The sequence below is a fragment of the Mucilaginibacter mali genome, assembly GCF_013283875.1.
In the GTDB taxonomy this organism is placed as follows: Bacteria; Bacteroidota; Bacteroidia; order Sphingobacteriales; family Sphingobacteriaceae; genus Mucilaginibacter; species Mucilaginibacter mali.
Map to the genome: position 1 here is coordinate 2,647,736 of NZ_CP054139.1, position 57,671 is coordinate 2,705,406.

The following is a 57,671-nucleotide window of genomic DNA, read 5'->3' on the forward strand; positions in this document are numbered from 1 at the left end:
AGCTTTGACAAAAATCCCTTTAAACTTTAGCTGAGCAGTTGCAGATGCAGCAATAATCCCCTTGATGGCGACTGGCGGCGAGGCAGATATTGCTTAAAACTTTTCGTGGAAAAATCATCGAGTTGGACATAAGCTTCGTATACCTTCCACAAAGGAATTTCCCAATTCATGTTACTACTTGCGTCGAGCCTGCAAATCAACATTACATCTCCTTCAAAGCCCATGACCTTGTAACGTTTCCCTGACGAACTGGTATAACTGGTAACTGACCTGGCCTTTTCTGTAAAATCAGTATAAGAAATAACGGGCAATTTTTTTTCAAATAGCATCATATACTTTGTTTCAGCAAATTTATTATTTTGAAATAAATCTAATGCTAATTCAGGATATAAACTTTGCTCCCAATAGCAGGATGATAGGAAGGGAAATAATGAATATACCCCAATTCCTGTAGTTCCTTAATACATTTATGATAGGTGACAAAGTTGTTAATATGCGACAGCTCCATGACCTTTTTGCGCGAGATATAAATCGGAGCAGTAAGGTCATTCACTTTGGAAAGTTGTATGATTCCCAGCAGCGCGGCCATATGCCACACTGTCACCCTTTCATCTTTCGAAAGGGTAAATAACAAGGTCTTATAAACATTCAAGTCCAGGGACATTCCTATTTGCCTTTATGAAACAAAGCATTTACTTCATCCAGCTTGTATCTCCAACTACCACTAATTTTTACCGGATTTAATTGACCTGAAATTCGCAGGTTTTGTAAAGTACCCGGCGAGGCCTTTAGAATACGCCTTGCCTCTTTACTTTTAATCCATTCACTGTTTTCTTCTTTGGGTTGACTGGAAGACAGCATCCGCTTGATGTCATCCAGTAGCTGGATACGAAAAATCTGTAAATCCTCTTTGGTTATCACTTCTGCACTCATCACACTCGATTTACACTGTTTGTACTATTGTTCAGGCTGGATTATTTAGCAGGTACACCTTGCTTTTTTTCCTGTGATTATAAGACGGCTGGTACCTGATATACCCGTATTCGTGTAAATCCCGGATACACCGATGGTACGTCCTTACCCCTGATATTTTGGCGGCTTTCATCACTTCTGCACTCATTATAGAGATAACCAGATCACAATCCGGCTCCTGGTAATTTTGCAGCAAGGCACAATAAACACTGATATGGCTTACCCCTATACGGGGATCATTCGCAATCGCTTTAAAAAACGCCGATAATAAGTTGAGCCGTTCCATCACTACACCAATTCACTACAATCAAATTCAAAGAGATAAATCTGTGTGATCAGGTGCCCTCTGACATTTTCCCGACCACACAGATTTTTTAATCAGGAAACTCCCTGCCCCTGCCTTCTATTTCTCTTATTGTCGTTTTTTTGGCTTCCCTCAGTGTCGTTCTTTTGACCCTGGCTTTCATTTTGATCTTCCTTTTGAGATTTTTCGGTGCCTTCTTTAGCAGCTATGCGTACTCTTACGTTGTTTTCATCCGCTACATTTACAGACCTGGAATAAGCATTAACTACTACTGTTCCTTTTTTCTCTTCCCCGTTCTGAATCAAAGTAACCTCTGCGGCATTTCCCTTCTTAAAGGAAGCCACAAGATTGTTCCGGTCAGCTTCATTACTGAGTTCTTTAATAAGCGGGTATTTGTCCAAAGCTTTTTGCAGATCAAATCCCCACTTTTCGCCAAAGTGCTGCATTTTGAAATTACCATTGGACTCGGTTTCTTTAAAATTCAGCTTGACCCATGAGTTATACGCTTCACCGGTAGCGTTTACAAGGTCTTTATTGACAAACCGGTGGCTCAAAAGATTATATCCCTCATCCAGTGAATAATTGTTATCCTTACCAACATAAAAGGTCTGTTTGGGCGCGGGCAGTTTCGATCCTTCGGGTTGCACTATCGCTACTTCGTACTTGTTGAAATAGTAAGTATCGTTTTGGTCAGCCCTTCTGAAATTCAAAGTCGCTTCGACCTTATCGCTTCCGAATTGTTGCGGATGGACGAGCTGGAATGTTGGTTCGTTGCTTTCCATCTTTGCTTTAAGGTCATTATCCAGTGCTTCCCCGAAGCCTGCATTTTTTACCTGGTTTTTCAGGTACTCATAATTTTCTGGTTTCATGTTTTCATTTTTTAAATTGTAACTTGATCTTTTTGTGATAATTGATTTTCAATTTGTGCGATGATTTTACTCGTCGTTGTTATTGCATACCGATCCACATCGGTACTGTTTTCATAACAATTTTCATTGGCTGCCCAGTCATCCTGAAAAAAATTCAGGTGGTCTATAGATATTTTTTCACCGTTATCGCAGAAGGTGATGTATATGTTGCCATTAAGCGCATGCTCTTTAACCAGGTGCCTGATCTGCCCAATTTCATCATCGTAAAACTCCATTGCAGTAGTTTTAAAATAGCTGCCCGGCGCGTACCAGTTGCTTGTTCCTGATATATAGCGAAAGATGACGGCCGCCATTTTTTTCCATTAGCTCTATTGCCAGGTACTTTTTATCGGGTATGGTAAATTTCGGTACAGCTATGCAGATGGTCTGTTCTGATAAATGGCTGATGATGTCCGCATTGCCTAACCTGTAATCGGGCATCACTTCCACTTCCTGCGATGCCGTCCTTTTTGATTTTTTCTGATCGCGTATAAAAAAACGCAATGACTGCACATCATAATCAATGGCGGAATTGTTCTGAAGAGCAAGCTGAAAATACATTTCCCCGCCGTGGACAAATAACCCTTTCATGTCCAGCACTATATCATATTTATGGTCGGATGCGCCTTTTAAAGTCCGTTCTCTGGCAATTACCTTCTTCGATCTCAACGCAATTTCATCGGTTGGTGAATCCTTGTCAAAAACAGCTACGGTCTCCGGTGATACCTGCGGATTACTGAACAACAGGTTTAAATTGACCGGTGAATCGGTATAACTAACAAGGTAAGGATACAAGCTGCCATCCGCTGTTACCACGGTCAGGTTAGTTTCGGTAAAGCCCTGCTTGCCAGCTTTTACCTGTAATATATTCTCAACACCAATCGCTTTTTGAACCAGTATATCCCTGCTGCCCCGGTCCACGCTTTTTATGGCATATGGGAATACAAGGTTTGTGGTCTTGTTAAAGGTTACCGCCAATGGGTATGAATTAACGGGCTTAGCTGGGGCAACGCTTTGCGCCAGCCCTTTTAAAATAAAGAGCATTAAAAATACCCCTGTCATTACTGCACTGATCTTTTTCATCTTTCGAGTTTTTAATGTTTGATAATCTGATTTGCTTTAGTTGGTTTGTTTTTGTTTTTCATCACGCAGCAAGACCTGGTAGCCTGCTTTGACGGTTACTTTCACTAAGCGGACTTTGCGGCTGAAAAGGCTTTTAGCCGCCGTAATACCAGCTGTTGCCGCCTGCGCGCCCAAAGAAGGATCATAAGAGCTGAACCCTATATTTTGTATGCTTTGATCTGCCGATTCTTTCGCCACGTCACGGGAAATTGCCCCCGGAATATAAATACCGCTCACGCCATCAATATCATATACGGAAAGATCTACAGGGAAAATGGAATGCTGATAGTGAATGCTGCTGATCTTAATGGTAAGCCGGTCCCCGTTTAATGCAGCCAGGCCAAAAACGAAATTGTCTTTCGGGATAAGCACCCCATTAATAAATACGTCATTAACGAGCCTGAGCTTTACGGTTGAGCCGTTCACTACCGTTTTCGATTCATGTATTACCGCTTCAATGGCATTTTGGGATGATGCTGCCGTACTGTTATCAAATGAATAGAATCCGTTTGACTGGCTGTTAAACTGGAACAAACTTTCCGTCCCTCCGAAGTCAGAGACAGTGTTCTCTTTTTTAAAGGTTGAAACGGCAAAAACCTGACCCCTGTTCTTTTCTGACTGCTCTCTCAGTTTTCGCTGCACAAGACCCGGATTTTGAATTTCCTGTATCTTATCGAGCATATTGCTGAGCTGGGCCATTTGCGGATCTTCTGATCCGGCCGTATTTATTGCGGCAGCATTATCTCTTAATTGCCCGGGCGCAGCTTCGTTTGTGCCATTTTCTGTTTTCCCGATGTCAGCAGGTGCCGGCTGGTTGATCTGCCTGTTCAGCAGTTCCAGTTTTTGGTTGATCTGCTGCTCATTGCTGCGCAAATTATTGGCAGCTGTATTCAGTGAGCGACCTGCAAATATCGGGCTGGCAGCAGTGCTAACAGGACGATTAGCGATGCCTGTATCATATCGTTGCAAAGAATCCCGTTGTTCATCCGGGCCATGTGCAGGGTCTGCCTTGTAATAGGGGTCGTCCTTTTGCGCCTGTTTGAATTTCAGCGAGTCTTTTTCCGCCTGCTGATAAATGCTCAACTTGTTATCGGCACTGTCATCCTTGAGCTTTGCTGCCGGTAATTGCATGTTCAGTCCTGCAAGTCGGCTCGTCGCCTGTTCCTTTTGTCTGCCGCCACCCATCGCCCAGAAAAGCAGGGCAATGAACGGCAGTACCAATACCGGTAGCACTAAAAGGAACTTCCTTTGTCTGTGGTTAATTGATTGTGTTGCCATACTATTTTTAATTTTTATGATTATTTAAAAGTCTTGTTCGTTAGACCTGTCAGGCCTTTGTTCTATTCCTGATAATAGTTTTCGGCATAACGGGGGACTGTTCGCACGGCTTAATAAGGGTTTACGGCTAAATACGTTTGCCCTGCTGTATTGCCAGCTTCCGCTGCGCCGTCCCATGTTTTCATAGAGCAGTTTTGATCCTGGTTGTTTATGCTTTGGGAGGTTCATATCTCAGCGGTTTTCAGTTTTCATATCCTTATTGGCAATGATGTTCCATCGTTCCACCAGGAACCCATGCGGGTTGTTATCGCTGCGCGAAACATTGCGCAAAAAACCTTCGGTGATCAGGCTGCGGGTTACGATGGAGGTCGAGCGGATCATTTTTTCCTGTGCATAGCAATGGAAAGGATAAGGATATTGATTCATGTTCACCTCGATACTGTCAATACTTACCTGCTGGCTGATGTTTCCTGATATCAGGTCGCTGTAATAACCTTGTTCCTTCAGATTCCTGTATACCTTTTCAGCCGAATTGTCGGCCATGTACAGAGCTTTGGTAATATTGGCCTGTATGACTTTTTCATCCGGGTCAAGTGTGAAGAAGAAATAGTGGAACATGCGGATATGATCCTTTGCTTCTACCGGAATATTGTCTTTCCGTTCGGCGCTAACGGCTTCCAGTGCTTTGCCATTGGCCAGGATATAAATATGCTGTTGCATATTGGCGACCATCTGGTAACACTTGATGGCTACTACGCTGCATATGGTGATGCAGCCAGCCATAAACACCAGGCTGAAACCACGGATGTGGTTAAAGGCTGTATCTGTATTTTTCATTTTTTTAAACATGGTCATCTGTTTTGCGGTGGATAAATACAGTTTAAGATTTGCCCGATAACCGGTCTGCCATAAAGCCCGATCTGCCAATGGCTCTTCCCAATGCGCCGGCTATACCTGCTCCTTCGCTCTTGCCTTCGTAACCCTCCTTAAAGTGTTCGCTGAAACTTTTTGAGTTATTACCGGATGAGGTACCGCCATACATTGCCCGGTTGATTATGGCACCATTGCAACACCTGCCATCGCCGAGGTTTTTGATAAAAGTGCATGGCCGCCGGCATTGACGATATAACCCGCAATGGCAGGTACCGTGAAATACCCGACAATACCGATCAGCAGGAAGTAGCGCCAAAGATGTTGGCAACGGGCAGCCATAAATAAACATTGATATACCGGGCGATCCATTGCTTGATCGTATGCTGAAACCCATCGAACACGCCCAATCCGAAGGCCAGCGGGCCAAGTATCGCGAGGACGATCAGCTTGAATGTCCTGATGGTGTCGATACACAATGCCGCAGCTTCAAAGCAGATGTTTAAAAATTGGTAAATAGCCCGTTTGACAGCGTTCTTAAAGCCCCAGCCGGAAAATTGATCGGCCATATTATTATTATTGGCTGTAGTTGTCGTATTGTCCGGGTGCGTATACTGATACCATTTGTCGGGATCAGTATTACCGGGAGCAGACATAGTTGCCGCAGAAGGCTCATCTTCATTGAGCATGACTTCAATAGCTCCGTTAGATTTACCGACCATCGCCGCCGTAGCCGTTACCGTCGGTTTTAATACGCCATTGATCAGGGATAGGAATGCGGGAAAGGCCATGATCACCATCCCGATACCAAACGGACGTAACAGCGGGTAAAAATCGATGGGTTCTGCCGCCGCTAAATGACGCCATACTCTGGTCGCAATAAAGGTTAATGCTGCAAGGCCGGCAATTCCCCGTCCTATATCCATCATCGGCTTACACAAGGGCATCATCTGATCATACAGGCCTTCAAGGATGCTCTGTAAACTATGGATGCTGTCTGCAGTTCCTTCCGCATCGGAAAATAAGGGCAAAAGCGTGGCTGTGGTTGCTATAACAGCAACCCTGAAAATGCTTGTTTTCATATTTTTTGTTTTACTTGTTTACTGGAGTCCGTACAATTTTTTAATGGTTTGCTGATCATTGGCCTGTGCCGCACGGGCGGCTGCTACCTGGCGGGCATGGTCATTGAAATGCCGCAGAAAGGTCAGCTGATCATGGCCTGCTGCATAAATCCGGTCCATTAGCTGGAGCCGCTCGTCATCACTCATACGCAGTTTATTGTCTGTCATGACTATGCTTAATTCATCAAGATTTCCCAGGCTGCTACTGACAATATTGTTGTACACATCCATCATATTGCCGATCTCATCCGGTGTAATATGCTTATCCTGCTTAAAGGTTCCTGCCGCAGCTTTATATTCCGCCATGATAGTAGCCTGGTCATTGATAATATCCTTCACGCGCGGGTATTTTCTAACGGTGGGGCTAACAAGCAGCAAGCTGTTTAAGAAGGCATCATGCAGGTCGAAGTTCCCTTTGGATATATTCTTCACTGAATTATAGCCATTACTGACAACTTCGTAGCCTTTATACATTTGCTGCAACATGCTTTTCATTCCTGCCAGCTTTTGGTAATCCAATGCCAGCTGCTGCAGGGCATCTACAATGGTCTGGGCCTTTAAACCGTTTGTATTGACAAAGCAGATAGCCAGTGTACTAATATTATCTTTTTCATCGCCTTTGATTTAGTTGATTCCATATATAATTTTTTGAGCACTTCCTTTTGTTTCTTTTCTGCCTTACGATCAAGCGTAAATGCGTGCATCTTATGCACAAATGATTGGGCAAACTGAAGCTTATCGGTTGTCGAACCGTAAACGCTATCTATCTTTTTTATCCGCTCGTCATCCTTCATCTGGCTGCCTGATCCTGCAACAGTGTTCAGTTCCTCGATATCCTTATTGCAGTTTTCCAGTAGGTTGCTATATACCCGTTGGATATAATCTATCTCATCCTTGATAAGGATCGCCTGTTGCTGCTGCCACGATATTTCCGTTTGAAACAGCGTGATGATTTCCTTCTGTTTTTTCGAAATCAGCTGAATTTTGGTACAAATTAGGTTTGTTAGCGATAGTTACGCTGGAATTAAAGTCAATTTTGATCGGCTGATTTATACGGCCTTTCTTTGTAGTGATTACAATTACACCATTGCCCGCTCTTGCTCCCCAAATTGAAGCAGCGACTGCATCCTTTAGCACTGTAATAGACTCAACATCGTTGGGGTTAATGTTACGCATATCCCCTTCATAAGGAAAATTGTCCACTACTATTAACGGGTCAGTGCCAACCAGCGAGGGGCTTAGCGTGCTTGTTCCTCTGATACTTATACCTGTAATCCTGATGTTTGAACTGGCACCGGTAAAAACACTCGTATTGATGTCGGACCGCCTGAATATTAATCCGCTGGTAATACCATCTAAACGATCAAGTATGTTAGTGCCGATACTTCTCAGGTCGTTGTTCAACTGTGCAAACGATCCTGTAGCTCTTTCTTTTGGTAATGTCTGATATCCCGTAGAAACTACCGCTACCTGTTGCACTTGAGAAGAAGAGACATGTAAGATGATAGAGATTGGAACAGCTGAAATTGCATTTAAGGTAACCTGCTCCGTTTTATAGCCAACACAACTTACGATGATAACTCCATTGTCAGGGACATTATGTAGAATGAATTGGCCATTGAGATCGGTGATCGCAGCGATATTGCTGCCCTGTAGTTTTACCGTTGCACCGATTATAGGTGCTCCTGTGCTGTCAGTTACTGTTCCGGTTACATCTTTAGGCAGAACTGTGCTATTGGATGAAACAGGTGCAGGCTCAGTAATGTTTTTTTTACAACTGCTGCCTTGCTTACTCCAATGAGGTTTCCGGATTGTTTGAATTTTAACGAGGTTATTTGCTCTATTTCTTTGAGCACTGCACTTAGGGATTTGCTTTTTACTTTTAAGCTGATAGCAGGCAAACCCTGGATGGTATTTTCGTTGTAAGTGAAAGTAACGCCAGCCTGTTCTTCGATGGTCTTGAAGATTTGTATGACCGGAACTTGTTTGGCATCAATGCTGACGGTTTGCGCCTTGATGTCCTCTGCGAGCAACAGTGCTGCGCAAAACAGGTGTATGCCGAGAATGATGGTACTGATACGCATACATTGTTTGAGGTAAATTTTTACCATATTTGTTTAGTGTTTAATAGGTGAAACTGTTGAACCAGCCGGCTATATAGAGCGGTCGAAAACTATGTATAGCGGCTAAAAAAGGTGTCGGGAATCCATCGCGGATTCCCGTCCTTTTTGCAGGCACTCCCTGGGAGCGCGATGCTATCTGACTACTATTAACTGTTCATTTTGTTGCTTGTAAGTAAAGTTGTTGGAAAAGCTCAGTACATTGAGCACGGTTGTCAAGGGCTGATTGTCCAGCCGCAGGGTTATTTTCTGTTCAAATAAGTCTTTGTTCAGGATGATGATCTTTACGTTATACTTCCGTTCCAGCGCTTTCATCACATCCCGCAGGGTTTCTTTTTCAAACACCAGTTTATTCTGCCGCCAGGAGGCGATATCCCCGGCGATCACCTTATGCAGGGTTACCACTTTCGATGCATTATCGATACTGGCCTGCTCATTGGGCCGCAGCATGGTGGCGGTTTTGGTAGTATGACTTGGCAATACACCAACCTTCCCGGTGCTAACGGTAATCTTAGTATCTTTTTCATTTTTAAATGCCTTAACCTCAAAAGAGGTGCCTAATACCGTAACATCAGCGCCGTTTGCCGATACGATAAATGGCTTGCTCTGGTCGTGTACCACTTCAAAAAAGGCCTGTCCGGTGGTAAGCCTGATATGGCGCGCTGAGCCGGTAAACTTTTCCGGATATTGCAGGGTAGTACCTGCATTAAGCCATACTTTTGAGCTATCAGGTAAGGTCAACTGCTTTAATTGCCCCAGCGGGACATTGATCGTTAGTAGTTGCGGTAGCGTAGCCTGTCGAAAGAAGAAGACGCTTATGCCGATCATTAGGATGGCCGCCGCTGCCGCGTACCAATAAGGTCGCTGCCTATTTTCTGATAGGCCTTCATTTGCAGCCTGACACGGGAAAGCGCAGCATCCGTATCGAAGTACTGCATCTTTGTTAGGGCCGCTGAACGATTCTCATCGCTGATCAGTTCTTGAAACAGCACCCGGTTTTCAAAGCTTTCATTTTTCCAGGCGGTTAACTCCTGTTGTTCGCCAAAGTTCAACTCACCTTTGATATACCCCGCAGTCAGGTAAATAATTCGTTGTGCTTTTTGCAGGTCAAATTGCGCCATGTTGTACGGTGTTTATAACCAATACAACAAAAACAACCAAGCGTACCTATTGAAACTAAAATTTTATTTCAACTTGTAAATAAGTTCAGATAATGTTACACTATTGTGCTAAGTTGATATGACAGTTATAGAGGGATAAAAAACTGAATTGGCAGGCACATAAATGCGAATGATGCAACCTTAGTATTTTTTAGCATCCTGTTAATCATTCATCACGGATTATAAAAAGCAAAGCCATTGCCACAGGTAATGGCTTTATTAGGCGAAAAGGTATTGATTTAGGCAGTTTTGAAAATAAATCTATTTTTTCTTCAGATAGGCTTCCACATCTTTTGCAACGGGCCCTACCGCGTTGACCGCTGCTTTCAGCCGGACTTTCGTTGTATCGAATTTCTCTGTCCAATAAGCTGCTTCACTGGCATCGGACAAACTGATGGTATGCTTACCGGCGTTGGGGGGTTCTTGCTTATTTTCCATAGACGGAGATTTGAATTTCAAATTTACCAACAAAAGTTTGAAAAAAACTTTGTATGCGCGCAACAAAAAAGCGAATTTTGTTTTTCCTTTTCCCCATCGCAATACTGTTGTTTCATTACTAAATCCGTAAAGAAATGAACTTCGAGATCATATTGTCATGGAATGGGTACAAGCAGGCTTTGCAGGTGATGGCTGATACCTTTAAGAACCTTAAGGTCTGGAAAGTAAAATTCGATAATGGCGAGGAGGTCGTCCTTTTCAAGTGCGGGAAGGAATGGTTTCAGCGCAATGAAGATGGACTGGAATATGGCCTGCTTAAAGAGATCGGTCAAAAGATAGACCATATCCTCCTGGGCATTGCCTTATCCTGATTATTGCCCGTTTTATCAGTGGACTTATTGGTCCGCAATACCATCGTTTTTCATATATCCTTATGCCAGACCTTGATGGTGTTGATACTCCTATAAAAGTGCGCTGTAACACCAACAGCGCTGTTCAAACGTTTTTCGCCTTTATAGGAGCGCATCGACCCAGTTTATTCCGTGTTAACGGAAACAGCAGCAGATGGGGTGCGGCGGTCATGATTCTTTTATTGCCACTGGTGGCCTGGTGCCGATCTGCCTCCTAAAACGAACGTTGATCATTCCTTACATCCACAAGCAAATATGTCAGGAAATTTCAGAGAGAATTTTAATGGAACTTCCTCTTTAGCAAAACGGCAGCATTACAAAAAATTTGTTGGCGTTACGGCAACGGGATGGTTGGAGAGAAAGATTGGGAAATATCTTCAAGGCGAGAAGAGAGGGGGCATTGTTGATGTTTACACCAGAAATGGAGAAAAGGCTGTACTCGAGCGTATTCCTAATCCGCGTCCGCAAGCCTTTTTTTGCGGAAGGGAAAGTGCGACTATAGTAGGTATTGATTCAGAAATGGAGAGGCAATGATACCAACACGCTAAACAAAGGTGGCCTATAAGAAGTAACCAAGCCCAACACTGGTCAGGCTTGGTTAAGCTGTAAGCTTATTATATAGCTAATGAACGATCTCTGCAAGATAAAGATCAGATCATAAATACTAAATAGATTTGGATGCTTTACTTAGAAATCTAATTACTATTGCCGATGACCCTATTATTAATTCTCGCGATCTCTTACAATTGAAAACATTTTTGCGTAGAAAACGGAATCTCTCGTCAGAATAAAGAATGCCTCTTTATTATTTGCAGGGCCATTCTGAGAGATAAGTATTTTATAGCCTATAAAATCAACTTTTATAATTTTTATATAGTTTTTCAAATGTGTCCGATCCTCTATTTTTTTAATGACTTGTTGAATATCACCTTCATCATATTTTCTTTTATTTTTTAGGGAATCTCTTAAAATATTGAGTAAATACTTCTGAAAGGTAGGTTCTGATCTACTGAGATTATTGGATTCCTTAAAGTGAATCTCATTGATAAAATTTACATCGCCCTCTTGAGGTCGGTTTTTATAACCAATCCAGTAACTCAAGGCCACAACTAAAACAAATCCTATTACTATACCGTAACTCTTTTTCATGTTATTTCTTTTTAACTATTTTATCGAAAGCAGGTGTACTTCCATCTGTATATGTAGTTTGCGCCTGTTTATATAGTGCTTTCTCACCGAGATCATTTGTACTATCAATATACAGTTCAGCTGTGAGTTTTGAAAGTAGTTTTACTGCTTTGCGGAATCCATCATTATATTTTGCCAAGCCTTTAGCATCTCCATTTCTCAAAGCATTGTAATATGATAAGCGATATGTTTCTTATTTTGAAAATATAAAACGCAGCTCCGATATAATTTGTCCGGTCAATTATTGTGTGATGTTTGTTTTCGGTTCGAATTTTCTCTGACCCCAAAGAAATATGGTAGTAAATCAATTAGTTTAACCATGCAAAATCTTGGAGCCATTTATCAAACTATGTATTTAACCGCAACTGCGTTAGGGCTAAAAGGATGTATAATCAGCAATAATGAAGGGATATTTAATAGGTGTGATTTTTTGCAAATAGGTGGGTAACTATTGAATCAGAAATGTAGAGGCAATGATACCAACACGCTAAACAAAGGCAGCCTATAAGAAATAGACAAGCCCAACACTTGGTTGGGCTTGTAAGCCTGGCGCTTATCTAAATTGGAATTTATGAAATACTATTGATTTTCAATAGCGTTTCTTATCAAACACAGGTTGTTACACAACCTATGATCAGATTATTTATAGATATTAATTATTTTCTGTAAGTAGTCGCGAAAAAGAGATTTTCTTTCGAATTCGTAAAGCGTATGTATGCTTGTATTGTTGTCGTAGAAAATTAGCCCAGAATTATTTACAGATAACAAACAAATAGGGCGAATCGCTATTAGTTTATTTTTATCAAACAATGAAACTGTCTTGTTTTGTTCGTTTATTTTCAAAACATCTATTTTAACCTTCTTTGATTCCAAATACTCGTCTTCAATTTTATATGTATAAGTTATTAAGTAATGGCCAATTTGGATAGGATTGTACTTGTTTTCTTTAAATTGTTTCGTGAAAAAGGCGAGATTTTGGCCACTACCAACAAAGTAAGTTATTTTGATTGCTTTATTATTCATTTCAGTCAAAAGAAACCGAGACATTGGATTAATCGTATTTTCCTTTAATAGTGTTCCATTATTATCAAATAACTGTAAAGTAGGTGCTCCGTTTTCCTCAGGATATTTAACTCGTATTATATCAGAAATTCCCGGGCATATTTGATATGATGTATCTGTATCATCAGAGTTAAGAAAATCCGATCTTCTGCATGCTGATATTGATAGAAACAGACATACAGACAAAAAAACTTTCTTCTGTGTGATTATTTTATATCCCATATTTTTTTATAATTAGTAATCATTGATTGTTTAGTTGTTATATTCTCATAACCCATGCGTTGAAAAAAATCAGACCTGGGCGCTTCGCCAAAAGCAGGATATCCTGCTTTTCGAGCCTGATCCTGCCAGTAGGATGTATGTCTAACAATTTGATATTTACTGTTACCTGAAAGATTAAACCCTCCGGCTGTCAGCAGGAAATCCATTTTATCTTGCCCAGTCATAGCTGCAGCCCGTCCTGCTGCAAAATTCCCCACATCCCTGGCAGACACATAAATCCCTTTAGATATTTGTGAGCCCCCGTATATTCCATTACCATTTTGTGTCTTAAAATCATATTCATCTTTATTGCCTGCGTTCATTGCATAATGCATTCTCCCCATGTAATTACCAATGTCACCTTGCACTTCTCGCATTTTGCCTTCAAAGGTAGTAAGCCAAAGCTCTGCAGCATTTGAATTGAATCTTATATTACCCGCTGGTTGACCTTGTCCGTTAACAAAAGAATCCCACATTAATGTTTCCCCCATTTTTTCACCACCATGAGAACCGTCTATTCGAGGCGAACGGTCCTTATCAATATCCTCTTTTGTATGCGCATTGATATGCTTGTAAACCCCAAGATCACCATCATTATATACTGCAAGAACATTCCCTTGTGCATCGGTATGTGTAGAAAAAGGAGCCATCCCATCCGGGTCTGTAAATTGCATCGGGTCATCAAACCCATAATTGTAAACAGAATACCTCCGCATCTTCTCCGCCAACGGATCCACACTCGTCCATCTCCCAATCACCGGATCATAGAACCTCGCGCCATAATCGTATTGCCCCTTATAACTTTTACGATTTTTACGATTTTTTCCACTTGCACTTTTTCAGTGCTATAAAGAACGTTCAGGCACGTAAAGTTAACAGATATTTTTTTTCATACAAGCCCCGGTGGTTGGTTGATTTTTACCACAGGGAGCCGCCGGGTTGGTTGTTTTTTTGGATTTTTCCACCACAGCAGCTCGATTTTTTTTATGATAAGGTTAGCGGGTGATGTTTATTAAGGGCTTCTTTCAGGTCTTCCAGATTAGTTGTTTTATACCTTTCAGTTGAACTCACATACCGGTGCCCGGCCATATATTGAACGGTGCGCAGGTTCTTTTCTTTGAGCCATTCCGTGATCACACTTTGCCTGATCTGCTTGGCATGCTTGTATTTTGGGCTGAGTTTCCGGAGGGCATAATTGAGGTGTAAAAGGCTGTTTCTGATGTCTTCCTGTGCGTTAATGCTGATAAACAAACGTTCGATTTCCCGGGCATCTTTGTAACGATCCGGCTTGCGCCCCGGTCGTTCGGCCAGGCGCTCAGCCAGTATTTTCGGACGGATCACGAGCAGGTATTCATGCAGTTCGAGGATTTGATGAGGCTGTAACGGAAGTAAGCGGCCAAGCTGCCTGCCGGTGGCGGGGATATGGATTTTGCCCTCCCTTAGTTTGAGATGTTCAGGGCGTAAATGGCTCAGTTCATCTCTTGTAATTGCCTGATAAACAAGCAACCCAATAATGACCTTATTGCGGTAAGTACGATTGTCGGTAACCTGGTAACTTTCATAGAGCGCCTCCATTTCAGGCATGGTCAACAGGTCATGCGGGAGGTTTCTGACCGTACCTTTAAGTATGATCCCTGCTGCGGGATTGATGTTAATGGCCTGTTCCTGTTGCAGGTGGGAGAAGTAATACCGCAAAGTCCGCATGATCTGGTTGATCAGCTTGATACTAAAGCCTTTCTGCCTTAACTGGTCGGCAAACTCCATTACGTCGGCATGGGTAAGTTGTGCCAATACCAAGCTTTGGCTGTTGAGCCATTCCTGGAATGTAGCGGTATAGTTGATGGTTTGGTGTATGTAACTGTGGCTGAACTGCTCTTGTTTCAGGTAAGCCCGGAAAGGTTCTAAAGCAGCCAGCGTAGCCGGTGCGAACTCATATTTTTTGTTCATGCTGTAGATGGGTGTAGATCTGCGTACTTTCCATGCTGCCATGCCCTAAAAAGCGTTGTATCTGCTCCAGTTGCATACCGGAATGTAACAGGTGGCTGGCAATGCTGTGCCGCAGGGTGTGCAGGCCCACGGGTTTAGGGATAGCCGCCGCTGTTTTCAGTGTTTGTAAGCGGTCATAACAGGTTTGGCCGGTGAGCCGTTTACCACTGACATTAAGCAGTAAAGCGTCTTCTTTTTTGTCACCTGCGAAGTGTGGCCGGGCATACAGGATGTAGTTCTCCAGATCGGTTTTAGCGGTACCGGCCAGTGGCACATAACGCTCTTTATAACCTTTGCCTTTGCGGACGTAAACCAGTTCTTTATCGGGCAGGATGTCACGGACATTGATATTAACCGCCTCATTTTTCCGCAGGCCGCAACCGTAATACAGGGCAAGCATCGCCCTGTCCCTTAACCCATATATATCATCTTTAACCACATCATAAAGCTTGCTGATCTCGGCCAGGGTCAGTATGCTTTTGATATTGGTGCTTTTGCCTTTAATGCGCAGCTTTACAGTAAAGCTGGGCTGGCCGCTCTCCATCAGGTAACGGCTGAACTTACGGATCACCTGTAAGTGTTTCCGGATGTAGTTCAGGCTGATCGCACCGGCTGCGGTCTGGCTCGGTCTTTCGTGCAGATATTCCAGGTATTTTTTAAGGTGTTCGGGCTGTATATCATGCGGGTGGTCGCATCCCTGGGCTTCTAAATAAAGTAAGAACTCGGCCAGCATTTTAGGCATATCACGAGGGCTGGTAGGTTCAAAGTTGAGTATCCGGAGCCATTGGGTAAAGCCTGCATGCAGCCGGATATACAGCGGATTTATTAAGGTGCCTTGCATTTTTTATTGTTGTTGGGCTACTGCGGTTTTCTTGCTGGTTTTCTGTACTTTATGTAACCCATCAGGGCTTTGGGCTACACCTGGGCTACTATGATTTACCTTACGTATCTCAGCCAGGATATTCTCCATCATTTCATGGGCATCATTGGTCAGGTTTTCCAGATCATCCCAGCTTTGTACCTTGTATTCAAAGCCTTTATAGCGGCTGCCACGCGCGATCTTGATATAACCCATGCGTTCCAGTTCGTACAGATAACGGCTCAGACTGCTTGGGCTGAGGCGAAAGACCGGGCGCACTTCCTTGCTGTAAAAGGTTTCGCTATCGTTTTGCCTTAGCCAGGCTTTCAGTTTTTCAAAGAATGAACGGCAGGCATCGTTTAACTCGTCGCTCTTTTTGAGCAAGGTCGTTTCCAGCAGCGAAAAGGCAACCTCAATATCTTCAATCGTAGTTTCTACGTACTGCTCACCGGTAGTGGTATCGGTTTGCAATTCCCGCTGATACTGGTGGTAGAACGTAATGGTTTCGGTGAATAACAAAAGCAGCAGCATGGTGCGCCTGGGCTTGAAGATGGCCTCCGGCAGTTGCAGGTAGGTAGCGAACGGGTTTTTAACGCTGACCGGCTGCAGCAGGCGCTGCACGTTCTTCAGCTGCTCACGCACGTTGCGCTCAGCCTGCTGATCAACCAGCCCGGCGCTTTGCTTGCGCTGGTAGTCCATGATCCTCTTATCCTGTTCAGGGCTATCGTCCGTGTACAGCAGGATACAGCGGTTGGCGTTATCCTCATAAAGCTGTTCGCGGGTGGTGCAGCCGCTGACACATACCGGCCCCTCCACGTTAAGCGTAACCGTTTTCAGGTTACCCTTGCTGTCCTTTAGGGTGACGGTCTTGCTGATCCGGCGTTTGCTTTGCAGTTCCCGGAGCGGGTACAGCACGTTATCCGCACCGTCCATGTCCTCGATCAACAGCAGCTTATTTTTAAGTTCATCCTTACCGAAGTAGTAAAAGGCATTCATGGAGAGCATGGTGATCTCCAACTTATCTTCTTCGGGGATCAGTTCGCTGACCCGTTCCTGCAGCCAGGTCTTGCCGGTGCCGGACGGCCCCAGGCACATCAGGTGCAGCGGTGTATTCCGCTTTCTGGACGTGTAGATCAGGTAGGCGATCAGGCTGTTCACTTCTTCACCGACAATACCGCTGGCTGAGATCGCCTGCCGGGTCCGTCCGAGCAGGCCTGGCGCTTTCAGGTATTGCAGGGCGATCTTACGCTCAGCCTCGGTGAGCTGCTTTTTTTCCGCCTGCTTTGGCTTCATGGCTTCGAGCCGTTCGGACCGGTAATCTTCCAGTGCAGTGGTCAGGCGGCTGATGATCCCGGCCAGTTCAGCGGCAGCAACGTCCAGCGCCTCGGAAGCCTTTTCCACCAGGTGCTCACACTGCACGCTGTTATACAGGTCGAGGTTATGGCGAAAGGCTTTGATGGTGTTGCCACCAAAGACTATCTTCAATGTTACTTTTAAGCGGTCGAAGCCGGTCAGTTTAATACCGCCCAGGACTGTTGTATGCGATTTGCCATCAATATAAAGTAACAACTCTGGATTATCTGTAATTAACTTTGGTATTACATTCATTTATTATGTGCTTATATAATACTTTTTTATTCGGCAATTATAATGATGATGCTTTCATAAAAGCAAGTGATACTCGTTTGTATTTTACCACGCATTTTATGTATCATTCTTAGTATTTTTGAAGTTAAAGGAATAAAGGAAAAATGAGTTTAGGAAGCCGGATCAGGGAACTACGTACCCAAAAAAGACTGAAGCAAGCAGAGCTTGGCGCAATCGTCGGGCTGACCTATGTGCAGATTGGCCGCTATGAGATAGGCAAAGCTAAACCGGCAGCAGATATGCTTTCTAAGCTGGCCAAAGCGCTGGATACGACTGCCGATTATCTGGTAAATGAGGATGTGGATGACCCGGCAGTGACGGCACAGTTGACCGACCGGGAACTGCTTAAACAGTTTAAAGAAGTGGAGTTATTGAACGCTGAAGATAAGCATATTGTGAAAGTTTTTATTGACGCCTTTCTAACCAAAAGGCATATCCAGGAATATGTAAAGTAAGAATTGCTATAAACGAACAAAGCCCCGATTTTAGGGGCTTTGTCATTGGTATCAGTTTGTTTTTTTCTTCGGCTTTGCAGCTGGCTTTTTGCCTGTTGCACTGTCCGCAAACGCATAGGGATTATGCTGCTTGGGGTCTTTTTTGTGCTTCAGGTGATAGGCACTGTGGGCACTGTCCTGCTGCGCTGTTTGCGCATGAACTGTAAAAGCCATGCTTAGTAGTAGTAATAGGATAAGCTTTTTCATTGGCCATTGTAATTTTCAACCACTTTATAATCACCATTTTTTGAGATGATTAAGAATACCCCTTTTCCTATATCTGTTGTAGGTATTGCAAGAGAATAAACCAGTACTATTTGACTTTTATCTTTATTTCTCCGCGAAAGATTGGGCATCAATATAGTACCATATTTTTTTAGGTTACCTCCGAATTCATCTTTAAAGTAGGGGGCGAAATCGCTTGCTCTAAACTGCTTTTTCAAAACAGTATCTCTCTTATTGACAAGTAACACATCTGATGCAAATTCATGTGTTAAGAAGTCTTTGGGAGCGCTCTTATCAATATCATATGACTTGGGTACCAATAAATTGGTGTTCTTCAGACAATAATATTTTAGATGAAAGTTTAAGCTGTCATTACCATTAACTAACATGGTATCAATTGTTTTAACATCATCATAGCTTTTTAATATTCTATTTTTTTCATCCGATTGCGAAGGTGTTTCTTCTTCACTATCGGAGCGATTGCCTTTAGCCATTTGAGCATCAATCGCTTTCTGTTTAGCATCTGCTACTGCTTTGGACGTATCGCCAGTATTGTTTAAAGAGTCGGATGAACTCTTGGTCGAGCTGCTGTTGCAACTTGTCCATGTGGCTGTTGCGATTAGAAGTAATATTAAAAGTCGTTTATTCATTTTCTGCAATTTAGATATGTTACATATTATCCATTATGTAATTAAAAGTATTAACTACACTACTCTTTATTGAATTCCATAAACCGCCTTGGCTTTGTTGTTGGGGTTTATTATTGGATGGTGCTGATGCCGGTGCATCAGGTTTAGTATCAAATTTATTAAAACTTACAATTCGCTTTCCCCAATACATAACTTTTCCATTCTGTATAAGGTTGCTTACCCTCGGTCCAGAAGTTCCACTTGAGGGATCTCCACCTGAATCCGTCATCTGTAAGTTTACAAAATTGCCATCTTTATCCCTTTGGACCAAAGTAATAAGTCCCCCATGCTTATTGCCATTTAATGTGACGACATTTCCTGGTACTACATCTTCTGGATCAACATTTGGTAGATTCTTGTCAATATTGGTTATACCATTACTTTTTCCGTGGTTAGGGTCTTTTTCGCCTCCAGCAACGACAACTTTTGTAATTAATCCAGAACAGTCGATTTCGGAACCGGGGCCATCCTCGCCTTTCGCACCTAACCTATACGTATTACCTTTTCCATTATCATTTCCTGCTACCCATCTCCCTGCCTCCCTAACAGCTGCGTTTCTTTGAGCAGTATCTCGACCATCAGGGTCTATAAACCTAATAGGGTTATTAACCGCATAATTATAGGGTGTCCATCGGCTATTTTTCTCCGCAAGAGGATCAATAGCAGTCCACCTCGCAATTACAGGGTCGTAGAAACGTGCACCGTAATCATATCTGTTAACCTCAGCCTGCAGCTCTTTCCCATTGTACAGAAACCGGTTAGGGTCTGAAGGTGTAGGGTTTTGAGAAGCTGTCATACCGAAAGGATAATATTCGTTAGCCTGCTTTGCCGAATAAGCTCCGGTAGATGAGTCAAAGGTAACGCGTTCATTTCCTAACTGGTCCCTTAATGAGTATTCGTAATTGACATTCCCGTTAAGATTCAGTACACGGCCTTCCTCTGTAGCCGCATAAATTATCCCATTATCATAAAAGATACCATTATCATATTCTGTAGTACCAAAAGCCGGGTTGCTGCTTGTCCTTTGCAATTTTTCGCCCCTTGCATTATAGGTATACGTTATGCTGGCCGAACCGTTACTCTCTCCTGTCGGTAAATTCAGGTAATTATAAGTAAGTGTCCTGCCGGTACGGGCGTCAATTTTCATATTACCGTTCTTATCGTAAGTATATGTACCCGAGGTTAGATTGGTGACCGACTGGAGCTGGCTCCCGTAATTTGCATAGTCATAATTGTAAGTATAAGTATTGCTTGTGCCATTTCCCACGCGTATTAACTGCGAAATATTGCCGAGATTATCATAATTGATGTTCTTCTCCTCGAACCCGGCGGTCGGCGAAATTCCGGATAACAACCGGTTAAGAGGATCATATGTATAATTGTAATGATGATAAAGATTGCCCGGTACACCCCAGTACTGGTTGCTGATATTACCGTTATAATTGGGCTGTACGCCATCAGCCGCGTCATCATAATTCAATTGGAACGCAAATAACGGCGCGCTTGCCGATTTGAGCCAACCGCGTTCATTGTACTTGTAGTCAATGGCCTGCAAATAAGTGGTATCACCGGAACTAATGGTGCCGTGTAGGCTTTTTTTCATTAATTGCCCCAGTTCGTTGTACTCGAGTTTGCTTAAGACAACTTTACTTCCTGAACCTGTTGCCTGTTCGGTCCTTACTTTCCGCCCCAAATGGTCATATGCGTACCAATTGGTGATAACCAGGCCGGGGATAGCCGAACTATAATGTGTACGGGTGGTTTTGGTGATCTGTCCGCTAAAGTTATACTCGTGATTAAACCGGTCTGTTCCTCCAATATTATTTTGCTTGATGACCTCGTTTTCGCGTGCCTCGTCATCATAGTAGTAGGTTTCTGATAGCATTGCCCCGGTCGAGAGATTCTTCTGTGAACTGGCAGTCATCAACCCTTTGGTAAAGGGTGTGGCCAAGCCGGAATTGGAACTGTAAGTAGTGATCGGAAGGTTATAATCGTCATAGTAGTTGACGGCGTAGAGCGATGCCCAGGTCGAGGGCCAGCTGTACGCTGTATAACCATTGGGTAATGATGCGTTCCTGGTTTCCCAGTTTGACGGTTGCTGGTCGATGTCATCGGTGATCTGCTGATGTCCTCTGCTATCTGTAAGCTTTCCGGTCATGATGGTACGCCCCAATCCGTCGTACTTTATAAATGACCATTCGTTAGTTTGCGCCTGCTCGGCGTCTTGCGTTGCCACGACCTGGTCAAGTGTGTTATACACCATGAACACCCATCCTTTGCCGGGTACCTTCCTTTCTGTAACACGCCCCTGGGTATCGTAATGATAGGCATAGACAAAATTGCTAAAGAACAGATCGGTGGAATTGTCATTAAAACTGGTAGGCAGCGCGGTATTGTTGGCTATAGGCGGCACCACGTAGACAAGATCACCTAAATCATTGTAGATATAATAGGTTTTTAGCCCGGCGGCAGATGATACACATAGCTTTTTCCCATCCTTGTTTATATAGCTTATACTGCTATTGCCATTTTCGTCGGTACCCGTGGTTTTCGATAACTCTCCACCATTGTAGGTTCCGGATACGGCAGCTCCCGATGAGGTTATTGTCCACATCAGCACCTCGCTGCTTATATTAGACTCATAGGCTGTTTTAACATCGTGGTTTGCCGAAGTCTGCCAGGTCAAACCGGGCGCTCCCTGCTCTTTAATGCGATTCAGTGCGGAGTTTTCAAAAATGGTTTCAGCGAATGGCGCATCTGTTCTTATCGTATTCGCTGCCCAAGCCGTTGCCTGATGGTAGAAATCGGGTTGCTGTACATTGATCGCGTCGGACTTATAACTTCCGTCATTGAGCGCACCAGGCCGGTTCGCATAAGGAAGGTACTGTATGCTTTCACGTCCGCTTGCATCATAAGCATGGGGCTGAACAATATCCGCATGACTTGCAGACCCTTTATAGGTTACCGCCTGCAATGGCCTGCCCAGTCCGTCAATGTATGCGACGGTCTGATTGACCTCACCGACATTTTTTCCGATAAGGCCCGATACGGTTTGAATAGGGCTGCGGGCGGTGAATGTTTTCACATAGTTTTGATTCCCTGAACTGCTACCACCACTGCTTACGGAGATGGTGAGATAGGCATACCCTGTTCCGGCAGAACTTGACGCACTGATCGTGTACATTGTTGCCGGGGATACCGTGGTTGGTGTTCCGCTGATCGTGCCGGTACTTTTATCCAAATACAGGCCTGCCGGTAACGCCGGCGAGATTGAATAGCCGACCACACTAACCTTCCTGATGAGGTTATTCCCATAATCCGCGACGTACAGGTCGCCTGACCAATCAATGGTAGCGCCATAAGGATAATTGAACGTTGAACTATTGCCTGTGCCGTCTGCAAAGCCCGCCGCACCATAAAGACTGCCTGCAAAGGTGGTAACGACACCCGCCGGGGTTATTTTCCTGATCGAGTGGCTATACTCATCAACAACATACACATTACCGGCTGCATCCGACGCTACAGAATTGGGCAACCCGAAGCTTGCCCCGGTACCTGTTCCATTTACATTCGCTGATGTTCCGTTTCCGGCGAGCGTAGAGACCTGGCCACTGATGTCAATCTTTCTGATCCGGTATCCGAGACGGTCTGAAATATACAGGTTCCCTGACGGGTCAGAAACCACGCCCATTGGATTGTGAAAAGAAGCACTCATCGCAGGGCCATCCTGGGAGCCCGTCGCGCCCGTACCGGCAACCGTCGTTACATTTCCGGCAACATCGATCTTCCGGATAAGATTATTACTGTAGTCTGCTACATATATATTGCCATTATGGTCTACACTCAATCCTGTGGGGTTGTTAAACGTAGCCAGGTATGCAGGGCCGTTCTGAGAACCGGGATAACCTGTTCCGGCAACTGTGGTTACGTCGCCCGCAGGCGTTATCTTCCTGATCGCGTGATTGAGTTGGTCGGCCACGTACACGTTCCCTGCATTATCGCAGGCAACCCCGGCAGGGTGATTAAATACTGCCAAAGTCCCGTGTCCATTGCCATAACCACCATACCCCGCACCGGCAAAAGTGCTGACATTTCCATATGCGTCGATCTTCCTGATGTACTGGTTGCCGCAATCTGCTACGTAAACATTGCCGAAAGGGTCTGCACCTACTGCCAATGGAATATAAAAGGAAGCCGCTGATCCCTGGCCATTTGTCGCACCGGACGAATAGGGATTTCCCGCTAACGTGGTTGTCTGGCTGTATGTGTTTACCGGGTCGCCTGTATTCGAGACGGTTAATGGGGATATGGTATTATTAACGTAAAAGGTCTGGTTGCTTTGTCCATAGGACAAATTTGGTTGTGCTTTCACCAGGCTTGCCGATAACATCAAAAGAAATATTCCAAATACCGGAATAAGAGATTTGTTTTTCATAAGCATTATTGGTTGTTTTTTATTACCCTGATTGTGTCCTTTGAAATACTTTTAGTTTTTTGAACGTGCGCAACTTTATCGAGCGCTTTTTGCTGACGGGACTGTATATCCATGCGATGGCCCCTTTGGATACGGGATAAACTATCTGATCCTTTAACCCACTTCAAACGCTCCTCCTGGGTCAACACGGAGTCCATCCTGTATCGTCTTTCCCATATCATTCTTTTCAAAAGGCTTTCTTTGTCTTGCGGATTAATATCGGTCCTGCGAAGCAGCGCACGGAAATCGTCGCGCTTGTATTCAATTGCTTCAAGGATAACGGCCGCACGTTTTTTCGATACTGAAAGTTTCTTTGCCAGTCTGGCGATGGTTGAATCCTTACCTTTATTTTGAGGCGACTGTGAATGACCTATAACAGCCATTAACAATAAGATTCCAGTCAAAAATATATTTCTCATGCCTTTGTGTTTTAAAAATAGATGAATGGTATAACAGTGTTACTGCTGCCGGCCGGCAATAATAGATTGTAGCTGAAGGACGTATAATCATCCGTCTCGTTGTAGTCGTAATCAAAATACGCATTCCAGTCGCTGAGGAACAGCGTTCCTATGTAAAACGAATTAACGTTCGCCGGGATATTATAATTAAGGTTATTCGTTGAGTTATAAAAATTAATATAATCGCTATAACTCACATCCTGAACCAAAGTAATGTTCATTGCGGATGTAATTGTCAATGGTGTGGTGCATGCGGCATCGGAATAAAACCGTATATAGAATTCGCCCGTCGTATAATATTCGTCGTGTAAATAAACATTGTTCTGGGTTCCTATCGGACCACCAATCTCCAGCCTGGCAAATATGGTCTGCGCCGGCTTGGGAACAGTAACAAAACAGTCGGTTTGCTGGCCTGCGTAGTTATAGCAATAATGGGTTTTGATATTACCATGCTGATCCCTGACAGTACTCAGACGGTTATAGTCATCGTACTCAAAATAGGTGGTATTGCCACGCGAATCTGTGTTACTGGTGATGTTCTGCTGACTATCGTAAGTGTAAGTAGTAATAGCCGCATCAGTTGGATAAACGCTGACATCATCGATAGCATCTGCGCCCGATGGCAGCACGGTATGCGGCCCGCTGTAGCTTTCGATTGTATAATGCCATGTACCCGATGAACGGTACCAGTAAGTTAGCTGATAGCTGCGACCGTTTGCCGGTGGTGTAAACGGTACATAATAGCTGCCATTATTATATTTCGTCCCTGTATGGGCCAGTCCGGAGGCACCTGCTTCTTCAAAATTTGTGTGGAAAACCTCCGTTTCGACAGCATTCTCAACCTTTGCAATCGGCAGGGTTTGCCCGTATCCGTAAACATTACACGCGGGAGCCACACCGTTTTTTTTCGCCCTGGTCATATTACCATAACTGTCGTATGTAAATGCGCCTGTTGTTTTGAGCGCGGCATTCATTCGTTGGATAGACTCTGAAGATGGCCGGAACAAGCTTGCCCCATATTCCGAATATTCGCGATGGTTTAGAAAATCCTGGATTCCTCCGGTTTTATGCACGGTTTCTACCACCTCGTTTACTGCGTTCGCTGCTTTCATATGGGCGTAAACTAAATTGGGGTCCCTGTTCGCCGCGACCATATCCGGTGGATATAAATACACGGTTTCGTCGCTCTGCCCCTTACTGTTTGTTGTCGCGACAGATTGTACCGTTAACCATTGAGGGTCATAAATATAATTGTGGGTTTGAACGATGTTAGCCTGCCCGGGATGATATTCAATATCCGTCACCTGATCCGGCAGGAAAGCGTAGGTATACGTTTTAAACGCAGTACCTTGCAGGGTATATGCTGAGGTCTGTACGGAGCCCGTATACTCGGTACTTATATTTCTGACATATTCGGTACTTTGATTTATTGGAGCATAATGAATGGTCTTATCCTTTAGCGGGTTAAAGTTATTATCGTATACAATTTGCCGGATAAGCCTGCCTCTTTGAAATGCCCGGGATGTGAATCTTCTGGTATCAGGCAACGGACCGGTTGTGACAAACGGTGCTTCATCCATATTATCCCCATTATCGAAATTGGAAAAAAAGTTGGACCAGTAGCTACCATTGGAGAATAGCTCTGTAACCTCGCTGTAACCGATATGGCTCCCGTTATTGTTACTGCAGGCCGCGAGCTGCTCTGTCGTCATGGTATCAAAATATGGCTTTGTATAGCCGTTATAATAGGGGTCAAATGGGGAGCCGGATGCGGATGTAAAGGTACCCCCATGTATCCCGCTGGAAATTAGCGAACTCGCGGCCGGTGAAAAATTGCCCACATACTTATATTTTATCCAGTCCGCTATCGTGTTATCGCTATTATAATGGTCTACCTCGGCAATACGAAGCCCGCCAGCGATCTTTTCTGGTGCGACGGCCAATAAAGGGCCGTTGCGGTTGACGGACAGCTGCTGGGAGTAAGTATGTGGTTCAAAATGAAAAACGCTATACCCACCGGTGGGATAAATGACCTTATCCAGAATCTCAGCCTGGAGATAGGCAGCACTCGGCTGTAAGGACGTATATACATCCTGCCCGGATGTCGCCGGCCCATTATAATAGCCCCAAAAGTCCTTCATGTTGCTGCAATAGCCGGGTAACATTTGATCATTGTGATACTGCAGGGAATAGGTTTCTATAGGACTGTTTCCGTAGCCCTGCTTGATCACACTTCCCAGCTTAAGCCGTTGCGACGCTGTATTGACATAGTTGAAGTTCGTCTTTAAGGCCAGGGTGTTGGTCCTATCGTAAACGCAGATATTATCAAGTTTGTAAAATTTTGGCGGCGTCCCGAAGGCAGGCGTATTATAATTATAGCCTATACCGGGGAGGAAAGATTGCCGGAATTCAGGATCGTAAACATTTGCCATAGCCTGTCCCTGACCGCCAATATCGAACCAATTCCAGAAATTAAGAAACCAGTGGCCATAATCGACCGTAAACTTCGAGGCGTCATATTGCATTTCAACACTTTCGGAGCGGTTAAAGGTTATTTGCGTTACAGGTGTGATAATGTTTTTCAGGTAACTGGGAAAGATGAGGGAGCCTGTTAGCTGGTCCGGTCCCTGACCGGTCGTATTATATTGCGAAAAATCACCGCGATAGATCGCCTGTAATACTTCCTCGCCACGCTCATAGCTAAAATCAATCGTTTCACCGTTTTGAAGGATTATCTGGGTGAGGTGCCACGTTTTGGGCACCAATGGAGCGACATCAACCGAGAGCATGCTGGATGAGAACTCGATGGATTGCGGGCTTCCGCCAAAAACGTACCTGGTCCCGTGAGGATCGGTTAAGGTGAATTTGCCAAAGCCAGATTTCTGTGTACCACTTTCCCATGCCCCTTCAAAAGAGATCATGTCAGCCGGGTTGAAGTCAACCGTTACGTGTTCGTCGCATCGAACCTTCCAGTGCCTGGTCTCGTCCAGGTAAAATGTGCCACTATACCCTAAAAAAGAAAACTGGAATTCATCCGGCTGATAATCCTTAACTGTTCGTAGAGGAAGATTGTGGAGATAGGTGTTCCAGTTCGGATAATTGGTCAGGTCAAAAGTAGCTGATTGGATATTTGTCGCTGTCGCCCAGTTGCTGCCCGAAAAGAAACCATAATTATAATAATAGCCGAGTTGTGTGGTGTTAAACCGGTAATGTATGTACGGGTCAAAAATAGCTATCTCATCAGGCTTGTCATTTACTACCCTATTGATCGCCCCGCCAGCAGAAAGGTCCCAACCTAAGCCCACCCAGCCTGGGTGGACATCGGGTTTCACCATATTAGTGTTGTAGGACAGCGCGATTGGCACGGTTACGTTCCGGTATTTCAATTCATAGACCGGGATATTAATGCCAGGAGTGCCGGTAGCGGCGGCAGCGGGAAATTGCGTAAAGATCCCGAGGCTCGCGGCATTTGGTGAAGCCGTGGTAACAAGTTGGTCCGGCTGAATACTGTTTTGCGCGTACAGGATTTTTGCCGGAAATAAAAACAAGCATAAAAGTGCGAGGGCAGATCTGAAAAGACCTTTTGGGGTTAAGGTGAAGTGCATTTGATAATGATGGTGGTTTATAGTTCTGAAGTGTTTTCTCCAGTCAATATGAAACTTTTGAAATGCGAAGCGTATATGCCCATCGCATTTTATAGATTAATAATAATGTCCGGAAAATGACAATTACTGGCTGAGTATAATCTGACTAAGCGGTTGTAATGTGGGAGGAAAATACAGTTGATTTCATGATAAAGGTGATAAAGGTTAATATACTGGTTTAATTATTTCGTCGAACAGGCTTCATAAAGGCTATTCGATTTCATTAACTGTACAATTTTAAAAAAACAAAATCAAAATTCCTATATAATAAAAAATTTGTCAATCAGTGATTGCACGGTAATTGACCCCAATAAAGTTATTCATCTAATGACCACTATGAAAGCCGGGTTGCACATAACGCAGTGATCAGTGGCAGCATTACCGCTATAGATGACCTCACCTATAACTACGATAGTACTAATGCCAATAAGCTGAGCAGCATGGTAGATGGCAGCGGCAGCAATTACAGCAACTACGGCTTCAAGAACTACAGCAGCGGACTCAGCTATGTTTACGATGCCAACGGCAACTTGACCACCGACCCTTACAAGGGCCTGTCGCTTGATTACAATGTGCTGAACAAAACCGACAAAATAACGCTTACCAGCACATCCACCGGGCATATCAACTACACGTACGATGCATCGGGAAAACTGCTGCGCAAGGATACCTACAACACCAGCGGGGGCGGCATCGCCAAAACCACCGATTACGTGGACGGCATGGTATACGAAAACGGCACCCTGGCCTACTTTACCATGCCCGAGGGCCGGGTGCGCAACGAAAGCGGCACTTTGGTGAACGAGTACATCATTACCGACCAGCAGGGCAACGCCCGCATCAGCTTTGACAATACCGGCAGCGGCGGAACGCTGAAAGTAGTGCAGGAGAACAGCTATTATCCCTTTGGCATGGTGATGAGCAACAGCCCGGTCAGCACGCCAAGCAAGCCTAACCTGCAACTGTACAACGCCGGCGCGGAATGGCAGAACGATTACGGGGATTTGCCCGACTATTATCAGACTTTTTACCGGAATTACGATGCCGCTTTGGGGCGCTTTATCGCTGTCGACCCCAAGGCAAACGCGACAGAAAGCTTAACGCCATACCAGTATGCGGGTAATAACCCGGCCATGCTGAACGACCCCATGGGCGACCTGTTTGATGCCGGCAGCGAAGCGTTTTATAAGGCAGTAGCAGAGGGGTATCACGAAACAAATGGTACTGAACGGATGGACAGAACTTATGATGCGGTACAGGAAATGATACTGTTTGCCAAATATGGTGTAGATGCTATTTACGGCCCAGGCGGCAGCTCCCACGGCGGTGCTGGCGGCGGCGGTGGCAGGCAAAAAAGTTATAAAGATGACGAATGGGACAATGCCCAGCTTCGCCAAAATGCTTATGCTTCAGGGAAAAATGTTTATAATAAGGAAAGAGATGGAACGCTAACTAATTTTAAATTTACTAATGATGGTTATTTTGAATATAATACGGTAACTGGCTACAGCGCTTATGATAATGGCGGACAGATCGCCTATGCTCCTGATATAGCCAATCATCGTGTTGCGATTAGCGCTGATTCCGAAACAGACCCTCAAAAACCAGGTAAGCCAAATGAGACAAAAAAGGCATCATCAGAATCTCAAACAAAAGGCATTTGGAGTTCAATCTTTAGCCATTTGACATCGAAAAAAACTTACGAATATAAAAAAGACTCCCAAGGGCGTACATATTATCAAGACAACACAGGTAGGATGCACTATGTAATGCAAAATGTGCTTAAAACTTCTTTAAAATCTTCTGTATCCAATCTCTCTACTTATGGGGGGGCTGGATATGATGTAATCACAAAAGGAGGGCCTTACGGTACATTATTAGGTTTAGGCTACGGATTTATGGATGAGGTTTGGTCTCAATGGAGAGATTTCTATCTAATGCATCCAAATCATCATATTGGAACAGATGGCAAGGAACATTAACACACACGTATATGATTTTATATCCTCTTAATTTAAAAAAACGCTTATTTGCAACGATCATCATTACCGGCATATGTTATTTAATAACATATGCCGGTAATCACAGTATTTATTTATTAATTTAATCTTATTTTATCGTTAACAAATGCACTTATATGTCCATTATTTAATTTTCGAGTAAAAACCCCTTTTTGGGTGCCTGTTTTACTTTTATGGTTTTTCAGTATGACCTGTTTGCAAAAAACAGTTTATTATCTATCATAAACGATGGGGCTAACTGGGTTTAATAAACTAATAATGTTGATTTTGATATATGGAGCTTATTTCTTTTTATTGCTAAGAAATTATCAAAAAAATAAATGAACGGGCGGGGCATGGATCAACTTATGTTTGATAGAAATTGCTGCTGAAAGTCAATGGCATTTGCTAATTTGGCAACATTAAAATTGATAATGCGGGTGACATAAAGGTGCCCCCGTTTGTTTTAATGCGAAATATCAACCCTAAACCGCTGACCCATGAACAGGTGTGCCAAACCTATTGCTGATATAGATTATACAAGATGCCATGACCAAATGATCCGACATGGCAAAATATCATGTTACACCGCTAATTTCTTTTTCAAAGCAGCCATATCTTGACTATAGTTAAATCTTATTATTATTTATTTTACAAACTTTACAAGTTTTTTTTATCTCATGAATCCACTAAATGGCTGGCTGATGTTAAAGCAATTATTTTGCTTTGTAGCTTGGAGGTATGGCTGCTTTTCTCATTAAATAATTATTTTGATTTCCTTAACCATCATCATAGTAAGCTTAGTTTCTTCTCATTAAAAGTAGTTTTGCCACTTTTTTTTGTCTTGATAATTAAATGGATTCTTTTTATAAAAAACGAGGATTGGAAAGGTTATGTACAAGAATTTGATAAACTGCCTTATAAGAAAAATAGAAAAGGGACTTGGATTGTTTTTGCAATCGTGATAGTTTCTGCAGCAAACTTTGTTTTTTCCTTTTTTTTAAATCCTCCTATTCATTTAAAATAAAAAATCTTAAATGAAACTATAACTACAGGAAATGCAGCAAAGGGGTTTTTTATGAAAGAATTGAATATGTATCTAAACCTTTTCTTTAGTGTAGGACACGCTGATAATTTGAAAATGACTACAGATTGGAATGCTTTTACTCACACAAATATTTGGTATCCATTACCCTAATATAGGATAATGTTAAGGTTATATACGTATTCTATGAAACCTATTACAAGTGTCTTAATAATATTTGTTAATTTTTATTTCTATAAATCTTTAGCAATGTCAAAAAACCATACAATCCCTCAAACAATTATACGGGCACAAACTATATATACAGATTTTGGCTTTTTAAAAGATCGAGGCAAGGTGCTTTTTATAACTCCCAAATGCGTTATCGTTGGAATAGGGGAAATGCCTTTTATGTTATTGGGTACACCACAATTTTCTATAGAGAATCTACCTCCAAATATCAAGAAAAATGCCGACGATATTAAGATGCTCGTTTTACAGTCTACTTTTTCAACAGAACCTTATTTAAAGGACAAAGTTTGCAAAATTCCAAGTTGGGTAACTTTTTTTAAAAATGCCAAATATATAAAGCTAAACCACGTCGATTTAACCCAATTAAGTGATTTGGCAAATCTCGTAGTAGAACATTTAGTTTTAATAAATGTTAAATACACTGGTGATGATAAAGTTATTGCTGCAATTAAGAAACTGCAATATTTGAAATATATAGCGTACGATGGTTCTCTATCAATAACTTTAATAAATGCAATCAAGCTTCAAAATCCCAAAGTAATTCTTCTCCCGGAATCGGAATATTATGAAAGAAGGTTACAGGAAAATTTATAATTAATATGTGCTTTAATGGAGACCCAGATTTGCAATATTTACCGATAGCTATAAGCGCACATTAATTTTACAAACCTTAGCTGAAGAATGACATCCACTTTTAGGCACGCAGCCAGTAACTGTCTCATTTACAGTCTTTAATGAAGAAATTTGATAATTTCTAAAATCCATTTAATTGGTTTAAAATTGAAAGTAGTGAATTTAATTGAAGAATAAAATATCTGAAAGATATACAGTTTACGTGCATATTGAACGACCTTAAAAACAACTAACTGAGATGGAGATTAGGCTCTAATTAATAACCAAAATAAAAAATATTATAGGGGGTTATGAAATCTCCCCCTATAATATTAACATGATAATTTTTGCCTAAGAGCCGCCATGTCTTCACTTATTTTTAGATCAACAATTTTCGCATAATGTTGCGTCTGTTTAAGAGATTTGTGGCCAAGCATTTTTGATACAGTTTCTATTGGTACACCATTGCTCAGCGTAACAGTTGTTGCAAAGGTGTGACGTGCTAAATGAAAAGTTAGTTTTTTTGTTATGCCGCATAAGTCGGCTATTTCCTTTAAATAAGCATTCATCTTTTGATTCGTCAATATGGGCAAAACTGCATGTCCATTGACGCACTTCGGATGTTCCGCGTATTTTTCCATTATTTCTAATGCCTGCGGTAATAACGGAACACGCTGTGGTGTCTCTGTTTTTTGCCTTTTGGTCATGATCCATTTCTCATCATCAACTCCCTGAACGATTTGGCTACGGGTTAGATTGCCCACGTCTACATAGGCAAGGCCGGTATAGCAGCTAAAAACGAAAATATCACGTACTAAATTTAGACGATCAATACTAAAGGCTTTATTTCTGATAGCTAATAGCTCATCCTGGAAAAGGGGTACAATGTCAACCTCCTTATACCCCATTTTAAATTCACGAAATGGGTCCTCCTTCAGCCATTTTTTCCTGATGCATTCTAACAATACGCTTTTCAGCGTACTGATATATTTCACAGTTGAATTGTGGTTGCATTTTTTAAAGATTTTAGCCAGCTCGAAAAGTCCTTTACAAATTCGTAATTGAGTGTTTTAATTTTCAGGTCTGCCGTACCGTATTTCCATTTAATAAAATCCTGGGTATGGCCGAAAGTTGTATGGTACTTCTGATAAGTTTTATAAGCATAATCCTTGCCGATCAATTCATGGATTTCCTCATTATGCCTTTTGAAAATTTCGATCAGCGTTCTTTTTTCTTCCCCCTTGCCGGTAAGAAAGTTTTTTAACGTATCAGCAGTAATTTCCTGCTCGGCAAAAATCAGTTTGCTTTTGGCGGCATAGACATTCGCACGGTAAACATCGATGTAAGCATTAAGCTTCAGCGCATCTTCCTTGTTCCCTTTGGCTCTGCCGGTAGGTTGATCCCACCTGGACAAGCTCCACATCCTTTTCAGCGAAATTTCTTTCGCGACACCATCTACTGTGATCCTCAGATAAATGTACCTTTCGTCACTTTTCTCGTTTTTTGATTGCTTCAAAAAGAAAAACAATCCAAAGCTTTTTTCCAACATAACGCATCTCTTTAAAGGTTAATAAAGTTGGAAATGTTACAGCTGTTAAACAAGATGTAAACCTCATTTACATGTTGAAAGTCAAGTTGTTATATCATTTTTGTCGCGTCTTTTTTTGAAAATCAATGACGCTACGAATGACGCGACTTAACTTTGATTGTTTTTGAAAACTTTGAAGGTTGGACTAAACAAAAAAGCCCGCAAATCAAGGATTTGCAGGCCTTCTGAAGGCTTTAATAATGCTTTTTGTGGCCTCGCCAGGAATCGAACTTATTTGCCCGATGCGCTCCCAGCGCGGTTTTTCAGTTCTTTTAAAAGAAGACGCCACGAATGACGCGACCTTTTTTGTTTTGTGGTCAATCGCTGACCCAGTAGTCGGTGCGGGAATCGAACCCGCGAAAATTTGTTTTGCAGACAAACCCCTTACCATTCGGGCAACCGGCCACATTAAAATACAGAATTTTCTTTACAAAAGAACATATCTACCCCTACCCACTCAGACGCAGTTTGTGAAACAAAAGAAGATAAGTATGACCTGTATAAAGCCATCGGCATTTCATGTTTTCCCGCATGGGTTCGAACCACGATTATCTGAACCAAAATCAGATGTGCTACCATTGCACCACAGGAAAATATTGTGTGGAAATAAAAGGACTTGAACCTTTAACCGACACCGTATAAGGGTGCTGCTCTAACCAAATTGAGCTATATTTCCTTAGTAAACAGTAGGATAACCCGGACTCGAACCGGGAACCTCCGCATCCCAAATGCGGTAATCTGAACCAATTGATATACTACCCTGTGCTTGCGCCTAAAACAAAAAATCCCCTTAGATTTATCTAAGAGGATCGCGCATATTTTATAATATTTTATTCAATACATAGCTATCCCCTCCGATGTTTCGGTTGCGGTATACAGCATTGTATTGTTGTTGTTTTCATGCCACAATTATACAACATTATTTTATAAAATAAAGAATTTCTTTAAAAATATTTTTTTTGGCTAAATTTTTAATGTAAACCCCTTTTCAAAAAATCAGAACCAAATTACAAATAGGGTGTTGCTTTATGAAAACACCATTGCTATGAAAAATCCATTTGAAAGAAGAGATAATACCGTATTGATAGCCTCATTAGCACTTGGCACCGTAGCTGTAGGCGCGGCCACCTACTTTGTACTATCAGAAAAAGGCGCGGCCTTAAGGCAACGCGTTACCGATCAGTTTAGCCGTGTACGTAACCTGTTTGGTGGAAGCACCCTGGAAGAACATACCGAGCCGACTTTGGAGTATGCTCGCAAAAAGGCTAAAAAGCCAAAGACAGATCGCGAAGCATTATTGCATCACGAGATATTGCACGATAACCCTGACAATAACGAAGTAGTAGAATCATGAGCGAGAGCGCCCGGCAATTTAACTGCCGGGCGTTTTTGTTTATCTATAGAGCGTTCGACTCTCTATGGCTTATCTCAACAAGCAAATTGTTATCTTGCGTAAGTGAATGTCATGACCAAAGAAACTTTACAGCAAGACCTCCAAGATGCCACTATTGCGCTTATTAAATTGGCTGAGGAGTTGACCTGGAACAAAATCTCAAGGAATATTGGCTATATTATTACAGTTGTAGACAATAGAAAAAACTCAATTGAACTGTATGAAGATGTTTACCTAAGCAATGGCAAAAAGAAGCCTCAGACACTAAGTGCGCTGATACCCGAATTGGAAGAATTGTATTTGCAAATGTATGACGTATTCGTTTATAGAGTACTGCGCGATGAGACCATTATAGAGATAAAGTACTTCTTCAGGGAATTTTCTCAGAATGAAAACCATCAGCAAATAGTGGCGAAAGAGCCACCTACGCTACATTGCAAAATACTTGTACCTTATTACATGTACAAGCGACAAGGAAAATTTGATATTAACTGGCAGCACAATACAATTGAGTATAAATGGTTTAGATTCTTAACCAAGTTAAAATATAAATTAACCGGCCGTTTTTAAATTAAACTGGTACCACTTGCCTGCTTAAACCCGATCACGAAGGAAGTTAATTCTCCCGCCGTATTTAGCGAGAACTCAAAGCCATGATCGGTTAATATTTGCCGTACCACAGTTAGCCCTATCCCCTGCCCATCTTTTTTAGTACTATAAAACGGCGAGAACAGGTTTGCGCTATCGGCATTGCTGATGCCGGGGCCATTATCGATAATGGTAAGCGTGTTTTTATCGGTACTGATATTAATCACCCCTGTTGCGTGATTAATAGCTTCGATACTATTTTTAATGATATTGATCAGCACCTGCTCCATTAGCTGTTCATCAGCCCGGATCATCAACTGGTCGCCTTGCAGGTTTAAATAGATCGCCACACCTTTATCGGCTGCTTTTAAAGTCATCAAACTAACTACCGAGCGCAGCAGTTTATGCAGATCGATATTTTGCTTTTTGGGCGCGGGCAGCTTCACCAGTTCGGCAAAGTTGCGCATAAACAGGTTCAGGTTTTGGTTACGGTCGGCCGCCACTTGCAGGGCATCCTTCAGGTTATTAAACTGGTGGCTTTCCCAAACCTTATCATTATTCAACGCCGAATTGATAATAGAATTTACCGGGCCGATGGTATTGTTCACCTCGTGCGCCATCATACGGATCACCTTGCCGTAGGTGCTTTTTTCGGCGGCCAGTATCTCGGCGGTTAGTTCCTCTATCATAATAAACTGTCGGGCAAAACCACGATCGATAAAATGCGCCTTTTGCAATTTATAGGTGTTCATGCCATCCGGTTTGGCCACTACAGATTCGCCCACCATCAATTCAGTAATATGTTTGAACAGCGGCTGCGGCAGGTCAGTGATCAGTTGGCCCTGCACCTCTTTTTCATCTACCGCGAATATTTGCAGCGCCCGCGGGTTAAGGTGCTCCACGCGGTTATCATAGTCCAATATCAAAATGCCCGTGGGCGATGTATGGATCAGTTTTTCGAGGAAGAAGTGCTGCTGCTCTTGCCGGGTGCGTTCGGTGCGCAATTCATCTATCATCTGGTTGTACACATCCACCAATTGATCTACCTCGTGCTTACCGGTGGGCAGAAACTTTACGTTAAAATCGCGGTCTTTAATAGCCTCAACACCCTGCATCAGGTATTTTAGGGGCATCACCAGCTGGCGATACAAGCGCCATGAAATTACCAGCGACACGATCACTACCGCCTCGGCAGCTATGAAGAACAGCTTATTATCATCAAAAATAAACCATGTTAGTCCCAGCGTTATTACATGCACCAGTACTACAAACAGGATATACTTAGTACTCAGCCTCATCGTACGGGATCTGGTACTTATCTAAACGGCGGTACAGGGCGCTGCGGGTTAGCCCCAGTGATGCGGCAGCCTTTGATATTTTATTTTTGTGATATTCCATAGCACGCTTGATCATCTCTACCTCAACTTCTTCCAAAGTTAAGGTACCTACGCCAGGTAATTGCATATTCCCTTTTTTTACAGGAGATAGTTCCAGTTGCGAACGGAAATCTTCGATATCCAGTTCATCACGCCGACTGACTAAAATGGTGCGCTCCACCAAATTCTTCAACTGGCGGATATTGCCCGGCAGCGGCAACTGCGTAAGCCACTTCATGGTATTGGCATTTACCAATAGTTTGGGCCGGTTATAGATCTCCTTTAAATTATCGATAAAAAAGTTGACCAGCAAAGGGATATCCTTCGGCCTTTCGCGCAAGGGCGGCAGGTATATAGTGATGAGATTGATGCGGTATAACAGATCCTCGCGGAAAGTGCCTCGGCTTACCATCTCGTTCAGGTTTTTATTGGTGGCACACACTACCCGGGTATCTACCGTTTTGGTACGACTGCTGCCCAGTACTTCATAAGTCCTGTCCTGCAATACACGTAGCAGTTTTACCTGGCTACCGGCATCCACGTCTCCAATCTCATCTAAAAAAATGGTGCCTTTATTAGCCATTTCGAAGCGGCCTACCCTATCAAACCGAGCATCGGTAAAGGCCCCGCGCATGTGACCAAACATCTCGCTCTCGAACAACGAGGTAGAGATACCGCCCAAATTTACTTTGATAAAAGGCTTGTTGCGGCGCAGGCTGTTTTGATGAACGGCCTCGGCTATCAGTTCCTTGCCTGTACCGCTTTCGCCCATAATCAGTATAGATGCATCGGTAGCAGCTACGCGGCCGATTGTTTCCAGTATATCCAGCATCTTAGGGTCTTCGCCAATAATGTGCTGGAAATTGTAAGTTTTATCCAGTTGCTTTCGGGTGCGATGCTCTGCTCGGGTATCCTGCAGGTCAAGTAAAGTTTTTATCGATTGCAGCAGATGGTCGTTACTCCAGGGTTTATTGATAAAATCGTTAGCGCCGGCCTTCATGCCTTGTACGGCCAGTTCAATACTACCCCATCCGGTGATCAAAATAATTGGGATGCCGGCATCGATCTGCTTGATCCTGGCCAGCAGTTCCAACCCTTCCCTGCCCGATGTATCAATAGAAAAATTCAGGTCGAGGATGACCAGTTCGGGCTTTTGCTTTTTGATAATAGTTAAGGCATCACCGGGGTTTTCGGTGGCTTTAACGCTATAACCCTCGCCCTCCATTAACAGGATGAGCGAGGTACGCACAGCTATATCATCATCAATTATCAGTATCATATTACTCTTCGTGTAAGGCTACGGCCGGGTAAATTGCGGCTGCCTGCCTGCCGGGATATAACGAGCATATCAGCACCAGCAAATAAATGAATAATATTGCTAAAATTAACGCCGTAATATAAACACTGGCGGCAACATCAAACACATGCAGCAAAGGGAACTGTACCGCGAAAAACGATCCGATAATTAAGGATAGCGTAGCCAGCACCATAGCCTCGGTAACTATTTGCTTAGATACGGCATTACCACTCGCGCCTATGGCCCGGCGTAAGCCTATTTCGCCCTTACGTTTATTAATGTTGTACCACAATACGCCAAAAAGCCCCAGTGCAACATTAATGATCAGGAAACCAGCTATAGTAAGCAGCACCACAGTAGGTATCAGCGTAACCTTATTCATGGCTACCCGCTTTTGCGACAGATGTTCGATCTCAACCGTGGCGTTCTTCATATAATTGGTAATGGTTTTATACAGCTTACTTTCAAAAGCGGCATCAGCATCAGGGGTAACTTTTATTAGCATGGTGCTCAGGTACCGAAAGGCCCCGGTATCGATAGGGTTGTACAAACCACGGCCCGCCGAATAGTAATCGCCTTTATCCTTCATGTCCTGCACTACGCCGATGATCTCCATTTTATCTTTGGCTTTCCCCTTGTCGTCGCCAATTACCTGCCCTATGGCCTTCCCTTTGCCAAATAATTCTTCCTTTAGGGTTTGGTTGATCAATATATGGCGCCTGGCCGCTATTTTGTCTTGCGGAATAAACCAGCGGCCTTCCAATATGTTCATCTTAAATACATCGCTGTATTTTTCGTCTACCGTATAGTTATTTACGCTTTGTATATCCTTGCCCTTATAGTTAAAGCCGGTCATGCCGGTGCTGTTTGCAAAGGGCACATTGGTATGCGCGAAGCTAATTTCCTTTACTTGCGGCAATTGTTTAATGGTTTTGGTTAGGGTTTCGTAATAAAGGTTTACCGAATCGGTCGTACTGAATTTTTGATTGTTCTGATAGTTAATTACCCATACATCCTCATACTCGAAACCCATAGGCTTTTTAAAGTTTTGATAGAAGTAGGCCATCAGCGAGAACACGGCGAAAATGACGATGAACGAAACAAGCATCTCGGCTATCAGCAGCGAGTTTTGTTTCTTTTTATTCCAGATGAGTTTAAATAAATGCTTAAACATCGTTTGTTGAATTTAATGTGATAAATAGATTTATTGCGCCTTTAAAGCGGTAACAACATTTAACCGCGACATGCGCCAGGCCGGGTAAACGCCCGAAAGGAAACCGAAAAACAGGCAGGCCAGCAAGCTGTAAAACAACACCTCGAGGTTGAGTGTAAATGTCATATCCTTAATTAATTGGAGGCTGTTAATGAAATGCAGCACCAGGATGGAAAATATCACGCCTAAAATGCCGCCGATAAGCGTGAGGATAATGTTTTCGATCACAAACTGATACACCAGTGTGCGTGATGATGCCCCAAAAGCTTTGCGCACACCTATCTCGCTCGACCGCTCCATAATGCGGGTGATATTAATGTTTACCAGGTTGATAGTTGGCAGCAATAAAAACAACAACACAATAGCGCTGGCGCTGGCAATAAAAACAAACATGCCCGATTTATTGCCCTTGCCGGCAATATCCCTTACAACGCTTCTAAAATAGGTGTCGGCATTGCTGTAAAGCTGATCGTAATCTTTATCAACAACAGGTATCTTACGCACAATAGCTGCATACTCCGCCTGCATTTTTTCCAGATCGGCGGTTGAATGACCTAACAATATGGCCTGATAAGGGCCGTCATAGTTTTTGCTGCGATAGTCTGACTTGGAAACCGTATACGGCAGGTACATATTACCGTAAAACGCGTCGGCGCTTATAGGCACACTCTTTACCACGCCTATTACCCGGTATTGCACATTGTCGGCCTCAATGTATTTGCCAACCACACTGGGTACATCGCCAAAGTAATCTAACTTAGTGCGCTCGCTGATCACGGTTACCCGCTGCGACTGGTCTATTTGGCTTTTGTTGTATGGTTTGCCTTCTATAAAGTCAAAATCGCCAATATCCCAAAAATCGGCATTGGTAAATTTAACATCGATAACCAGTTTTTTATTATTTACATACGCGTTAGAGGTTTGCGAACCCGACGCGATCCCGATCTTCTCGGGTGTTTTTAAGCTTCCTGCAAAATGGTTTAAAAAATAAAACGACGAAGCCGTGCGCATCATCCAGCCTTTTTTCGATGTCATTTCGAGCCTGGGGATATACAAACAGCGGTCGCGTTTTTTATCCGGGTAACCGGGGTTGATCACATTGCTTAGCAAAGCGGTGATCACCATCAGTACGGTAAGCGTAAAGCTGATACCGAACAGGCTGATGAACGTAAAGAATTTACGGCGGCGCAGTACGGCTATGGCTATTTTAAAGTAGTTTTTTAACATGATAATTAATTTTAGGTTGATGAATTACTGAACCTGCGAACCATCAAATAACCTTACCAGGCGGTGGGTTTTGTGCGCCATATTTTCATCGTGCGTTACCATTACTATGGTGGTACCCTCGTTGCGGTTCAGGTCTATCAGTATCTGCATAATCTCGTTACCCATGGCGCTATCCAGGTTACCGGTAGGCTCATCGGCCAAAATAATATCGGGCCGGCCCACAATAGCGCGGGCAATGGCTACACGCTGCTTTTGCCCGCCTGATAGCTGTGTTGGAAAGTGCTTCATGCGGTTGCTCAACCCTACTTTTGCCAAAGCTTCGGTAGCCAGTTGTTTCCTTTCGGCAGCCGATGAGTTGCGATACAATAGCGGAAGTTCTACATTATCCAGCACCTGTAAGTCGTTGATCAGGTGGTAACTTTGGAATATAAAGCCCAGCTTACTGTTGCGAAAAGCGGCCAGTTGCTTATCGGTAAAATGATCGATAGCCTGGTCGCCAATTTTTACCATGCCTTTTGATGGGTTATCCAACAGGCCCATAATATTTAACAGCGTACTTTTGCCGCAACCCGATGGCCCCATAATGGAAAGGAACTCGCCCTTATCCACATCCAGGTTAATGTTGTTTAGCGCCAGCGTCTCGATGGTGCTGGTGCGGTATACTTTTTCAATGTTTTGTAAACGTATCATAAGGTTTTATCTATATGTTTTATTTGTAAGTGATCTTTTGCTTCTTTTCAAAATCGTATAGCGAGAGGTAGCGCAACTGGTAATAAGCGCTCCAAAAATCGCGCAGCGATGCTACATAATCGCGCTTGGCCTGGTCGTTCTCTTTAAAGGAGATGCTCAGGTCGGTAATGCTTAGGTCGCCAAGCAGGTAGCGGTCTTTAGCAATCTGGTATTTCTCGGCGGCAATAGTATCGGCCTTACCGGTTAGCAGCATTTGATTCTTCATCATATTGAACAGTGTAACCTGCGTTACTATTTGCTGCTTAAAGGTTTGCTTATCCTGCTCAACAGCGTAGTTGGTAAACTGCTCGTTAGCTTCGGCAGTCTTCACGCGCGATCTTGAACGCCCCCAATCCAATATCGGCAGCGAGAATTGCAGCTGTACCACCTGCTGATCCTGCGGCGAGCGGTAAACATCGGGGATGTTGGTTGCGCTGTTAGAGAAGCCAAGGTTTGCGTTTAGCGTTGCCACCAAACCGTTTTGCCCTTTTGCCTTAGCCACATCTCGCTTAGCCTCGGCCAAGCGGCGAACAAAGGCTATCGCATCTGAGCGGTTTTCCAATGCCTCAGCCAGCACCTTATCTGTCGATACACTGATATCGGCAACAATTTCGGGCACATCAAGCGCAATCTTCTCGGTTCCCTCCTGCCCGGTATAGCTGCGCAGGTTCAGCGTGGCAATTTCCATATCGCGCTGGGCAGTGCCTACATCTTTTTTGGCGTTGAGTTGTTCCAGTTCCAGTTGCAAGATCTCGTTCTTTGATATTTTACCCAGTTCAAATTTCAGGTTGGCTACCTTCAGGATATTTTGGGTATTGGTGAGATTCAGTTCGGCGACGTGCAGGTTTACCTGTGCCAGCAGCAGGTCAAAAAAATAACCGGCCACAGTAATAGCTATCTTCTCCTGCGATTCGATATAGGCCTGCTTACTCTCGTTATACTTTAGCGGTTCTATCTTTTTATCCCACTTCAACTGGTTAAACTGGAACAGCGGCTGGCTATAGCCAATGCCATAAGGCACGCCATTGTACAGGGTGTTGTGCCGGTCGAAATCGTCAAAGCGCTGCATAGATGTGGTGCCGAAAATAGTGCCACCGGTAGCGGTAATACTCTGACTGAAATTTAGGGCCAGCGATGAATTATCGTTATGCACCGGCTGGAAAAGTATGGTACCGTTGGGCTGCACAATTTGCGTATAGGTTTTATTGTATCCCGGTAAAATGCCACTTAAGGCCAGTTGTGGCTGGTAGTTAGAGCGGAACGACCGCCACTCCCAATACTTGGTTTCGCGCACGGTGGTAGCCTGTTTGGCCGATATGGAATTTCGCTTAGCCATTTCTACCACTTGCTGCAGGGATAAGCGAATGGTATCGCCCGGTGTGTTACACCAGGCCTTAAGGCCGGCTAGTACCAGTATTGCTGTGAGTATATGTTTAAAATTCAACATGGCGATCAATCTTTAATGGTTAACTCTGTCGAATTTTTGTATTCGCTCATGTCTGATGTGATCACCACATCGCCGGGCTGCACGCCATCCAATATCTGCACGTAATCGAAATTGCTCAGACCGATATGAACCGTACGCCTTTCGGCTTTACCGTTGCGGACAATAAAGATATCCTGCACACTTGGCCCTTTAAAAGCCGGCCCATTGGCTACACGCATAACACGGCTGCGGGTAGCAGTCACCAAAAACACATCTACTTTCATATTCGGGCGCAGTAGCTTACTGTTGCGCTCATCCAGCCTGATATCGAACGAGGCCACCCCATTTTGCACCGATGGTGATACATTGGTTACCACGCCACGTAACTGATCATCATTAATGCGCACAATAACCGGCACACCGCTGCGTAATTGATCTAACGAGTTATCGGCAATGCTACCGGCTACTTTAAAGCTACTCAGGTCGGCAATGCGGGCCAGGATCTCGCCGGTGCTTACGGTGGCGCCAATATTTTTATTTACGTAGGTAACTACACCGTTGCGGGTAGCCACAATATTGGCCAGGTTCAGTTTACGCTGCAATTCGTTCAGATCACTTTTTTGGATGGCAGCAGCAATCTCCGCTTCCTTGATCTCGATCTGCATGGTTTGCTGTTTATTCCTGATCTCGTTTTCCAATTGCTTCTTTTCCAGTTGGGCCACTTTCAGGTTCAGTTCAGCCTGCTCTATCCCTTCGCGGGTACCGCCACCGGCTTTAAACAGGCGTTTGGCATTCTCAACGGCATCGGTTAGGTTGGCAATGCGTAATTGCTTAATGTCATTGTTCGATTTAATGTCGTAGAAACTCTTGTTCAGATCCAGTTTCAGTTTACTGATCTCGTTCTGCTTGGTTTCCAGTTGAAATTGCAACTTGGCAAACTCGGTCTCGGTAGCCGATTTATCCAGCGTGATGATGGATTGACCGGGCTTTACCTTACTGCCGGCATCCATCAGCGCGCTTTTAATAGAAGCGGCAATGGGGCTGGTCAATACCTCTTCAAACTCAGGCAATACTTCGCCCGATGCATTTACAGTGTTTTCGATATTGCCGATCTCTACTTTGGCTGTAGTAATATCGGCCCGTTTAATAGATGATTTTAAATAGCCGCGCAGCAGCCATACAGAAAAAGCCAGTACGGCCACTGCCGTAAGACCTATTATGATGTTCTTGTTCTTTCGTTTAGTGATAATTTCCGGTGCCAGTTCCTTGTCCATTCAATTGTGATATTTTGCTTATTGTTTGCAAGTGGCGTACCAAACTTAAATTTTTGATTTTCAGTATATTATAGATTTTAATTTTTCAAAAAGTGATCGATATCGGACAAAATAATTGATTACGGACAGGATGCGCCCGAATTTAAAATAGCTCAAAAACAAAACAGGCACCGCGTAATGCAGTGCCTGGTCTGATATTTTAAATGTATCCGGTATTAATCCAACAGGTTAAAACTTTTTTGCAGCCTGATATCATCCGAAGCGCTACCGATAAATACATTAAACTTGCCCGGCTGGGTGATCCATTGCAGATCGTTGTTATAGAACGATAGCTTGTCCTTATCGATCACAAAGCTTACTGTTTTACTCTCGCCCGGCTGTAGCATCAGCTTTTTAAAGCCTTTTAGTTCCTTTACAGGGCGCACAGGTTGGGATACGGCATCCTGCAGGTACAGTTGCGCTACTTCTTCGCCCGCGTATTTGCCGGTGTTTTTAATGGTAAAACTTACGGTGATCTCTTCAGCTTTGCGCATATCATTTTTAGATAACTTCAGGTCGCTGTACTCGAATTTAGTATAGCTTAAGCCGTAACCGAACGCGTATTTGGGACGCTTGGTGATATCCAGGTAACCCGATGAATATTTAGAAAACGCGTCGTCCTTTGACGGGCGGCCGGTGTTTAAATAATTATAATAAATAGGAACCTGCCCTACGCTTTGTGGAAAGGTCATCGGCAGTTTGCCCGATGGATTGTATTTGCCATAAAGCACATCGGCAATGGCGTTACCAGCCTCGTTACCCAGCCACCAGGTGTAAACAATAGCAGGCACATGGTCGGCAGTCCAGTTAAATACCAACGGGCGGCCAGCCATAATTAATACCACCACCGGCTTTCCGGTAGCTTGTATGGCTTTTATCAATTCTTCCTGAACACCCGGCAAAGTAATATCCGAGCGGCTTTTGGCCTCGCCGCTCATTACGGCGGTTTCGCCAACGGCCATTACCACCACATCGGCTTTCATGGCAGTTTTAACTGCCTCAGCAAAACCCGCGCGTGAAGTATCGGAAACATCGCAGCCTTTAGCATAATTTACCTTGGCACCTGCCGCTTCCATGCCCTCAAATAAAGTTACCGAATGATCTTTGCCCTCCCAGTCAACCGACCAAAAGCCTTTCATATCCGCCTCTGATTTTACCAGCGGGCCAATTAGCGCGACTGTTTTATTTTTATCCAGGGGTAATAATTGGTTTTGATTTTTCAGCAGCACCATGCTTTTGCGGGCTACATCGCGCTCAGCATCAATAAATGACTGCTTGTTCAACGTTTGCTTTTCACGCTCGGCATTGCTGAATTTGTATGGGTCATCAAACAAACCCAACTCATATTTTTTGCGCAGTACTCGGCGCACAGCTTCATCAACTATGGCCATGCTCACCTTACCATCCTTTACCAGTTTGGCCAGGTTATTATTATAGGCGCGACCTTCCATATCCATATCGTTACCGGCGTGGATAGCCTGATCGGCGGCTTCGTAAGTATCTTTAGCATAACCGTGTGCTACCATTTCGCGTATCGAGCCCCAATCGCTTACTACAAAGCCCTTGAAACCCCATTTGCTTTTCAGGATATCGGTTTGCAGGTATTTACTTGCAGATGCAGGTGTGCCGTTCAGGTCGTTAAACGAGTTCATAAAGGTTGCCGCGCCAGCCTCGGCAGCGGCTTTAAAGGGCGGCAGGTAAAATTCCCAAAGGTTACGCAGGCTCATATCCACACTGTTATAATCGCGGCCACCGATGGCGGCACCGTAAGCCGCAAAGTGCTTAACACAAGCCATCACGGCATCGGTATTACCCAAACCCTTACCCTGGAAGCCGATCACTCGCGCCCTTGCAATAGCCGAACCTAAGAACGGATCCTCACCGGCCCCCTCCATTACCCGGCCCCAGCGTGGGTCGCGGGCCAGATCAACCATTGGGGCAAATGTCCAGTGGATGCCCGAAGCCGATGCTTCTTCGGCGGCTATACGGGCTGATAATTGTATCGCATCCAGATCCCAGCTGGCGGCTTCGGCCAGTGGAATAGGGAATGTGGTACGGTAACCATGTATCACATCCAAACCAAAAAGCAACGGGATCTTCAACCTCGACTGCATGGCCGCATCCTGCCATTGGCGGGTATAATCAACCCCGCGCACGTTTAACAACGAACCGATCTTGCCATCCTTTACATCCTGCAGTTTATTACCCGAATTTGTGATCGGGCCGGTAACCACCTTATCGCTGCTGTACTGGTTTAGCTGGCCGACTTTTTCATCGATGGTCATTTTAGCCAACAGGGCCGTAATTTTATTTTCGATAACGGGATTAAGACCTTTAGCCGGGGCCGAAGTTTTAACTTTAGCCTTACTTTGCGAAAAGGCGGCGGGGGTAAAAGCAAAAATAACGGCAAGTAAAAGAAAATGCTTTAGCAATAGCGGTTTACGGAGCGGGTGCATTAAAGTAAGTGTATTTTGTACGTAACTGGTTAACAGCACAAATATTAAAATAATAGCATTGCGTTTTAGGGCGTTACGTAAACATTTTACACAACCTGATTGGCAATATTGACTATTAAACTAACATATAGATATTTACGGGATACAGATGTAGAAGAGATGTAGTACCCACAGTTCATGCATCAGATTGCCATAGCGACCCGGTCAAATTTCAATAGGTTTTTGAACTTATACCGGCTGGCCAGCCAGCCCAGGCAATGTTTGGGAAAATATTGATGTATGATATTAAAAATTGCGATACGGATACATCGCAATTGATATTATTGGCTGTAAAATGGGCTTATTATCGTTTATCGGGCAACTATAAACGTTTATTTAACGCGCTTGTATCACAAGTAAATATTTAACCGTGCTTCTTCTTTTTATTCATCTTTGCCTTCTCGCCCGAACTGTAGTTGTAGTTTTTTACATTGCTGGCCTTTTTCTCGTGAAAAGCGGGGCCGGGTTCATTTGCCTTGGGGGCGGTGGGTTTTTCTTCTGGCTTAGTCTTTTTATCCCTGACAATAACCAAATCGTCGGGGAGTTCAACTACCGGAAATTTTTGCCCTGTAGCATGTTCAATTTTTCGCACCTGCCCCAGTTCAATATCGGTGGCAAAGGTAATGGACAGGGTTTCCTCTTCGGTAGCCGTCGGGTTGATCAGCATACGGGCGATAAAGGTATCCTTATCCCCGGGCAGGTCAAAATGCAGCAGGAAAGGGATATCACCTGTCTCAATATTGTCCTCATTCTCGTTAGCAACAATGAGCATACGCGATGCTTCATCCGCGTGAAAATCCGCAACAGACTCAAAACCCTGCCAACTGTGCCCCCAGGGATTATAAAGCGCCACCGTGTTTTTGGCGGCCGATTGCATATCCTTATAGATCTTCTCGGCTGTTTGGCGGGTATTTACAAACACCACAGTTTTGGTAAACAGTTCTTCATCCTGCATAAACAGGTTTAACAGGTTAAGCTTGGTGCCAAAATTGGGTACCTGGTAAAGCACCTGCGGATGGATGTTCAGCACTCCGTGCCCTACTTCCTCCACTTCTACCAAAGCAGGCATGTTCATAAACGGTTCGATCATGCGTTCCAGCTTATCGTGCATCACTTCGGTAAATACCAGGCGCTGCGCTTTGGTAATGCTGTTGGCCAGTTCTATAGTTGGGAGTTGCAGGCCTTGCTTTACTATCTGATCAGCATCATCCAGTATCAGCAGTTCTATTTTGTTAAGATTAAGGCCTAATTTAAGGTAAATGGCGCGGGCACGATCTGGCGTGGCCACTACAATATCGGCACCATCGGCCAAAGCATCTAACTGATCCTGCATACCACCGGTAGCGTACAGGCCAACTATACTGATTGATTTGTTTTTGTTGATCAGGTCGAATTGCTGCAATACTGCTTCAACAGCTTCCTGGTTGGGCACCAGTATTAATACCAACGGTACACCATCAGGTGCGTAGTTAAATTTATTTAATACCGAAAGCACGTAAGCTGTGGTCTTGCCGCAACCCTCCGGGCCGATAGCGATCACGTCCTGACCGCCGGCAATACGCGACATAGTCCGCTGCTGAATTTCCTTTGGCGCGGCGAAGCCCAGTTCGGCAACCGAGCGCAGTAATTGTTTATTAAGCTTTGTTTTATCAGACCATGTCATAGCGGGCAAATGTAGGCAAAAAACTTCAGCCCCTCTAAAACTGTGCTAAAGCTGCCATCTGGACATATCTTTGTAAATCACTGATCCCAACACAACCGGAATGCGCAGCCTGCTGCATGTAAAAAAAAATTGAACAAAAATCCTTGTTTTTTGAACAAAAATTGAACACACAAGTAATTGATATTCAAATCAATATACCCATTTGTTCAGAATTTCATTTTTTCACCAAAACGCCATTTTTCAAGGTACTGACAAACTTCCGCCTCCATTTATAAGGATTATTATCCGTACTTTCCCGCTTTAGAATAGCCGGAGCCTTCTACTTCGTCATCTTTACCTTTAAGATATGTCCCTCGCTGTCAAACTTCATCTCATCAATGCATACTACACGGTGATTTGCGGCGGTTTCGCCAAGCGGGCGGCGGTGGTAAACGATGTAATATTTATCATCGCTAACCGAATGGATAACCGAGTGATGCCCGGCACCGGTAGCAATTTCAGGATCTTGCTCTAACACGGTAGACAAACGCTTGAACGGCCCGAAGGGTGAATCGGCTATGGCGTAGGCTACTTTATAGTCGGGACCGGTCCAGCCGCCCTCGCTCCACATAAAGTAATATTTGCCGCCCCGCATAAACATATAAGGGCCTTCTACATAGCCTTGCGGGGTGATCTCCTTATAAGTGCTGCCATCGGGAAATGGCTGCAATCCTCTGAAATCGCTCTTCAGTTTCACCACATTGCAATGGCCCCAGCCGCCATAATACATGTAATAAGTGCCATCCTTATCCTTAAACACAAACTGATCGATGGGTTGCGCTCCATTGGCTATATCGCTGATTAGTGGTTCACCCAACAAATCTTTGTATGGTCCATCCGGTTTGCTGGCAACGGCTACGCCAATGCCGCCTACCTCGCCCTGGTGTACATCGTTAGCGCCGAAGAACAGATAATATTTCTTGTCTTTTTGCAGCACGGCAGGCGCCCACATGGCTCGTTTGGCCCATTTCACCGCCGATGTATCGATGATGCGCGGATGCTTCTCCCAGGTCTTCAAGTCCTTTGACGAAAAAGCATCAAGAAAAACCTGATCGTTATATTTTGCCGAGTAGGTTGGGAAAACCCAGTAGGTATCGCCGTATTTAATACCCTCCGGATCGGCGTACCAACCCTGGATGATTGGGTTATGCTGCGCGGTGGCGGTTATGGTTAAAAGGGTTAAAAACGTTAAAGCGGTTATCAGGCGGATGTTCATAGCGCTGGATTTGTTGATGCGAAAATTAGGTAAAAAAAGCAAAGGCGCAAATTTTCCATCTTTGCGCCTTTGTCATCAATATCATTGTTAAAAAGCAGATACACCCCATCGGAGTGAAATGTTGGTAGAAAAAATATGTGTTGGTCTTTCCCGTGCCATAGGTACGGAACAAAATATAGCGTACCTGACGGCACGCTGCAATATCTTATACCATTGTGCTACCAACATTTTGCTCCTAACGGAGCATCGGAATCCTTAGATAATCAACCCCTACGTTACTCCTTAACTTTAACAATGAAGATCAGTAATTCACCTTATATACATTTACCGACATAGGCTGCAAACTGGTATTTATTTTACCGGCCTGTATGCCGCCCCCACCCTGTTGCGGCGATACCTTAAGCGGATTGGCGAGGGTATTGTAAGCAAACTTGTCCGTTGACGAAAGCGTGATCTGGCTATATACTTTTTGCGGCTTGCCTTTTCCCTGCAGATCGATCTGTACAGATTGGGCTACCGACGAAGTGTTTACCACCTTAATAATGAGTTGATGGGTAGCCGCATCCATACTCGCGCTCGAATAAATACTATCCTTACCTGCCACTACCGCCCCATCCATTTTTACAGGGACAACATTGGTGCCTTTATTAGCAGAAAAGATCTGCTGTACATAATAATTAGGTGTACCAACCGAGCGCAGGTTGTCAAACCAGATCAGATCCGGGCGCCATTGCCAGGCATCAACATGGGCCAGTAAAGGCGCGTATGATGCCATTTGCACCACATCGGCGTTACGTTCAAGGCCGGTCATAAAGGCGGCTTCGGCAAGCGCGCTTATCCACGTATTCTTGTATTCAGCATCGTTGTTTTTGGTGTCCTTAATATGTGCGGCATATTCACCGGCAAATATTTTCGGGCCGCTGCGGTCGTAATTATCGTAACGCTGGGCGTTCTTTAAAAACCATTCGGGCGCCTGGTAATAATGCTCATCTAAAAAGTCAGCCTTTTCTTTGGTTAGTTCAGCGTGCAGGTAATCAAACTTATCCCCATCGGGCGATGGGCCCGAGCTGGTTACCAGTTTAATGTTTGGATATTTGGCCTTCAGGACTTTGGCAAACAGTTTATAACGCTCTACATATTGCGCGTCCCACTGTTCGTTGCCCACTCCCATCATTTTAAGGTTAAATGGCTTGGGATGCCCCATGGCGGCACGCAGGCCGCCCCATTTGGTATTTACATCGCCATTGGCAAACTCAACCAGGTCAAGCGCGTCTTGTATGTAGGTATCGGTTTGGTCTACCGGTGCTACCTCGGCAGTGTTGTACTGGCAGGCCATACCGCAGTTAAGTATGGGCAATGGTTCGGCGCCAATATCATCGGCCAGTTGAAAATATTCGAAGAAGCCTAAACCATACGACTGGAAATAATCGGGTGCCGAACGATTAGCGAACTCTGTATTCCAACGATTGATTATGAGTTCGCGGTCGGCGATATCCCCTACCGTTTTTTTCCATTGGTAACGGTTGGCCAAATCGCGGCCCTCCACAATACAGCCGCCCGGGAAGCGGATAAAGCCCGGTTTCAAGGCTGCCAGTTTCTCGGCCAGATCGGCGCGCAGCCCATTGGCGCGACCTTTATAAGTATCCTGCGGAAATAGCGAAACCATATCGATATCCACCGTGCCCGGGTTTTCGAAGTAGACATTCAGATGTGCTTTTGCATCGGTAGCCTTACAGGTAAACGAGGCGGTGTATTTGCCCCAATCGCTCTTGAAGCCCTGCAGATCTGTCTCGCCCAGTTTCTCGTTATTGGCGCCTACCGCTTCAATATGTATCTTCACATTACCCGATAACTGACGGGCCAGTATCGAGAAATTGTATTGCTTATCCTTAAACACCCCCATGCCACGAAAGCCCTCGTTGGCCAATCCGTAGCTGCCCTTATCCTTTTTAACGCTCACACGGGCAAAGCGTGGGTTATTGGCATTGGTTTCGCCACGATTAATAATGAGCGTGCTACCGGCTCCGCCATCCTTAGTGATCTCTTTCCAGGCCATCATAGGTTTAGCAAACTCGAACGAACGGTTTTTTACCAGTTCGGCGTATAAGCCGCCATCAGCCGCGAAGTTGATATCTTCGAAGAAAATGCCCCACATGGCGGCAGGTATAGCCGGCCCGCGGCTATCTGTTAAAACACTTAGTTTTTTAACCTGTTGTGCAGATACAATTCCGCCAACCGAACATAACAATGCCGCGAGGGTGCAGGTAAAAAGTTTTTTCATTTATAAAGGGTATATAGCTGGTTATAATTAAAACAAACAATAAATGTCATTAAGACAAATATATAAAAGCGAATGATATTATTGTACAAAAAAATGACAATGCAATACAGTAACAATATTGCCATATAACTTGTAATTAATAAACTTAATCAACGTAGTAAATTAGTTAATAATTATCTTTGCACGACTTTTTAGATAGATGCCTGCATTTAGCATTCGCTATATTTTGAGATACTCCCCGAAATTGATTTCAGACAGGACGCTGATCCTGTTGACGGTTATTTTATGGAGTACTATTATTGCCCCTGCCTGCTTTGCACAAAAAGCCCCTCTAAGCGATACCACCAGCATTGAGACCTATAATAAACTGGTAAGCCGGTACCGGTACGATAAACCAGATTCGGCCCTGTTTTTAGCACAAAAGGGTATGGCGCTGGCAAAAAAACAGCATAACCTTGATGGACAGGCCATGATGCTTAACCAGTTGGGCATGATAGACGATAATGTTGGCCGTTATGCCGATTCGCGGAAGAAATATCTCAGCGCGCTCGATCTTTATACGCAAACCGGCAACAACAAAGGCATGTCGGCCGTAAACATACGCCTTGGCGTGGTTGAAATGCGTAAGGGGAATTATGATAAGGCCACAGGTTATTTTTTAGAAGCCCTGGATATAAGCGAAAAAAGCGGGAATCCGTTGGGAAAAATGGAAGCTAACCTTACCCTTGGCGAGGCCTACTTTAAGCAAAAGAAATTTGACGAGGCCCTGAACTATTACCATGTGGCAGAAAGCCTGAACAGCCGTTTACCATTTTCTAATTTGTCGCTTAACTTGCTGGTGGACCTTGGCGCTATCTACCGCGATATGGGCAGGTTTGAAGAGGCTAAAGCCCATTTAACACGCGGATTAGTACCAAGTAATGTACCACAATACCAGGGGCTAAACATTACATTAACCACCACACTGGCATCGGTTTATACAAAAGAGGGTAATAAAAACAAATCGATCGAATTACAAAAACTGGCGCTTGAAAAAGCAAGGAGAATAAATAATTATATAAGGCAGGTACAAATTCTTAACGGCCTGGCAGCAACATACGGAACCGGTAATGCCAATGAAGCCCTGGCTTATTATAAACAGGCGGTTGTACTGGCGCAAGGTAAAGATGACTATAAACAAGTAACGGAAAGCCTTAATAACATGGCCGACCTGTACAATTTTCAAAAAAATTACAAAGCCGCCTTCGATATCAGGAGTCAGCAATATGCCATTGCCGACAAATACTTTTACAAGGAAATGTCGAAGCAGATCACCAGTTTGCAATCTGAATACGAACTTAACCAATCGAAGGTTAAAGTACAGGAATTGAGCTTTTTAAACAAACAGCAATCATTCGAACGAAAGGTCATTTTGCTGGTGATGACGGGGGCCTTGATGTTGTTGATTGTCGTAGCAGTTTTTCTTTATCGCACCAGTCATCTTAACCGCCTGTTGCATCGTACCAATGCCAGTTTACAGGATTCGAACCAGGTAAAGGATAAACTGTTCTCGATTTTAGGGCACGATCTGCGCGCGCCATTTGTATCGGTAATAAATTTAATGGAGTTTATCGATGACGATGACATCAGTCCGCAAAAGCGAAAGGAACTGATGGGTTTATTGTTAAACACCAGTAACGCATCGTTAGAAACATTGAACAATTTGCTTAAATGGGGCGAAATGCAGATAAAAGGTGTAAGGCTTAATCAAACCACATTTGCCATAAAATCTAATATCGACCGCACTATCGCCATGCTGGCCGATACAGCAACCTATAAATCTATCATTATTGAGAATGATGTAAGTGATGATGTTACCGTATTTGCCGATGCCGACCACTTTGATTTTGTGATCCGCAACCTGATATCGAATGCTATAAAATTCAGCTACGAAAAGGGTACAATAACCATCAGTGTAAACATTGAACCTGACGGCAATATGGTTACCATAATTGTTCAGGACCGCGGCGTAGGTATCCCCGCCAGCCAGGTGAACCAGATATTTAATATCAATAATATCAGCACTTCCGGGACCAACAATGAAAAAGGCACCAGCATAGGTTTATTATTATGCAAGGAATTTGTTGAACTAAACGGCGGTATCATACAAGTTGAAAGCGAAGAGGGAAAAGGATCTGCCTTTAAATTCAGCCTTCATAACGCGCAGGTTATTTAATATTTCCCTGCTATATTCTTAACACTTTTTTAAACTTCAACCCTGCAATATTAAATATTAATTAAGCGCAAACATTCTTAGTTCCAGTTGGTTAAATTGAATAATTATATTTTATCATAATTATTTATATTTATTCCCGTAAACCACTAAGCTAAATTAACTGAGAATGAAAAGAGTATTACCTGGACTACTTATTGCGTCTGCATGTTTTTTAAACTGCACTGTTTCAAAGCCGGTTATCGATAACTCGGAACAGTTTAGCAACCATTTACAGCCCTATAGAATATTTAGTATTGGGTACTGGCAGCACGGTTATTCAGTCATCACCCTTATAGACGCCCGGCACGATTATTTTATTATTAAAGCAATAAGGAACGATTCGTTAAAAATAGGCGACAACTACCAGGCACGCTTGTAATAAATAACGCCCTGCTAAAACTACTATAAAACACCGGTATATACTGCCGTAAGTCTTTCTGCATTTTATATATTTTATAAAACGTTACCCAACATCTCCGCACGCAATTGCTTTTTCAATAAATATCTTTTTTAATAAGTAGCTAACACTTATCAAATAACTACTCTTTTTTCAACATCCGGGTTACAAGTAATAAGTCATTTACTATATTTACTTGCTAATGGAAAATATGATGTAAGTAACATCATTTGTATAATTGCGACTATCCCTTATTAAAAAACGATACGATGCCCGGTATATCTTTTAACATAAAATGGTTTAAAAAGTACTACTGCTGGGTTTTCCTGTTACTTGCCCAGCCCTGTTTCGCACAAAAGACCAAGCTCGATTCATTGATCGCGAAGCTTAACCAAAACATGCCCGATAGTTCGCGCGTTAAATTGTTGAGGCAGCTATCATCGGCATCGGCCCCTACCAATCCGCAGCAAAAGTTTTTTTATGCAAACGCGCTTAAGCAACTGGGCGAAAAAACACGCAATGAAACTGTCGTAGCAGATGCTTTTATTAATATGGGCGGATCGTATGCCATGCGTACCAAATACGACAGTTCCCTTTACTACCTTTCGCTTGGTTATAATAAGGCCGAGAAATTAAAATTCGCGATGGGTATGGGGCGCAGCCTGGTAAATATGGGCTTTGTTTATGAAAGGTTGGATGATACCCGCGAATCGATAAAATACTATACCCTGGCCTTAGATGTATTCAAGAAAAACAAGATACAAAAGGGTATCGATCAATGCAGCAACAATATCGGTTCCCTCTATTACGATATGGGGCAATACAAAATCGCGGAATCCTATTTTACCGAGTGCCTGAAAAGTTATACTAAAAGTAATGACAAGGCCGGTATGGCTTCAGCGCTTTACGGTGTAGGTAATTGCGCGCAAGCCCTCGGGCGCGATCAGCAGGCGCTTGAATATTTTAACCAAAGCATGGCCATCCGTACCGAAATGGCCAACACCAATGGTATTGCGCTTACCCACAGGGGCCTTGGTATTGTGTACCTCCATCTTAAACAATACAATACCTCGCTCGAACATCTGAACGCCGGTTTGGAAATTGTAAAAAAAATTGGCGATAAATACGAAGAGGCCGCTATACTAAAAATACTGGTGCAAACTTATGTAGAGATGAAAGACTACAGGAAAGCCGAAGAGTTTGCCATGGAGAGCCTGAAGATAAGTTATTTCATGAAATCAAAAACGGCCGCTTCTTTAGCTTTACGCAACCTGGTGTTGGTTTACCAAAGCAAAGGCGATATTAAAAAAGCGTTCGACTATCAAAGCAAATACGTGCTGACCCAGGATAGCATACAGGAGGAAAGGGTATTAAAAGATATTACCCTTACCGAAATATACCGCATGCGTAATGAGAACGCAAGCTTATCAAAAAACAACCAGGACATTACTTCGAAAAACACCGATTATAAAGAGCGCATAACGCATTACAGCAATGTAATTGTCATCACATCTATTGTTTTGGGTTTTGTGATCTTGCTGTTGCTGATGCTGTATCACCGCAACCTCGAAAAGCAAGCGACAAATAAACTATTACTGGAACAGAAAGAAGAAATAGCCAACATTAACCACGAGTTGGAAACCATTAACGAGGAACTGACCACGCAAATGGAACTAACCACCACGCAAAATGCGGAGTTGGAACGCTTAAACGACATTAAAAACAAATTCTTCTCTATTATTTCGCACGATATCAGGGGGCCAATGGTTAGCCTGCGCTCGCTGTTTAGCATTTATCGCCAGGGTAGTATAAACGACGAGGAATTACGCATGCTGTTGGCCCGGCTTGAAGATACCATCCTTTCAACCAGCGATTTTTTAGACAACCTGCTCGAATGGTCGAAAAGCCAGCTGGAGGGTATTGTAATTAACCCGGTTGATTTTAACATTTCCGATTGTATTGCCGAAAACATTCACCTGGTAGAATCGAAAATTGAAATGAAGGAAATGAAGGTGACCAACCTGGCAACTGACGCGGTATTGGTACATGCCGATCAAAACATGATCAGGCTGGTGATCCGCAACTTGCTATCAAACAGTGTAAAGTTTTGTAACCCCGGCGATGAAATTGTGCTGAACGCAGGAGTTAAAGACGGGAAAGCCCTGATATCGGTACACGATACCGGCCCCGGCATCAGCGATGCCGACCGTGAAAAACTATTCAGCCTTGAGCATGTGGTAAGCACCGGCACACAGGGCGAAAAGGGAAACCACCTTGGCTTGATCCTGTGCCGCGATATGGTACTACAAAACAAGGGCAATATCTGGCTGGATAATGACAAGAACAACGGCACCACTTTTTGGATAGAGCTACCGCTGGCAGGCCAGCATACCTGATTGCCGGTTGCATGAACCACATTGTAAGATGGCGCAGATAGCCCCTGTCTTATCTTTCGTTAAAGCAATTCGTAAGATTCCCGTAACAAGGTAAAGATCGACGGATGCAATTCATCTAACAGCGAAATACGAATGTGATTCTCGAACTTATTTCCGGCAGCTATACTTGTACGTACCGGTTTTTCGGGGTGAGCGGCTTTTGTGTAAAATTTAATATCCAGTTCCTTCTTCATTGGCCGGATAACCAAAAAGGTAAGCCGATGGGTAAATACAATACAGTTGGGTGTAGCGCCAACCAACACGCCGTCCCAATCTGCCACTTCGGCCAATATTTTATCAAAAACCAATATCAATTCTTCGGGACGCCCTGCAAACAGGCTATCCAGGCTTACCCGCGCGCAGTAATGCCGTTGCTCTGGTTTGGGAAACTCCCGGTCGCATTTAGGGCAAGTCCAACTCATCGTAATTAAGCAATATTATACTATACACATAGGCGTAGCAAGCAGATCAGGCAATTCGTTTCCGGATAATACTAAATATTTTAACCAGTGCAACTGCTATTAAACCCGCGGCCAGGCCGGCTCCTACTTCTTTTATTATCCCGGGAAAAGATGGCCATAAATGATGCAACCATTCGATTTGATGCACCAATATTCCACCAGATACCAACACCAACGCCAAAGTACCTATTATGCCTAATATGCGGATAACCAGCGGCAAAGCCTTAACCAGCAACATACCTGCCTTTAACAGGAAGCCTTTGTTACCAGAAACTTTCATTAACCGCAAACCGGCATCATCCATGCGGACAATCAACGCTACAATTCCATATACGCCGATGGTTGCCAGCAGGGCTACAATAGAAACGGTAATAATTTGCGTAACCAGTGTCTCTTCAAGCACTGTACCCAATGCAATAATTACAATTTCGATAGACAGGATAAAATCTGTGGAAATGGCCGACTTGATCTTGGTTTGCTCTGTAGCTTGTTCTTCCGGCTCGGCTTCTTTTGGGTGATGAAATAAAAACTCGATGATCTTTTCTACACCCTCGTAAGCCAGGTAAACACCGCCTAAAACCAGTATCAACTTAATGGCCGGCGGATAAAAAGCCTGTAGCAGCAAAGCCACAGGGATGATGATCAATTTATTGAGCAACGATCCTTTAGTGATTGCCCAAAGCACCGGCAACTCGCGCGATG

The 57,671-nt window shown here is 43.7% G+C and carries 55 protein-coding genes, 3 tRNA genes and 2 pseudogenes (1 of these 60 cut by a window edge); 11 read left to right on the plus strand and 49 right to left on the minus strand.

The genetic code is table 11. From position 1 onward, the window contains the following. Positions 1-26 precede the first annotated feature (26 nt). The 18 genes and pseudogenes from HQ865_RS11150 to HQ865_RS11225 form a co-directional block, all read right to left on the minus strand. Positions 27-332 carry a hypothetical protein gene (locus tag HQ865_RS11150; RefSeq protein ID WP_173414982.1) on the minus strand — a complete coding sequence of 102 codons (306 nt, stop codon included), beginning with the start codon at positions 330-332 and terminating at the stop codon, positions 27-29. A 334-nt stretch (positions 333-666) separates the two neighbouring features. Further along, entirely contained in the window at positions 667-933 is a 267-nt protein-coding gene (locus HQ865_RS11155; RefSeq protein ID WP_173414983.1) for a helix-turn-helix domain-containing protein, read from the minus strand. Between the two features lie 417 nt (positions 934-1,350). Further along, entirely contained in the window at positions 1,351-2,145 is a 795-nt protein-coding gene (locus HQ865_RS11160) for a hypothetical protein (RefSeq protein ID WP_173414984.1), read from the minus strand. An 11-nt stretch (positions 2,146-2,156) separates the two neighbouring features. Continuing rightward, positions 2,157-2,420, minus strand: coding sequence for a hypothetical protein (locus HQ865_RS11165; RefSeq protein WP_173414985.1), 264 nt, complete (start codon positions 2,418-2,420; stop codon positions 2,157-2,159). A 10-nt stretch (positions 2,421-2,430) separates the two neighbouring features. Next, the gene (traN, locus tag HQ865_RS11170; RefSeq protein ID WP_173414986.1) at positions 2,431-3,267 is read right to left on the minus strand and encodes a conjugative transposon protein TraN; all 837 of its coding nucleotides are present in this window, start codon (positions 3,265-3,267) and stop codon (positions 2,431-2,433) included. A gap of 36 nt (positions 3,268-3,303) precedes the next feature. Further along, positions 3,304-4,584 carry a conjugative transposon protein TraM gene (gene traM, locus HQ865_RS11175; protein ID WP_173414987.1) on the minus strand — a complete coding sequence of 427 codons (1,281 nt, stop codon included), beginning with the start codon at positions 4,582-4,584 and terminating at the stop codon, positions 3,304-3,306. A 231-nt stretch (positions 4,585-4,815) separates the two neighbouring features. Further along, positions 4,816-5,421, minus strand: a complete 606-nt coding sequence (gene traK / locus HQ865_RS11180) for a conjugative transposon protein TraK (protein WP_317170049.1) — start codon at positions 5,419-5,421, stop codon at positions 4,816-4,818. A gap of 43 nt (positions 5,422-5,464) precedes the next feature. Continuing rightward, the gene (locus tag HQ865_RS11185; RefSeq protein WP_173414988.1) at positions 5,465-5,626 is read right to left on the minus strand and encodes a hypothetical protein; all 162 of its coding nucleotides are present in this window, start codon (positions 5,624-5,626) and stop codon (positions 5,465-5,467) included. Between the two features lie 11 nt (positions 5,627-5,637). Then, complete coding sequence (locus HQ865_RS25945; protein ID WP_317170050.1) at positions 5,638-5,826, minus strand: hypothetical protein; 189 nt, start codon at positions 5,824-5,826, stop codon at positions 5,638-5,640. Then, positions 5,754-6,536 (minus strand): conjugative transposon protein TraJ, encoded by a 783-nt coding sequence (locus HQ865_RS11190; RefSeq protein WP_237073790.1) that lies wholly within the window; start codon positions 6,534-6,536, stop codon positions 5,754-5,756. Before HQ865_RS11190 ends, HQ865_RS25945 begins: the two co-directional genes overlap by 73 nt. An 18-nt stretch (positions 6,537-6,554) precedes the next feature. Next, a complete protein-coding gene (locus tag HQ865_RS11195; RefSeq protein ID WP_237073791.1) occupies positions 6,555-7,070 on the minus strand; it encodes a TerB family tellurite resistance protein in 516 nt (171 codons plus the stop codon). Positions 7,071-7,132: 62 nt separating this feature from the next. Beyond that, the gene (locus HQ865_RS11200) at positions 7,133-7,369 is read right to left on the minus strand and encodes a hypothetical protein (RefSeq protein WP_173414989.1); all 237 of its coding nucleotides are present in this window, start codon (positions 7,367-7,369) and stop codon (positions 7,133-7,135) included. Positions 7,370-7,463: 94 nt separating this feature from the next. After that, positions 7,464-7,979, minus strand: a complete 516-nt coding sequence (locus HQ865_RS11205; protein ID WP_173414990.1) for a TonB-dependent receptor plug domain-containing protein — start codon at positions 7,977-7,979, stop codon at positions 7,464-7,466. A 117-nt stretch (positions 7,980-8,096) separates the two neighbouring features. After that, positions 8,097-8,396 (minus strand): annotated as a pseudogene (locus HQ865_RS26125) (carboxypeptidase-like regulatory domain-containing protein); the annotation flags it as partial. Further along, positions 8,285-8,659, minus strand: coding sequence for an STN domain-containing protein (locus HQ865_RS25950; RefSeq protein ID WP_173414991.1), 375 nt, complete (start codon positions 8,657-8,659; stop codon positions 8,285-8,287). The pseudogene HQ865_RS26125 and the gene HQ865_RS25950, both read right to left, overlap by 112 nt. A gap of 171 nt (positions 8,660-8,830) precedes the next feature. After that, a complete protein-coding gene (locus HQ865_RS11215) occupies positions 8,831-9,523 on the minus strand; it encodes a FecR family protein (RefSeq protein WP_173414992.1) in 693 nt (230 codons plus the stop codon). Continuing rightward, positions 9,523-9,816, minus strand: coding sequence for a hypothetical protein (locus HQ865_RS11220; RefSeq protein ID WP_173414993.1), 294 nt, complete (start codon positions 9,814-9,816; stop codon positions 9,523-9,525). Before HQ865_RS11220 ends, HQ865_RS11215 begins: the two co-directional genes overlap by 1 nt. A 300-nt stretch (positions 9,817-10,116) precedes the next feature. Further along, the gene (locus tag HQ865_RS11225) at positions 10,117-10,293 is read right to left on the minus strand and encodes a DUF3606 domain-containing protein (RefSeq protein WP_173414994.1); all 177 of its coding nucleotides are present in this window, start codon (positions 10,291-10,293) and stop codon (positions 10,117-10,119) included. A gap of 134 nt (positions 10,294-10,427) precedes the next feature. Between HQ865_RS11225 and HQ865_RS11230 the strand changes: the two genes are divergently transcribed. Both HQ865_RS11230 and HQ865_RS11235 read left to right on the plus strand, forming a co-directional pair. Further along, positions 10,428-10,664, plus strand: a complete 237-nt coding sequence (locus HQ865_RS11230; protein WP_173414995.1) for a hypothetical protein — start codon at positions 10,428-10,430, stop codon at positions 10,662-10,664. 294 nt (positions 10,665-10,958) lie between these two features. Continuing rightward, the gene (locus HQ865_RS11235; protein ID WP_173414996.1) at positions 10,959-11,237 is read left to right on the plus strand and encodes a hypothetical protein; all 279 of its coding nucleotides are present in this window, start codon (positions 10,959-10,961) and stop codon (positions 11,235-11,237) included. 189 nt (positions 11,238-11,426) lie between these two features. On the opposite strand, the gene HQ865_RS11240 is transcribed toward HQ865_RS11235, so the two are convergent. Further along, positions 11,427-11,852: a hypothetical protein gene (locus HQ865_RS11240; RefSeq protein WP_173414997.1), complete on the minus strand. Its 426-nt coding sequence runs from the start codon at positions 11,850-11,852 to the stop codon at positions 11,427-11,429. A gap of 1 nt (position 11,853) precedes the next feature. Then, the gene (locus tag HQ865_RS11245) at positions 11,854-12,054 is read right to left on the minus strand and encodes a hypothetical protein (protein ID WP_173414998.1); all 201 of its coding nucleotides are present in this window, start codon (positions 12,052-12,054) and stop codon (positions 11,854-11,856) included. Between the two features lie 81 nt (positions 12,055-12,135). On the opposite strand from HQ865_RS11245, the gene HQ865_RS26130 reads away from it, so the two are divergent. Beyond that, a complete protein-coding gene (locus HQ865_RS26130; protein ID WP_394353378.1) occupies positions 12,136-12,339 on the plus strand; it encodes a nitroreductase family protein in 204 nt (67 codons plus the stop codon). Between the two features lie 191 nt (positions 12,340-12,530). Here the strand turns inward: HQ865_RS26130 and HQ865_RS11255 are convergent, their stop codons facing one another. From HQ865_RS11255 to HQ865_RS11275, 6 genes and pseudogenes are all read right to left on the minus strand, one after another. After that, complete coding sequence (locus HQ865_RS11255) at positions 12,531-13,175, minus strand: hypothetical protein (RefSeq protein ID WP_173415000.1); 645 nt, start codon at positions 13,173-13,175, stop codon at positions 12,531-12,533. Next, positions 13,160-13,888, minus strand: a complete 729-nt coding sequence (locus tag HQ865_RS11260; RefSeq protein ID WP_237073822.1) for a hypothetical protein — start codon at positions 13,886-13,888, stop codon at positions 13,160-13,162. The genes HQ865_RS11255 and HQ865_RS11260 overlap by 16 nt, the downstream gene beginning before the upstream one ends. A gap of 33 nt (positions 13,889-13,921) precedes the next feature. Next, positions 13,922-13,972, minus strand: a pseudogene (locus tag HQ865_RS25955) (hypothetical protein); the annotation flags it as partial. 226 nt (positions 13,973-14,198) lie between these two features. Next, positions 14,199-15,161, minus strand: coding sequence for a tyrosine-type recombinase/integrase (locus HQ865_RS11265; RefSeq protein WP_173413093.1), 963 nt, complete (start codon positions 15,159-15,161; stop codon positions 14,199-14,201). Further along, positions 15,145-16,041, minus strand: coding sequence for a tyrosine-type recombinase/integrase (locus tag HQ865_RS11270; protein WP_173413094.1), 897 nt, complete (start codon positions 16,039-16,041; stop codon positions 15,145-15,147). Before HQ865_RS11270 ends, HQ865_RS11265 begins: the two co-directional genes overlap by 17 nt. Positions 16,042-16,044: 3 nt before the next feature. Then, positions 16,045-17,667 carry a P-loop NTPase family protein gene (locus HQ865_RS11275; RefSeq protein WP_173413095.1) on the minus strand — a complete coding sequence of 541 codons (1,623 nt, stop codon included), beginning with the start codon at positions 17,665-17,667 and terminating at the stop codon, positions 16,045-16,047. Between the two features lie 143 nt (positions 17,668-17,810). Between HQ865_RS11275 and HQ865_RS11280 the strand changes: the two genes are divergently transcribed. Continuing rightward, positions 17,811-18,161: a helix-turn-helix domain-containing protein gene (locus HQ865_RS11280; RefSeq protein ID WP_173413096.1), complete on the plus strand. Its 351-nt coding sequence runs from the start codon at positions 17,811-17,813 to the stop codon at positions 18,159-18,161. Between the two features lie 51 nt (positions 18,162-18,212). Here HQ865_RS11280 and HQ865_RS11285 read toward each other — a convergent pair whose 3' ends face one another. From HQ865_RS11285 to HQ865_RS11305, 5 genes are read right to left on the minus strand one after another with little or no spacing between them, the layout of a single operon-like run. Further along, positions 18,213-18,407, minus strand: coding sequence for a hypothetical protein (locus tag HQ865_RS11285; RefSeq protein WP_173413097.1), 195 nt, complete (start codon positions 18,405-18,407; stop codon positions 18,213-18,215). Continuing rightward, positions 18,404-19,075: a hypothetical protein gene (locus HQ865_RS11290; RefSeq protein WP_173413098.1), complete on the minus strand. Its 672-nt coding sequence runs from the start codon at positions 19,073-19,075 to the stop codon at positions 18,404-18,406. The genes HQ865_RS11285 and HQ865_RS11290 overlap by 4 nt, the downstream gene beginning before the upstream one ends. Positions 19,076-19,094: 19 nt before the next feature. Next, a complete protein-coding gene (locus tag HQ865_RS11295; RefSeq protein WP_173415001.1) occupies positions 19,095-23,549 on the minus strand; it encodes a DUF6443 domain-containing protein in 4,455 nt (1,484 codons plus the stop codon). A 5-nt stretch (positions 23,550-23,554) separates the two neighbouring features. After that, entirely contained in the window at positions 23,555-24,007 is a 453-nt protein-coding gene (locus HQ865_RS11300) for a hypothetical protein (RefSeq protein ID WP_173415002.1), read from the minus strand. A gap of 11 nt (positions 24,008-24,018) precedes the next feature. Next, the gene (locus HQ865_RS11305; protein WP_173415003.1) at positions 24,019-27,651 is read right to left on the minus strand and encodes an RHS repeat domain-containing protein; all 3,633 of its coding nucleotides are present in this window, start codon (positions 27,649-27,651) and stop codon (positions 24,019-24,021) included. 401 nt (positions 27,652-28,052) lie between these two features. Here HQ865_RS11305 and HQ865_RS11310 point away from each other — a divergent pair, with 401 nt between their 5' ends. The 3 genes from HQ865_RS11310 to HQ865_RS11320 all read left to right on the plus strand — a co-directional run bounded on the left by HQ865_RS11310 (position 28,053) and on the right by HQ865_RS11320 (position 31,560). Then, the gene (locus HQ865_RS11310; RefSeq protein ID WP_173415004.1) at positions 28,053-29,672 is read left to right on the plus strand and encodes an RHS repeat-associated core domain-containing protein; all 1,620 of its coding nucleotides are present in this window, start codon (positions 28,053-28,055) and stop codon (positions 29,670-29,672) included. Between the two features lie 637 nt (positions 29,673-30,309). Then, positions 30,310-30,717 (plus strand): hypothetical protein, encoded by a 408-nt coding sequence (locus HQ865_RS11315; protein ID WP_173415005.1) that lies wholly within the window; start codon positions 30,310-30,312, stop codon positions 30,715-30,717. 204 nt (positions 30,718-30,921) lie between these two features. Further along, positions 30,922-31,560 (plus strand): hypothetical protein, encoded by a 639-nt coding sequence (locus HQ865_RS11320; RefSeq protein WP_173415006.1) that lies wholly within the window; start codon positions 30,922-30,924, stop codon positions 31,558-31,560. Between the two features lie 350 nt (positions 31,561-31,910). Here HQ865_RS11320 and HQ865_RS25960 read toward each other — a convergent pair whose 3' ends face one another. The 5 genes from HQ865_RS25960 to HQ865_RS11340 all read right to left on the minus strand — a co-directional run bounded on the left by HQ865_RS25960 (position 31,911) and on the right by HQ865_RS11340 (position 33,928). Beyond that, a complete protein-coding gene (locus HQ865_RS25960; RefSeq protein WP_237073792.1) occupies positions 31,911-32,573 on the minus strand; it encodes a site-specific integrase in 663 nt (220 codons plus the stop codon). After that, positions 32,570-33,127 carry a phage integrase SAM-like domain-containing protein gene (locus HQ865_RS25965; RefSeq protein ID WP_237073793.1) on the minus strand — a complete coding sequence of 186 codons (558 nt, stop codon included), beginning with the start codon at positions 33,125-33,127 and terminating at the stop codon, positions 32,570-32,572. The genes HQ865_RS25960 and HQ865_RS25965 overlap by 4 nt, the downstream gene beginning before the upstream one ends. A gap of 372 nt (positions 33,128-33,499) precedes the next feature. Next, a tRNA-Cys gene (locus HQ865_RS11330) sits at positions 33,500-33,571 on the minus strand. 196 nt (positions 33,572-33,767) lie between these two features. Continuing rightward, positions 33,768-33,842, minus strand: a tRNA-Ile gene (locus tag HQ865_RS11335). A gap of 11 nt (positions 33,843-33,853) precedes the next feature. Next, positions 33,854-33,928: transfer RNA gene (locus tag HQ865_RS11340), tRNA-Pro, on the minus strand. Between the two features lie 283 nt (positions 33,929-34,211). On the opposite strand from HQ865_RS11340, the gene HQ865_RS11345 reads away from it, so the two are divergent. Continuing rightward, positions 34,212-34,520: a hypothetical protein gene (locus tag HQ865_RS11345; RefSeq protein ID WP_173415007.1), complete on the plus strand. Its 309-nt coding sequence runs from the start codon at positions 34,212-34,214 to the stop codon at positions 34,518-34,520. 111 nt (positions 34,521-34,631) lie between these two features. After that, positions 34,632-35,129: a hypothetical protein gene (locus HQ865_RS11350; protein ID WP_173415008.1), complete on the plus strand. Its 498-nt coding sequence runs from the start codon at positions 34,632-34,634 to the stop codon at positions 35,127-35,129. Here HQ865_RS11350 and HQ865_RS11355 read toward each other — a convergent pair. The 11 genes from HQ865_RS11355 to HQ865_RS11405 form a co-directional block, all read right to left on the minus strand. Beyond that, on the minus strand, positions 35,126-36,445 hold the full coding sequence (locus HQ865_RS11355; protein WP_173415009.1) for a sensor histidine kinase: 1,320 nt from the start codon (positions 36,443-36,445) through the stop codon (positions 35,126-35,128). The two genes, HQ865_RS11350 and HQ865_RS11355, sit on opposite strands and share 4 nt — an antisense overlap. Next, entirely contained in the window at positions 36,429-37,802 is a 1,374-nt protein-coding gene (locus tag HQ865_RS11360; protein ID WP_173415010.1) for a sigma-54-dependent transcriptional regulator, read from the minus strand. Before HQ865_RS11360 ends, HQ865_RS11355 begins: the two co-directional genes overlap by 17 nt. 1 nt (position 37,803) lies before the next feature. Continuing rightward, positions 37,804-38,994 (minus strand): ABC transporter permease, encoded by a 1,191-nt coding sequence (locus tag HQ865_RS11365; protein WP_173415011.1) that lies wholly within the window; start codon positions 38,992-38,994, stop codon positions 37,804-37,806. Positions 38,995-39,024: 30 nt separating this feature from the next. Next, on the minus strand, positions 39,025-40,260 hold the full coding sequence (locus tag HQ865_RS11370) for an ABC transporter permease (RefSeq protein WP_173415012.1): 1,236 nt from the start codon (positions 40,258-40,260) through the stop codon (positions 39,025-39,027). 24 nt (positions 40,261-40,284) lie between these two features. Continuing rightward, positions 40,285-40,950, minus strand: coding sequence for an ABC transporter ATP-binding protein (locus tag HQ865_RS11375; protein ID WP_173415013.1), 666 nt, complete (start codon positions 40,948-40,950; stop codon positions 40,285-40,287). A 19-nt stretch (positions 40,951-40,969) separates the two neighbouring features. After that, the gene (locus tag HQ865_RS11380) at positions 40,970-42,436 is read right to left on the minus strand and encodes a TolC family protein (protein WP_173415014.1); all 1,467 of its coding nucleotides are present in this window, start codon (positions 42,434-42,436) and stop codon (positions 40,970-40,972) included. A gap of 5 nt (positions 42,437-42,441) precedes the next feature. Further along, complete coding sequence (locus HQ865_RS11385) at positions 42,442-43,689, minus strand: efflux RND transporter periplasmic adaptor subunit (RefSeq protein ID WP_173415015.1); 1,248 nt, start codon at positions 43,687-43,689, stop codon at positions 42,442-42,444. A gap of 215 nt (positions 43,690-43,904) precedes the next feature. Next, positions 43,905-46,184 (minus strand): glycoside hydrolase family 3 N-terminal domain-containing protein, encoded by a 2,280-nt coding sequence (locus tag HQ865_RS11390; protein ID WP_173415016.1) that lies wholly within the window; start codon positions 46,182-46,184, stop codon positions 43,905-43,907. A 403-nt stretch (positions 46,185-46,587) separates the two neighbouring features. Continuing rightward, a complete protein-coding gene (locus tag HQ865_RS11395) occupies positions 46,588-47,886 on the minus strand; it encodes a DEAD/DEAH box helicase (protein ID WP_173415017.1) in 1,299 nt (432 codons plus the stop codon). Positions 47,887-48,205: 319 nt separating this feature from the next. Beyond that, positions 48,206-49,141: a glycoside hydrolase family 43 protein gene (locus HQ865_RS11400; protein ID WP_173415018.1), complete on the minus strand. Its 936-nt coding sequence runs from the start codon at positions 49,139-49,141 to the stop codon at positions 48,206-48,208. Between the two features lie 301 nt (positions 49,142-49,442). Beyond that, positions 49,443-51,422, minus strand: a complete 1,980-nt coding sequence (locus HQ865_RS11405; RefSeq protein WP_173415019.1) for an alpha-L-arabinofuranosidase C-terminal domain-containing protein — start codon at positions 51,420-51,422, stop codon at positions 49,443-49,445. 244 nt (positions 51,423-51,666) lie between these two features. Here HQ865_RS11405 and HQ865_RS11410 point away from each other — a divergent pair, with 244 nt between their 5' ends. Together HQ865_RS11410 and HQ865_RS11415 are read left to right on the plus strand one after the other, a co-directional pair. Beyond that, complete coding sequence (locus HQ865_RS11410; RefSeq protein ID WP_173415020.1) at positions 51,667-53,637, plus strand: tetratricopeptide repeat-containing sensor histidine kinase; 1,971 nt, start codon at positions 51,667-51,669, stop codon at positions 53,635-53,637. 705 nt (positions 53,638-54,342) lie between these two features. Then, the gene (locus HQ865_RS11415) at positions 54,343-56,469 is read left to right on the plus strand and encodes a tetratricopeptide repeat-containing sensor histidine kinase (protein ID WP_173415021.1); all 2,127 of its coding nucleotides are present in this window, start codon (positions 54,343-54,345) and stop codon (positions 56,467-56,469) included. Positions 56,470-56,528: 59 nt separating this feature from the next. Here the strand turns inward: HQ865_RS11415 and HQ865_RS11420 are convergent, their stop codons facing one another. Further along, on the minus strand, positions 56,529-56,930 hold the full coding sequence (locus HQ865_RS11420) for a DUF5655 domain-containing protein (protein ID WP_173415022.1): 402 nt from the start codon (positions 56,928-56,930) through the stop codon (positions 56,529-56,531). 46 nt (positions 56,931-56,976) lie between these two features. Further along, on the minus strand, positions 56,977-57,671 hold the 3' portion of the coding sequence (locus HQ865_RS11425; RefSeq protein WP_173415023.1) for a DUF808 domain-containing protein. Its footprint extends 148 nt past the window's final position; the window shows 695 of its 843 coding nt (coding positions 149-843); its start codon lies beyond the right edge, outside the window — the gene reads right to left on this strand; its stop codon occupies positions 56,977-56,979.

Coding starts and splice junctions, on each gene's coding strand:
- HQ865_RS11235 (WP_173414996.1), top strand. CDS start 10,959: ATGTCAGGAAATTTCAGAGAGAATTTTAATGGAACTTCCTCTTTAGCA.
- HQ865_RS11190 (WP_237073790.1), bottom strand. CDS start 6,536: ATGAAAACAAGCATTTTCAGGGTTGCTGTTATAGCAACCACAGCCACG.
- HQ865_RS11185 (WP_173414988.1), bottom strand. CDS start 5,626: ATGTATGGCGGTACCTCATCCGGTAATAACTCAAAAAGTTTCAGCGAA.
- HQ865_RS11355 (WP_173415009.1), bottom strand. CDS start 36,445: ATGAGGCTGAGTACTAAGTATATCCTGTTTGTAGTACTGGTGCATGTA.
- HQ865_RS25965 (WP_237073793.1), bottom strand. CDS start 33,127: ATGTTGGAAAAAAGCTTTGGATTGTTTTTCTTTTTGAAGCAATCAAAA.
- HQ865_RS11365 (WP_173415011.1), bottom strand. CDS start 38,994: ATGTTTAAGCATTTATTTAAACTCATCTGGAATAAAAAGAAACAAAAC.
- HQ865_RS11265 (WP_173413093.1), bottom strand. CDS start 15,161: ATGAACAAAAAATATGAGTTCGCACCGGCTACGCTGGCTGCTTTAGAA.
- HQ865_RS11415 (WP_173415021.1), top strand. CDS start 54,343: ATGCCCGGTATATCTTTTAACATAAAATGGTTTAAAAAGTACTACTGC.
- HQ865_RS11225 (WP_173414994.1), bottom strand. CDS start 10,293: ATGGAAAATAAGCAAGAACCCCCCAACGCCGGTAAGCATACCATCAGT.
- HQ865_RS11385 (WP_173415015.1), bottom strand. CDS start 43,689: ATGGACAAGGAACTGGCACCGGAAATTATCACTAAACGAAAGAACAAG.
- HQ865_RS11345 (WP_173415007.1), top strand. CDS start 34,212: ATGAAAAATCCATTTGAAAGAAGAGATAATACCGTATTGATAGCCTCA.
- HQ865_RS11380 (WP_173415014.1), bottom strand. CDS start 42,436: ATGTTGAATTTTAAACATATACTCACAGCAATACTGGTACTAGCCGGC.
- HQ865_RS11390 (WP_173415016.1), bottom strand. CDS start 46,184: ATGCACCCGCTCCGTAAACCGCTATTGCTAAAGCATTTTCTTTTACTT.
- HQ865_RS11405 (WP_173415019.1), bottom strand. CDS start 51,422: ATGAAAAAACTTTTTACCTGCACCCTCGCGGCATTGTTATGTTCGGTT.
- HQ865_RS11305 (WP_173415003.1), bottom strand. CDS start 27,651: ATGCACTTCACCTTAACCCCAAAAGGTCTTTTCAGATCTGCCCTCGCA.
- HQ865_RS11260 (WP_237073822.1), bottom strand. CDS start 13,888: ATGCAATTTACAGACCCGGATGGGATGGCTCCTTTTTCTACACATACC.
- HQ865_RS11270 (WP_173413094.1), bottom strand. CDS start 16,041: ATGCAAGGCACCTTAATAAATCCGCTGTATATCCGGCTGCATGCAGGC.
- HQ865_RS11240 (WP_173414997.1), bottom strand. CDS start 11,852: ATGAAAAAGAGTTACGGTATAGTAATAGGATTTGTTTTAGTTGTGGCC.
- HQ865_RS11200 (WP_173414989.1), bottom strand. CDS start 7,369: ATGAAGGATGACGAGCGGATAAAAAAGATAGATAGCGTTTACGGTTCG.
- HQ865_RS11320 (WP_173415006.1), top strand. CDS start 30,922: ATGAAACCTATTACAAGTGTCTTAATAATATTTGTTAATTTTTATTTC.
- HQ865_RS11255 (WP_173415000.1), bottom strand. CDS start 13,175: ATGGGATATAAAATAATCACACAGAAGAAAGTTTTTTTGTCTGTATGT.
- traM (WP_173414987.1), bottom strand. CDS start 4,584: ATGGCAACACAATCAATTAACCACAGACAAAGGAAGTTCCTTTTAGTG.
- HQ865_RS11395 (WP_173415017.1), bottom strand. CDS start 47,886: ATGACATGGTCTGATAAAACAAAGCTTAATAAACAATTACTGCGCTCG.
- HQ865_RS11290 (WP_173413098.1), bottom strand. CDS start 19,075: ATGAATAAACGACTTTTAATATTACTTCTAATCGCAACAGCCACATGG.
- HQ865_RS11350 (WP_173415008.1), top strand. CDS start 34,632: ATGACCAAAGAAACTTTACAGCAAGACCTCCAAGATGCCACTATTGCG.
- HQ865_RS11155 (WP_173414983.1), bottom strand. CDS start 933: ATGAGTGCAGAAGTGATAACCAAAGAGGATTTACAGATTTTTCGTATC.
- HQ865_RS11285 (WP_173413097.1), bottom strand. CDS start 18,407: ATGAAAAAGCTTATCCTATTACTACTACTAAGCATGGCTTTTACAGTT.
- HQ865_RS25945 (WP_317170050.1), bottom strand. CDS start 5,826: ATGGATCGCCCGGTATATCAATGTTTATTTATGGCTGCCCGTTGCCAA.
- HQ865_RS11280 (WP_173413096.1), top strand. CDS start 17,811: ATGAGTTTAGGAAGCCGGATCAGGGAACTACGTACCCAAAAAAGACTG.
- HQ865_RS11295 (WP_173415001.1), bottom strand. CDS start 23,549: ATGAAAAACAAATCTCTTATTCCGGTATTTGGAATATTTCTTTTGATG.
- HQ865_RS11420 (WP_173415022.1), bottom strand. CDS start 56,930: ATGAGTTGGACTTGCCCTAAATGCGACCGGGAGTTTCCCAAACCAGAG.
- HQ865_RS11375 (WP_173415013.1), bottom strand. CDS start 40,950: ATGATACGTTTACAAAACATTGAAAAAGTATACCGCACCAGCACCATC.
- HQ865_RS11195 (WP_237073791.1), bottom strand. CDS start 7,070: ATGAAAAGCATGTTGCAGCAAATGTATAAAGGCTACGAAGTTGTCAGT.
- HQ865_RS11160 (WP_173414984.1), bottom strand. CDS start 2,145: ATGAAACCAGAAAATTATGAGTACCTGAAAAACCAGGTAAAAAATGCA.
- HQ865_RS11370 (WP_173415012.1), bottom strand. CDS start 40,260: ATGTTAAAAAACTACTTTAAAATAGCCATAGCCGTACTGCGCCGCCGT.
- HQ865_RS11220 (WP_173414993.1), bottom strand. CDS start 9,816: ATGGCGCAATTTGACCTGCAAAAAGCACAACGAATTATTTACCTGACT.
- HQ865_RS25950 (WP_173414991.1), bottom strand. CDS start 8,659: ATGCGTATCAGTACCATCATTCTCGGCATACACCTGTTTTGCGCAGCA.
- HQ865_RS11360 (WP_173415010.1), bottom strand. CDS start 37,802: ATGATACTGATAATTGATGATGATATAGCTGTGCGTACCTCGCTCATC.
- HQ865_RS11400 (WP_173415018.1), bottom strand. CDS start 49,141: ATGAACATCCGCCTGATAACCGCTTTAACGTTTTTAACCCTTTTAACC.
- HQ865_RS11165 (WP_173414985.1), bottom strand. CDS start 2,420: ATGGAGTTTTACGATGATGAAATTGGGCAGATCAGGCACCTGGTTAAA.
- HQ865_RS11150 (WP_173414982.1), bottom strand. CDS start 332: ATGATGCTATTTGAAAAAAAATTGCCCGTTATTTCTTATACTGATTTT.
- HQ865_RS11275 (WP_173413095.1), bottom strand. CDS start 17,667: ATGAATGTAATACCAAAGTTAATTACAGATAATCCAGAGTTGTTACTT.
- traN (WP_173414986.1), bottom strand. CDS start 3,267: ATGAAAAAGATCAGTGCAGTAATGACAGGGGTATTTTTAATGCTCTTT.
- HQ865_RS11215 (WP_173414992.1), bottom strand. CDS start 9,523: ATGATCGGCATAAGCGTCTTCTTCTTTCGACAGGCTACGCTACCGCAA.
- traK (WP_317170049.1), bottom strand. CDS start 5,421: ATGAAAAATACAGATACAGCCTTTAACCACATCCGTGGTTTCAGCCTG.
- HQ865_RS11300 (WP_173415002.1), bottom strand. CDS start 24,007: ATGAGAAATATATTTTTGACTGGAATCTTATTGTTAATGGCTGTTATA.
- HQ865_RS11230 (WP_173414995.1), top strand. CDS start 10,428: ATGAACTTCGAGATCATATTGTCATGGAATGGGTACAAGCAGGCTTTG.